Genomic DNA, 57,671 nt, shown 5'->3' on the forward strand with positions numbered 1-57,671 from the left:
TAAGGAAGGCGTCCAATTACTGAATCTCATACAGGATGTTTATCTTTCCAGGGATATTCAGTAATTGGACGCCTTCCTTAAGCGGGCGTTGAAAAGCCTTTCTTCCTGAAATCAACCCGGTACCTCCCGCTCTTTTGTTGATCACGGCAGTGCGCACTGCCTCCGCGAAATCGGATGCTCCTGAAGAGGTGCCCCCTGAGTTGATCAAACCGATTTTCCCCATATAGCTGTTGATCACCTGGTAGCGGCACAGATCAATAGGGTGATTTGTGGCAAGCTTATTATACATTGCCGGGTCTGTTTTCCCAAACCTGATGTTACGGAATCCACCGTTGGTATCAGGCAGCTTTTGTTTGATCAAATCGGCTTTTATTGTTACGCCTATGTGGTTGGCTTGTCCGGTAAGATCGGCCGCGGTATGGTAATCCTTGTCTGCTGTTTTAAAGGCACTGTTTCGTGTGTAACACCACAAAATGGTGCCCATCCCCAGTCCGTGCGCTTCATCAAAAGCCTCCGATACTTCCTGTATCTGGCGGTCAGCCTCTGCAGAGCCAAAGTAAATGGTGGCTCCAACCGCCGCTGCCCCCAGGCTCCAAGCTTCGCGCACCGACCCAAACATAATCTGGTCGTAGGTGTTGGGGTAGGTCAACAATTCGTTGTGGTTTATCTTTACTATAAAGGGGATTTTATGCGCGTATTTCCGGGCATGCAATGCCAGTCCCCCAAAGGTGGTAGCCACCGCGTTGCACCCTCCTTCAATTGCCAGTTTGATGATATTTTCCGGGTCGAAATATATGGGGTTTGGGGCAAAAGAGCTGCCCGCTGTATGTTCAATACCCTGATCCACGGGTAATACCGACAGGTAGCCACTGCCTCCCAGCCTGCCATGGTTATAGATGGAAGCAAGGCTTTTCAGCACCTGCACGTTGCGGTCGCTTCCTGTAAAAACCTTGTCGAGATAACCGGGACCGGGAAGCATGAGCTGGTCCGCGGCTATTGTTTCACAAGTATGCGTTAATAAATCATCCTGGGAATCACCCAGGTATTCTTTGATTTTTTCTATCCTGTTTATCATATTTTGCTACTTTTCTCAATCGTTGATTTTATTTTTTCGTTTTAAGAATCGTGCGTTAATGGCGACAATGATGACGCTTGTGCTTCTGGTCCATATTAATTTTCAGTTTAAACCCGAGGGGGGGGGGGAGAAAACCATCTCTCCTCCGGGCCGAATTAATAATTATTTGCTGATTAGTGATCGGATGAGTACTTTTTTAGGAGCAATGCCTGATCGGGCTAATCTTCCCGATATCAACAATTCATTCGATGACTTGCGGATGTGCGAACATTTTAGCAGCAACCGTGGTTGTGTTTATGCTCATCGTGTGAACTTTTACTTTTCACCGGCACCAGTTTCATATTGCAGTCGGGGCAATTGCCCGGGGCATTGTAGGTTTTTTCGCCTTCGCATTTCATGGGGCAGATGTACCGGGTTTGCTGTTCGGCAACAAGTGTATTACCTCTGTCTTGAACAGTTTCTTTCTCTTTTCTTCCTGTAAAAAAATCTCTTAGTGTTTTCATGATATTTAAATTTTAATTTTAAACTATTTCAAAGATACAATACGCAGTTATTTAATATGTTACAGTATTTTTTAAATGATTTATATGATTTTTTGTTTTACTTTTTTTAAATCAAACATTACAACGAAAACGTACAATTGACTCTTTAATATCATTTGCCGATACCAGTTTCATAATACATTCCGGGCAATTTCCAGGGGCATCATAAGTTTTATCCCCTTCGCATTTCATCGGGCAAAAATACCGGGGTTGCGATTGGCTTCTTTTCCAAACCGAAGACGAACTATTACTGGTTCCCTTCCCTCTAAAGAAATTTATCAGACTTTTCATGGTGTAAAGTTTTAAGATTTAACTTAAATAATTTTTGTAAAAGCCACGTTTGTGAGCTCCGTTTTATCTTCTAATAAAAAATATATCCGCCATTCACAGGAATCATCTGCATTTTAGAATCAGGGCAGAGTCCGGGTTCATCGTAAACTTCTTCTCCGTGGCACTTCATGGGGCACTGGTACTTTACATCTGATTCCGGAGTATTTTTTCCGCTATTTTGGGACACTGTCCCCATTCCTTCATTTTTTCTTTCTGTTGTAAAATCCTTTCGTGTTTTCATGATATGTAATTTTTAATGTTTAACTACTTCTAAGATACAACCATCAGGTATATAATATGTTACATAATTCATTGAATGATTTATATGATTTTAACTTTTTGATGTACTTATATTTCGTTGTAAGTTTGCTTCATTATTTTTTTGAAACGAGTTGGTGAAATACCCGTTGTTTTTTTAAACTGCCCCGAAAAATGAGGGACGCTGCTGTACCCCAACTCCCAGGCTATTTCAGCTAATTCTTTTTCATCGCAAAGGAGCATTACCTGTGCCCGTTCAATTTTTAGTTTGATAAGGTATTTCTCAATGGTAATACCCTGTTTAGATGAAAAAAGTGAACTTATATAGGCATAATTTAAATCTATCTTCTTTATAAGAAAATCAGACAATTTTAGATTTGATTGCCTGCCTTCCAAATAGGCATATTCTTCAATACCGATTTTTATTTTATTTATTAGTTGGTTTTTATGACCATCTATGACTTCCAGCCCCCCTTTTTTAAGCTGTTTATTTACCGCATCCAGCTTGAAGGGAGTTATCTTGTCCTCCACGACAACATAGCCTATCTTCACATCTTCCACTTTAATCCCGGCTTCTTCAAAAATTTGAGAAACTACAAGGATACATGTTTTGCAAACCATATTTCTAATTTTAATTCTCATAAACCAATATCTCAAAATATCTGCTATAAAGATAAAAGCTACTATCCTTTAAAGTGTTACAATTTTTTAAAATTAATTTACATGGTTTTTAAATTATACATCGTTTATCGATTTGCGGTTTTGTTCTCGCAGCTTTTTAAAATACGATGGAGTAAACCCTGTTATTTTTTTGAACTGCCCGGAAAGATGGGCCACGCTGCTGTATCCCATTTCAAAGGCAATCTCGCTCAATGTTTTTTCATCGTAAACAAGCAACTCTTTTACCCGTTCTATTTTCAGGCTAATCATGTATTTTTCAATGGTGGTGCCTTCAACCGACGAAAAAAGCGAACTGAGATACGGGTAATCCAGGTTGAGTTTGCCGGTAAGGTATTCCGAAAAATTCATTTTGCTTTCTCCGGAATGGTGGTACACATAATCAACTGTGATGTTTTTTATTGATTCGATTAACCTGCCCTTTGAATCGTTGATAATTTCAAACCCCATCCTTTTCAGGCTTTTGTCTACTTGTTCGAGTTTGCCGGGTGCTACCTCGTTAGTGGTTTTTACTTTACCCAACTGTATGTTTTCAATTTCTATCCCGGCCCGCTCAAAAATTTGCGAAACCACCAGTATACACCGTTGGCAAACCATATTTTTAATGTTAATATCCATGAGTCTTTTTTATTTTTATTCAATCCATAACCTTTTATAGCACGTAAATTGCCCGTATCATTCGTTTAATGTTTTCAAATAATCAACGAGTCTTTTTTTACTATTTTCTGACAAGCAGGCTTCGCGATGGATGAACGTATAAGAAGCCAAAGGCATTTCACCATCATCAACCTGGCTTATCATTGACTTTAATTTGCTTTTTTGCTTTCGGGTTGAATAAGATCCAAATTCACTCAAATTTAACTCCTCCTTCCCTTTTTTGATGTGGTTTTCCAAATACCAACCAACCGGCTGCACCCTGCTGTACCAGGGATAGTTTGTATTGTTGCTGTGACAATTGTAGCAAGACACAGCCAAGATGCTCCTTACATCTTCCGGAACATCGTAGGTTTTTGCAAAGTCGGTTGAAAGCACGGTTGTGCTTTGATTGCTCCTGGTGGATATGAATTGTAAAACCACCAAGGCCACCAATAGCACTAATCCTGTAATTTTCAAAACTTTCACTTAATCGTAATTTTCTGTTGGACACTGCCGCATTTTAACATTTTACTGCCAAAAAACGGGTTTTTAATTTCACTAGAAGCACTGAGCCACGAACCACCTTCCTTATTGTTATACATGGGGCAAAAGATTTGGTACAAATTGCGATCGGCCCCGGTAATAACAACCAAATCTTTTATATCTGTACTCAATATTTCGAAGTGTTCACGCTGGTGGCCGATACTCCCGTCGTTTTCCGAAATATGTTCGGCATGTTCCCTGGCATCTTCAATAATTTCGCCCAGTTCTTTTTGTTGTGATTTTGGTTGGGCCGAAATATCGAATTTCGCGAAAGCATCAAACAACATTTTCCCCGAGCTTGCAGCTTTCTTGCTGTTATCAGCCACCAGTGCATCTTTCAATGCCAGGTAATTGTCGATAATAGCAGTTGCTGATTTAGATTGTTCAACCTCAACCGTGGACTTGACCATTGATTTGTTTGCCATTTTAGTATCCATGTTGGAATGTCCTTCCGTTGAATGGCCGTGTTGCGCACTTGCTCCCCAGCCTACTAAAGCCAGGACAAGCATAATCATTGTTTTTTTCATTGTACTTCCATTTTAAATTAATTAAAACTCTTCTTTTATCTCTCCGCATGTTGGCATTTTATCGCCAAAATAGGGGTTTTGTATTGTTTTGCTTTCGGCAATCCAATAAGCGCCTTTTCCGTCGAAAGCCATCGGACAATAAATCGCGTATAAATTGCCTTCTTTTAATCCAAAGCTTTTAATGGTGCAGTACATGATTTCGGAGAGGTGGCCAAAATAAGACCGTTTTTCTTCCAGACCGTTTACATGTTGCATTTCCTTTAATTTGTCTTCGTATAATCTGATGTGGTCTTTCCAGGCATCCAATCCTTCGCCATCCAGTTTGTCGGGTTTAACTGCTTTAATCTTGCTGAGCATTAAATTGACTGCTTTGTCTGTTGCAGCCACATCACCATTCACCAGGGCATCTTTCATAAGCAGGTAGGAATCTACCACCTCATCGAGCTCTGCCTGTGTTTGTTCTTTTACCGGGTAAACCTCGTCGAGTATTATAATATCCTTATGCACAAAATTCTCAGCCAGGTTATTGTGTTGTTTGTGCATGTTGTCTGATGAGCTCTCACTAATCTGACTCTCAGTCATTGAACCATGTTCAGATGGCATGAGTCTTGGCGATTCTTTTTCCTTATTATCACTACGTCCTCCGCATGAAGTTAGCATTAAAGCAATAATGAAGGAAGTAATAACCGCTATTAGAATACTTTTTTTTGTTTTCATAATTCATTTTTTTAATGGTTAAACATAAACGCTTTCGACTGTATCCACTTGTGGATATCATCTATTCCCACAACCCCGTCCAGTTTGCCGTTTTCCCTAACAGGGAACAGGGATTGCCTGTTCTGTTGAAATAGAAAAAACCTATCGGACAGGGCTTCCTCTTTTTTAAGCCAGTAAAAATCTTTCTGCGTATAATCCCTGATTTTTTGGTTTCCTTTTCCTTTGTGTAAACCTTCCACAATGTCTTTATCGTTGAGTATGCCTACTACAATGTTTTTTTCCATAACCAGGAATGACTTTTCGTTAGAATTTACAAAATGATCGGCTGCCGTTTTCAAGGTTGTGTCCGGATTCATGATGGCATAATTTCGCCTCATTACATGCCTCACACGAACACCTTCCAGGGCATGTTTTATCTTTTCGGCTTTAGATTCTGCGCCGGCACCCAGAAAGATAAACAGCCCGATAAACACCAACCAGAAATTAAAGAAAAACCCAAAGAAAACAAAAGCAATAGCCAGTACCTGGCCAGTTTTTGCAGCAAAAGACGTAGCTTTCACCGGTTCTATTTTCATGGCCAGTAACGAGCGTAAAACCCGGCCACCATCCATCGGGAATGCCGGTATCAGGTTAAAAGCCGCCAGAATAATATTGGCATACATCAGGTTGGCCGCGAAAGCTGCCCCTGTTAGCCCGATGTTTTGCATCGATTCCAGGTTAAAAGTTTGCCCTGTGGTTTTTAGGTGAATCCACAATATTCCGGCAATGAGCAAATTTACTGCCGGACCTGCAATCGCTACCTGTAATTCCTGTGCTGGTTTCGAAGGCATGGATTCGAGGCTTGCAATGCCACCGATGGGGTAAACGGTTATGTCTTTTGTTTGAACACCAAACCGTTTCGCAGTGAGTGAATGCCCAAACTCGTGCAACACTACACAGGCGAAAATGGCCAGTATAAACAACATGCCCGAAAAACCCTCGCTGAAGCCGTGCCCCATGCGGAAATGCATCAGGAAAATCCAGCCAATAAGAATTAAAAATGTCCAATGGATAAGAACCTTTATCCCGAATAATTTACCAATATGGAGTGACCATTTTTTATGCATTTTTACTGACTTTTAAATTTTTTCGATAAAACTGCACTAATGACAAGGCTACGATGACATATCCGAAAATGCCCAGCCACAATACATAAGAGTACCCCCACAGCATGGAAATAACAATTACCATTACCGCGGTGGCCATGCTGACCAGTGAGGAAATGCCCAAAAACAGAGGAAGGAGATGTTCCTGTTCGCCCGATACTTCCTTAAGGATTGAAGGAAAAGGGATGCCAATGAAAAAGGCCGGAATCAGCAACAATACAACCATAAGTGGTTGTGAAATCCCATTCACCGCAAATCCGGGTATAATAAAAACCCTGACAGCGATCATAACAATTGCCACCATTGCGCTGTACAAACCCGCCTTCAACAGGAAATTTTTTTGGAACAACCCGGTATAAAAGCTGCCCAAACCATTACCCAGCAAGAACGTGAACAGCAGTAGGGAAAATGACTGTGCAGGGTTTGAAAGCTGAAGGTTCAGTACCTGGAACAGATAAGACTGTACAAAGAAATAGGATATGCCAAGCACAAAAACCACAAATGCAAGGAAATTAAGTTTCCTGCGTGTTTCTGGTATTAATTCCTGACTGAACTTCCAACCCCTGGCAGTCATGAAAATAAGCCAGCCCATGACTATCAATGAAAGGATGAACAATGTCATCAGTGAATTAGGGATGCCGTTCTCATAGTTGAAAAAATAGGGTGAATCGTCATTTACTGGTTCCAGGTTCAACACGGCTGCTTCTGAAAGTTGCTTATAATCGAATTCATTTTGGGATATTCCATAAATCAGCCTGTCAAACATGTACCACTGGTAGTTTATGTTTTCAACCAGAGTATCTGCTTCTAGCTGCCGAACATAAGGAATGAAGAATGTTTCCCGGTCCAAATTGTATTGATGTGCCAATATATGGGGTGTTTCTGTTTCGTTTTTTTCAAAAGGGGCTTTCCTTATTACCAGTACCGGCATCATTCCGTTGGAATAGATAAAAACATTCCGCATGGCGCTTTCTCCGTCGATGCCTTTGGTTTCCATTAGTTCGAGGTAATTGGAAAGCATCTTGTACACTTCCGTCGCGTTGTGCATGGTGAATACCAACCTTCCTTCGGGTGTTAGTACATTCAGGTAATCTTTAACGGCTTCGCGCGTAAACAGATAGTTTTCAGAGAGCCCGTAAAAGTCAGCGCCCCTCCCGCCTTTGGTAACCGGAATGGTGAGCATGACTACGTCGTACCTGTTTTTTGTTTCCCTGACAAAATTCCTTCCTTCCTGAACATAAACCGCGATATTGTCTTTTTGTGTAAACGTTGACGGATTGTATTTTTCCATAAGGCTCACAAAAGACGGATTTATCTCTACAGCATCAATTTGGCTGAAATTCAATAGCCAGGTGGCTGCCATGTCAACACCTCCTCCCGGGCCAATGATCAAAACCGAATCTTTTTCATTTTCCTTCAGCAAATTCAGCCCGAAGGTTGCCGGAAAATGCCCGAACTGATGGGCGTGTTCCCCCTTGTTGTTTTCAATTTCTTCAATACTCACCAGGGTGGTGCCCGCCGCGCCATCAACGAACATTACTTTTTCGCTGCTGCCGTCAGGATTTGTTAATTCAACCAAATCGGTTTTTCCAAACGAATTCCACTCTGTTTCAATAATGCGGCTTTTTATTGCCGGGTTGCTCATCAGCCGCAACATATCTTTGTCGTTGTCCTTACTGATTGAGGGGTTAAAATTGTATGCCCAAAAGCTGGCCCATCCCAGGACAGCCAACAGCACAACCCAAATTACCCCTCTCAGGTAGGGCTGGTTTTTTTTACCGGAAAGTGAAACCCAGGACAACAGGCCGGCGATCGCGAGCAAAACATAACTTATAAGAAATGCTTTGGGCAGACCGAGATTGTTGAGGATAAATACGGTTAACAACGCCCCTCCCGCGGAACCAGCTAAATCCATACTGTATAACCAGGCGGCTTTTGTTCTTTGAGAATGGAAAATGTCAGCCTTGACAACACCGATGGCAATAAATGGCAGGATGGCCATTAATATATTGATTATCAGATTAAATGACGGTGTTGCAAAAATGCCCGATTTGTTCAGTGAAACCAGTAAAATGAAACTAAACAGGATACTAAAAGGGAGCACATCATAAAATATCCGGGCTTTTGTCCGCACCCACGACCATCTGTAGTAGGACATCTCCCCAATCCCGAGGCCAAAAAGGGTAAAAGCGATTATAATGAAAACAAAGTGGTAGCTCAGCATGTAGGAAAAAAGCCGTGAAAGGCTAATTTCCAGCATAATGCCTGTGGAAGAAACCAGGAGCAGGATTAAAAAGCTTACTATAAGATTTTTTGTTTTCATATCCTCTTTGTTTTGTTTTTTAGTATTCAGATAAAAACAGAATTATCCTAAACATACACCGCCCTTCAACACCTTACTTTTCTCCTGTTGCAATGTATGTTGACCCAAAATAATATTCCCGGAACTCATTTAAACTGAGCTGTTTTTCCAATGATTCCCAAGCATGGCGGTCTTTTAAATCGTATGTGCCGCCGTATGGTTTTATGAAAAATCTAACCATTAACTTTGAAAACCATTCGGGCCACATATCCGGTTTTTTGAAATCGAGAATAACAAACCTCCCGCCTTTAGCGAGTGCTTTTGAGCCGTTGCCAATTATGACATCATATTCCGGAATTAATGTAATTGCATACGAAGTAGCTATCCCGTTAATATTTTTTGGGAACCTGTATTCTGCAGCATCGCTTTGTACCAAGGTGAAATTTTTCCAACCTTTCCCTGTAACCAGTTTTCCAGCTTCCTCTAACATTTCATCGGACAAATCGACACCTATAATTTTACCCTCAGGTCCAACCGAATTATACAGGTGCGGAAAATTTAATCCTGTACCGCAGCATAAATCAATCACCGTATCCCCTTTCTTTAAATTCAGTGCCTCAACAGCATCAACCCGGTAATGATTCACTCTCCATCCGATGAGGCTAAAAATTTCAACCGCCGAATTATAAGAAGGCGCCCGCTTTCGGTGTATTTTTATAATTTTTTCTTTGTCCATCATTTCAGTTTTAACAGAAATAGGGATAGCATCTCTTTGAGCAATGCCATCCTGCTCTGGTCAACAAAAGGTATTCGTTTTGTTGATGATGCCATTACCGGGAAGGACTTAAGCGGGCTCCGGTCAAACCGCCAAAATCCCTTCTTCATCGTTCCTTACTTTGTACACATTATCTACCGGCGAAATAACAATCATCCCATCACCTCGATACCCCGTTCGTCCATTCTTACGAATAAGCTCCACAACAGGCTGAACATGTTCCTGGGCAACCAGTATTTCCAGTTTAATTACCCGGAAAGCTTCTGCAAAAGGGTATTTAGCACTGATGTGTTCTTTTTCATGGTCTGAATACTGGCCGGTGCCTTCACATTCAACAAAGGTCATACAGCAATAGCCCGCTTGGTTAAGGGCTTTGTAAACTTCTTCCACCATTCGGTATCTGATATACGCTTTGATTAGTTTCATAACTAACTTTTTAGGGTTCAACAATACAATTATTTATCTCAGACTTGATTATTCTTGTTTTCAGGGCAATTGGCCAAATCCTTTAACTGGCATTTAGAGCAGGCTTGATCTTCATCAAGCTTATCGTCATCTTCAAGCGCACAAGAATGAGCAGAAAATTCGGCCTTGGGGTCGAACCACAACTTTACTCCCAGTGCCAATATGACAAATGCAACCAGGATAACCGATGCAATTAATAGTTTGATAAACATGGCCTGAACGTTTAATGATTTTTCTAAAGGTACTGGAATTCTGATGTCTAGCTATTACACAATTCATGAAAAAACTTACATAATTTTCTGGTTTTCAGCAATTTTAATCATCTTCTTAAATTGACGCGGGGAATACCCGGTTACCGTTTTAAATTGATTTGAAAAATGGGCCGGACTGCTATATCCCAGTTCATACGAGATTTCAGTAAAATTCAGTTCATCAAAAGTGATGAGTTCTTTCGCCTTTCTAATTTTTTGAAGAATGATGTATTTTTCAATGGTCGTGTTTTCAACTTCCGAGAATACGGTGCTGAGGTAGCCATAATCGCGGTTCACTTTTAACACCAGAAACCTTGAAAACGTCCATTTCTCTTTTCCCGTTATTGCATGTTGTATCCAGTACATGACACAACCTTTGATTTGTTCCACCAGTTGCATCTTTTTTTCTTCGAGTAGCTTAAATCCAAGCTTCTGCAATTCGGCTTTAAGTTCGTCAATGTGCTCAATCTCATTTTTAGGTTCGGTAGTAATAACCTCCCCCATTTTTACTTTTTCATAGTCAATTCCCAGCTTATTTAATATACCTTCTACCGCCCACAGGCATCTGGGACATGCCATGTTTCTTATACGTATTATATGTGATTCCATTTTTATTCATTTATAATTTACAAATAGGATATAGAGACTCATTTCAGGTGTTCACCCGAAATGTCACATCAATCCCCTTCATGCCCATAATGGCTGCACGAAGGGTTCAAAACCCGTAAATCATAAACGATAAACCTGTAAATTGGAAAGTATGGTTTGAATTTTAGGAGGCGGAATATTTAATTCGGGAATTTCACTAATTGAAACAGCTGACAAATTGTATAAATCCGTAATAACCGGTACCAACAAGAAAAGATTTATGAAAGATAAGTTGTCGAAGTCGAAACTGAATGAAGATGCCACAAAATTATCGACAGGTTCAATGGTTACGGTCTCGTCATCACAATCATTTTGAGCGTGGTTTTCCGGATTACAATCATGATGAGCCTGTATATGCTTATGATGATTCTCATTTTCATGATGATGACTCTGGCTATTTTCGATGCAGCAATTTGTTGCCTCAAAGAAAATTCCTACATCATATAATTGATTTTCACAATAATGCAAATTTATAACCATACCCATTGTTGAAAGCAACAAGAGAAATGACAGAAGAATATGGCTAATTTTTCTCGGCATGATGATTACATAGTTGTATAAATATAACGAAACCTACTAAAACAATCGCATAAAATATTGAAAAACTTGTACAAAGATTCTATTTTTCTTGCCCGTTTACCCATATCTATCATTTAGTAGGGGCTGGATGAGTACCAAAAATTTCAAATAAAAAAGGCTGCCTGAAGTTGACAATCTTTTAAAATGTGGGTTATTGCAGGTTCTAGAACAAAAATCTTAAGCCTAAAATCAATCGGTTACCGTTTTTCAATCCCGTATTTTGCGAAGAGTTTAAAGCGATCTGGTACAATGCCTCAAATTTTACGTATGGCGAAACAATTTGTAACCCCGGTGAAATAAACCCATAAGAACTGGATTCTCCGGTGACAGGACTATCACTGATAAATGAAAATTCCTGCACGGGCGATAGGATCCAATTTTCTATACCGGGCACCAGAATGTTATGTGAAACGGCCAAATTCAATTGTAACTGTCTTGCCGCCGGCTGGTTTTCTTCGGTATTGTAGTTCACCCATTCGTACGCATTGTTCAAATCGAATGACCAGAGCCCGGGCCGGAAAGAAGCATTCAATCCCAGAACCGGACTGTAGGTTTTTGAGCTCGAACTGTTTAGAACGGGAAATGTAGTACCTGCGAAACCGGCCACACCAAGTGAGTAAGCCCGTGTATTGCGGCGATATAGCTTCACTTTCCCCATCAGAAAAGGATCCATCCAGCGATTGTCCATTTCCATCATCGTTTCGTTTGTACCCACTGAGCGGTATATATTGCGGAGCATCACCGTGATGTCGGGAGTTAAGCCGTAGGCGACCACCACCGGCATCATGTGCATGACGATGTCGTTGTCGCCCATTTGCATAAGCATATTTCTGTACTGCAGCCGTACAACAATACGGTCCTGTGCAGGTGTTAACCCGGCATCCACGCTAATTCCTTCTGCTTTTGTTTGTGACCCGAAGTAGCATAAAAAGGCCGTCAGTATAGAAAAACTGAGTATTTTATTTTTCATCTTTTACGGCCTTAATTTTCTTACCCGGAGTAAAATTGGCTTTTTTAATGCGTTTTTCGATTTCCTGGTCTGACACTTTGGCATCTGGCATCAATTCTATCACCACTTGCTTTTCTTTGAAACTTGCTTTGGCATCGGCAACACCGTCAATTTTCTTCACCTGCTTTTCCAGTGCCGACTGACAGCCCGGACAATCCATGCCAAAAACCTCGTAGCAAACAGTAGTGTTTTGAATAGTGTCTTTTTCAGCTGTAATTATTTGATTCTCTGTATCGCTTGCAAACGTTGCATGTGCAAAAGTTGATAAAAACAGGGTCATTGCAATCAATACGATGTTATGTTTTATATTTTTCATTTTAAAAGGTTTTTATGAGTTATTAAAATAAGTTGTCAGGTTCCTAACAACATTTTTCACGTTTCTGTTCAGGCGGACACTTGACCGAACCATACGAACAGAAAATACAGCAATCTCCTTTTTTCGGCTTTATTATGTGCTTACAATGGGTGCATTCGTAAAAGAAACTACACGTATTTTCCGGCATGGTCTCTTCTTTTTGAAATCCACACGCCGGACAAGTAACTATCGAAAGAAGCTGAATTGTTGTCATGTCAAACTGTTAAAAAGAACTGTATGTTTATTTTCACTAATCAAATCTGTAAAGGAACATGCAATTATCATACCTTTTCGGCTTAAATTGTTAACTCTCTCTTGCTATTACAAAAGATTCAGTTCCAAAATGAACTAATTCTTGTCTAAAGATTTGAGAAACCATTTTTCGCCAAAAAACAGAATAACCATTAGACCAAAGGCCACAATTATTAGCGTTAAATCGACCTTCGCTTTAATCCATATAAATCCGGTTAATACAATTGCATCAAGCAGAATAGCCAGCATGACAATTGGTTTAGAAAACTTCACCTTGTTTTTTAAATTGCGTAATAATCCCCAATGCAACCCTATATCCATTACCAGGTAGAATATTGCTCCCAGAGAAGCAATACGGCTCAAATCAAACAAAACGGTCAGAATTATTGCAATAACAGCCATATATACCAGCATGTGTTTTTGAATGCTTCCGGGCATCCCAAAATGGTTGTGTGGAACTAATTTCATTTCGGTAAGCATGGCCGTCATTCGGGATACTGCAAAAATACTTGCTATTAGACCAGAAACGGTAGCAATGATGGCAACACCTACCGTTACCCAAACACCAGACTTCCCAAAGGCAGGCCTTGCAGCTTCGGCCAGGGTATAGTCTTTTGCTTCGATTATTTCACCAATAGAAAGGCTTGATGCTACAGCTATTGCCACCAAGTAGTACAGCACAGCACAAATAAGGATAGATAGTATGATTGCCCTTCCCACGTTTTTATGAGGTTTTTTAATCTCACCACCGCTATTGGTAATTGTTGTAAACCCCTTATAAGCCAATATGGATAATGCGAGTGCACCAATTATGCTTATCGCCGACTTATCTGGCATAGTTGACGGAACTGTATCTTCAAAGCTAAATCCGGCTGCCCACAACCCACCAATAGCTAAAACAGAGATACCTCCGACCTTTAGGATCGCCATGGTGAACGCTGATTTTTCAATAAAATTGTTACCGGAAATATTCACCAGAAATGCGATGATAATTAAAAGAACACCCAGAAATGGCACCCAAAAGGAGGCCGTTTCTTCTCCAAACAATTGCATTACATAGGTTCCAAAAGTTCTCGCTACCAGGCTTTCGTTAATAACCATTGAAAATGCCATCAATAAAGCAGCGAATGCGGTAAATGTAGTTTTACCATATTCCTTTTGAAGGTACATGGCAATTCCTCCTGCCGAAGGGAAGGTGTTGGATAGTTTTACATAGGAATAAGCGCTGAACCCTGAGATTATAGCGCCTAATACAAAAACAATTGGGAATAAATTCCCGGATAATTCGGCAACTTGTCCGAGCAGCGCAAATATTCCTGCTCCAATCATTACACCGGTCCCAAGTGATACAGCACCGGTTAAAGACAAACTGTTTTTTTTATATCCACTCATCGTTTAAAATCTAATAGATAATCCGCCGCCGGCTCCAAACCGATTGTCATAGCTGCCCATCAGGGAAATGTTTTTTGAGAGAAAATATTCCAGGCCTGCGCTCCAGGTTATCTCTTCTTTATAGTTGATGTTGCCCGCGGGGTTTTCTTCATTCAAATCATTCACCCAGCCAAAATCCGCCTGGTATTCAAATACGCCAAAAACCAGGGTGCGGGGGAAAATCATGATTTCGCGCGCGATGCCAATTTGCGGCCTCAGTTCGTTATCGATGCGTACATCGAGGTTAAACATGTAAGGCGTAAAAAACCGGATCCCTGCCACGGCGGTTGGTGATATCTCATCGAGGCTGTTCTCCTGTTCATTCTCCACGTTTACACCGGCAAACACACGGAAATAGTCGTACAAATAGCGTTCATAGGTCAATTCGGCCTCCATGTTTTTGTTCCACCCGTATTCGGCGTTCAGGTTAAACTGGTTCCTGATGTTGGATGAAACCAGGTTAATTTCCGTGAGGTGCGAAGCCACATCTGCCAGCCCCCAGGTGTAATACAGATTTGTTTCGTGTATCAATTTCGATACAGGATACCCTTTAAGTCGCGGGTCGCGGGGTGTATCGTAACTAAAAACCCGGTCCATTCCGCCCATCAAGTGATAAAGAATGTGACAATGGAAAAACCAGTCTCCGTATTCATCGCCATAAAATTCAATAGTCACTTGTTGCATGGGCGGGACGTTAACGGTATGTTTCAGAGGGGAATACTCCCCGTTTTCGTTGATGACCCTGAAAAAGTGGCCGTGCAGGTGCATGGGGTGGTGCATCATCGTCAGGTTATTGAGTGTGATACGTGTCACTTCACTTTCTTTGATTTTTATTTTATCGGTTTCTGAGAGGGGGATCCCGTTCATGCTCCAAATGTAACGCTGCATATTCCCTGTCAGGTTCAGCAAAATTTCTTTAACGGGCGTATCTTTGGGATAGGTGGTTTTTTCAGGCGACTTTAAATAATCATAATTATATTCTGAATACATGTCCATTCCTGACATTTTTTCCATTTTGCTGTCCTTTTCCATTTTGGATTGACCCATACCATCCATTCCCTCCATTTCCATTTCTTTATCCATTTTCATCCCCCAATTTTCCATCATTTTTTCAGGTTCATCTTTTTTTGGCCTGAATTTCAGTGCGGGGGCTCCCATCCGCATATCCATCCTGGCCATTTGCTGCATCATCGCGATTTTATCAGGTTTGGGGACAACCGGCGCCGGTAACACTTCGCCACTGCCCAAAAAGGCAGAGGCTGTACCGGACCCATCTAGTGCTGTGGCCCTGAATTCTATCTTTCCGTTTTGTGGAATGGTTACGATAAAGTCGTATGTTTCGGCAATGGCGATAAAGGTTTTGTTGTGGGCAACAGGCACCACGTCCAGGCCATCGGCCGAAACCAGGGTTGGGCTTTCCCCTCCAAAAGTCATCCAGAATGAAGTGGAGGCCGCCCCATTGATAATACGAAGCCTTACTTTTTCACCAGGGTTAAAGTCAGGATATTCCTGAGATGAACTACCGTTCACTAAAAAAGCAGGGTAGTAAATGTCCGCAATGTCGGCACCTTCCATACGCTGTTTCCAGAAGTTGAGCTGTGCACCCAAAGCACCTCTTGCTATAACCTGATTCAGAGGAGTGGCCGTTCCTTTTTTTATGGTGTACCACTCGGTGCCCCGCTTTAAAAATCGTAATACACTGTGGGGCTTCTCATTTGTCCAGTCCGAGAGCACCATTACCAAATCCTTATCATAATCCAGGGTATTTTCTTCAGGTTCAATGACAAAAGAACCGTACACCCCGCTTTGTTCCTGTAACATGGTGTGGGAGTGATACCAGTAAGTTCCCGATTGTCTTATGGGATATTCATATTTTTGGGTTTCACCGGGCATAATAGGCGGGGTGTTCAAGTAAGGCACACCATCGTAAAAATTTGGTAATAACAACCCGTGCCAATGAATGGATGTTTCTTCATCCATTTCGTTTTTTACATAAATGACCGCATAATCGCCTTCGTTAAAACGCAGGGTTGGACCTGGAATTTGGCCGTTGATGGTCATGCCCATGACGTTTTTGCCCGCTTTATTGACCAGTTCCTGTTTTAAAACCAGGCGGTAAGTTGTCGTATCGGTTTGTGCTGATGCAGTAAATCCTGCCAGCGCTAACAATGCTAAGGTTAAAAAAGTAAATTTAAATTTCATAGTTTTTCAATTTTAAAGATTGTTGGAATATCATAATTACGGAAGTCCATCACTCTCTGCCGGAACGGGTTGTCTTCGACGGTTGGTTGTCAATTAACTCATAACCCGCTGCTTCCCAAGCTTTCATCCCGCCTTTCAAATTATAAAGGTTGGAATATCCTGCATTCGCGAGTGCCTTTGCGGCAATCGTACTCATACGGTCGCTGCGGCAGTACAACACAATTTTTTTATTTTTCGATGGCAGTTCATCCAGATGGTACATTATTTTATCATACGGAATCAACATATCCGTTTTGGGAATTTCCCCTGCATACGGTATGTGCACATTCACAAGTGTGAAATCTTTTTCCGCCATCATTTTATGAAGTTGGGACACTGAAATTTCATTCATGTCCTTTTCCTGCAATTTCCCGGATACTGTATTCCCGGCATAAAGTAAAATGAAGGACCCCATAAAAACTATAACTATCGAAATAATCTTTTTCATGATAAATACAATTAAATATTAAAATAAATTTTTTTTCATAATAATCTCCTAAGGCTTCATATCCATTTCCATATCCATCTTTCCGTCACTGCCAGTATGAGTTTTCATGAAAAGCCTTTCGGCTAATATGACCATAAGAATGCCCGTGAAAGAAACGATAAGCACAAGTGGGTCGCTTTTAAATTTTAGTACTATAAAAGCAATAAGGATAACTGTATCAAAAAGTAATGCAAGTATGGGAACAACAGGATTAAAACTAATATCCTTTCTCAGGAATCTATAAAGACCCCAATGGACAGCCATATCCATAACTATGTAAAATATAGCGCCGATTGCGGCAATCCTGGTTAGATCGAATAAAATAGTCAGTACTATGGCGAGTGAAACAGTAAATAGAAGTGCCGGGTTGCTGAATTTAAAGCGTAATTCAGGAAGTTGTTTCATATTGCTTAGCATAGCAAGCAACCTGGATGCTGAAAAAACACTTGCAATCAATCCGGATACAGTAGCGATGATTGCCAAAATTACTGTAAACCATAAACCCAAACTACCGAACACCGGTTGGGCGGCTTCTGCAAGTGCGTAATTTTTTGCCTTGATGATATCCGGTATACTGAGGTTTGCTGAAACCGACAGAGCTAATGCCACATAAAGAACCATACATATTAATACGGAATAAATGATGGAGCGCCCCACGTTTTTGTTTGGATTTACAATATCCCCGCCCTGGTTGGTAATTGTTGTAAAGCCCTTATAGGCAAGTATCGACAAAGCCAGTGCTGCAATAAAACCTCCAACCATTGACCAATCGCTGCTGTCTACCCTACCCAAATTTCCGAAGGAGGGAAAGCCCGATATAGCGAGCCCCGCGATTGCTAACGTGGCAATACCAAGAATTTTTGCAACTGCAGTAATAGTTGCGGTTGCTCCAATTATTTTATTGCCCGCTACATTTATAATAAAGGCTGCCGCAATCAGAACCACGCCAAGTACAGGGACAAGGACGCTGTCATTACCAACATTGAACAACCTAAGTGTGTAGGATCCAAAAGTTCTGGCTACAAGACTCTCGGCAATAACCATTGAGACATACATTAAAAGAGAAAAAGTGCCTGTGACTGTTCCAGGACCGTAAGCTTTTCTTAAAAATTTGGCAACTCCACCCGACGAGGGATATGCATTTGAAAATTTTACATAAGAGTAGACACTAAGACCAGAAACAATGCCGCCAACTAAAAAAGCTATAGGAAAAAGACTGCCGGCTAATTCGGCAACCTGTCCCATCAGCGCAAATATTCCGGCACCTATCATAACACCGGTTCCTAAAGACACCGACCCAATGAGAGTTAATTTATTTGCGGAATCTTTTTTCATATTCTATTGTTAAATGTTATGTAATTGAGTTGTAATCCAAAGTACATTTCTTTTTATAAAATATTTCAGTACCAATTCATTGGAACAATAAATCTCCATAACCCCAAATGACCGTTCCCAATACAATATTTATATGAGCAAAAGTTTCAAGGTATTGGTGTTTTTTTGAAGGATGGATTTCCTCAAGATTTACCCGGGTTCCCCTGGAATATGCCTGCAACTGATTGTGGTGATATTCATCCCGCCCTTTTAACAGGCTATGGTTTGCGATAACCGCAAACAATACCATTAAAGAACCCGACCTCGAAAATAAAGAACTGCCTACAATGGTTTCAAAATAAAAAGATACGAATACAATCAACCATGCGCTTATCAAAAACAGGAATGGCTTGAGATTTTTTGCTTTATTCATATCAATCGAGGAATTTAGAGCCATCAGTAGCATCATTATAGTTAATTAAAAAATAGCTTCCATCTTCATTTTTAAAGTTTTGGCTTATCAACGATTTTTCCTGATCTAGCCTTTCGGTAACCCGATACTGAATTGACTTCACCCTGACCCCCCACAAATAGGCTTCAACTGTTAAGTCAGATGTAAGGATATAATTACCGGTTTCCATTTCAAGGCTCCTGTTTTTTATCGAAATCCGGTTCTTAGAACCAAAAAATCCTAAAAGCCCCGATTTAACAGACATCTCAACAATGAGGTCATTTAACTTTTTAGCATTGTCTGAAAAATCATATAGTTCTTTAAACTCCGGAGATGAAGTTTCAATGACATATTCTGCGTCATTTTGCCGGGCGAACGGGAAAACAGTGACAAGGACATTCGATTCGTCTGGCTTACAAACATAATCAGTTGTATAACTTTCGGTTAGCTTATCCTTTTCATCGAATAACGAAACCCTGATTTGCACGGATAGAAATCCTTCCACTGTATCCAATTTACTGATTGAGAACTTTTGTTTCGAAATTTGGTCACCTGCTTCATTATAGCCCCTACGGATGATATCCCTGCCCGCTATTTGCTCAATAAGCATATTATCCTGTCCCCGGCATATCTTACCCAATGCCAGCAAAATCATCGCTATAATAAAGTACTTTATCTTTAACATTCTTTCCTAAAACTTCTGCCGTAAACCCAGACTTTTATTGGTCTTCCGAATAGAATTTTCGGAATCTTTTTCTATTTCGGTCATTGCCCTGATGGCATCAATGGTTTCAGGGATTACAATGGCCTGGTTGTCCACCACGTAAGCATAAAACAATTCATCGCCTTGTACTTTCAACATGTCCTCCCACAAAGCCACTTCGTACATATCACCATAAGGTCTGTTCAACGCCAGCATCAGCTCTTTGATGGCATTATTGGCGGAAAGCCCATCACTATAATTGATAAGGGCAACACGGGTGGATGTACGGAAAGCATCCAGCACTTCCTCTTTACCTGCTTCCCTGGTGAGTTGCACATTCCAGTAATGTAAATGGCTGAGGGTTTCCGGGACTTTAACGGCCGCGGTTATTACATCCAAATCGGGATCTACCGTCTGTGCATCGGGTCCCTGGTGGCTGGGTATTTCCTTTTCGGGCACCAGCGTGTTCATGATACCGTTCAAATGGCTTTCCCAGGGATCGGTTGCCCGGCGGAGCAGTGTCCCCCTTGCTTTTTTTAACAGCCCTGCGTTTTTCAGTGCAGTAAGCGTACGCACAATAGATGTTGTATTGCATGATACTACCCTCGTTGATTCACGCCCCAATGCCGTTTCATAATTGTTTTCGGCGCTGAAAGAATGACCGGTTGTTTCGTGCTTTTCCCCTCCCTGAACAATAAATTTAAGGTTGGCTTCTTTGTATTTCTCAATATTTTTGGCAGCTATTTTCTTCGGGGTGCAATCCACAATAATATCTGCCTTTTGTATCAGGTCGGAAAGGGTGCCTTGTACCTTTATTCCTGCATTTTCCATTTGCTTCCTGAAGTCGTCATTAAAAGCAAATACCGGGTATTCCCTTTGTACGGCTATTTTTATCCGCCAGTCGGTAATAATATCGCAAACCCCGGCCAGTTCCATATCGTCCTGTAAGGCAACGGCATCCGCTACCCGTTTTCCAATTACGCCATATCCGTTGATGGCTACTTTTACTTTTTTCATTTTTTTAAGATTTATAATTTAAAAACTGAATAAATGCCAATAAAACAAGAATACCTCCCGCAACATAAAAAGGGGCAGTACTATTTAAAGTATAAATAGCTGTCCCTAATAAGGGGCCGACAATTTGCCCGATCCCGCTAAAGGAAGATTGCATGCCCAGGGCCCAGCCCGAAGATTTATTTTCCTGCAGGGAAATAAGGGCAATCAGGTTGGGTATGACCAGAGATGTGCCCAAACCGAAAATTCCTATGGCCGTGATAAGGTACCATGTGTCCTGACCCAAAACAAATAACATCAAAACTGCCCCGGCTATCAGGAACCCATATAATATCTGTTTTTTAATGTTTCGGAAAATTAACGGGCCCCATTTTGCAATCACGGGTTGTAATATGGCCATCACAAGGCCACAAACCAACAACCCTATACCGATAAATGATGCCGAATAATTTCTAACGTCCTTACCATAGAGGATAAAAACAGATTCAAATAAAGTGATGGCAAATTGTATGGTTAATGATAATATCAGTAATTCGCCCATACTTTTCCATTTCCCTTTTGGGAATATCCGAAAAGTCAGTTTTCGCAGAGCAGTTGCGGGTACTCTTTTTGTGCGCTTCAAAACAAACAGGGAAACCACCAGGGTGATGCCACCCAAAATAGCGAGAGCCAGAAAGGGCACACTAAAACGGTCAATCATCCAGTGGCCGGACTCCCATCTGAAATGAAGGTTGTTATTGATGAGCAAGCCGCTTATGCCGGGTCCGGTAATTACGCCGGCACTTGCGGCAGTCCCTGCCCAGGCTATGGCCCGTGTGCGTTTTTTTTCGGTAGTAATATTGCTGATGTAAGCGTTGACCACCGGCACCAGAAAGGAAGAAAGCAGGCTGCCCAAAATTCGTGCTGAATAAAGCATGGCGAGGTTGGTGCTGAATGCAATCATAATTTGCATAAACGAGTAACCTCCAAGCCCAAGGATTATAAGCGCCCTGGGACCTGTCCGGTCGGAAACTTTCCCCCAAAAGGGCGCTGTGAATACAAGGGCAAAGGGATAAATAGCCGTAAGTATACTAAAATGAAAGGATATGTCGGTATTACCGTTTCCGGCAGATGCTACCAGCCGTTCGATGAAAAAGGGCAGGACCGGCAATAATACCCCGTAACCGGTCATTACCACAAACAAACAGACCAGTAAAACGATGAATTTTTTATTTAGCATTAAATTATCCATTGGCTTATTATTTCTTTTTATCCTTTTGTATTTTATTAAAATTTGTCTTGCTCCCCCGGTTGACTGATTGAATCAATACACTGTAATAAACAAGCTGTTCACCAAATCCATTAGCCATGTTGGATAAACACCCAGCCAAACAATCAAAACGCCCAAAACCGCCAGCACAAAAATTCCTGAAGCGGAAAAAACCAAGAATACCCTGGCTAAAGGTACTTTCTCCTTTTTCCTTTTCATCATGGTGGCAATGATGCGCAGGTAATAATACAAACCAATTACACTGCTGAGTACTAATACAAAAACAAGCAGCCAGCTTGCACCCCCCACCCCAGCGGTGAGGATAAAATATTTCCCCATAAAACCTGCTGTAAGCGGGATACCGGCCAGCGATAGCAACACGATGGAGAAAACCGCAGAAAGAAATGGCTTCCGCCAAAACAAGCCTTTGTAATCCTTGATATGCGAGGCTTCCCTGTCAGAATGCGAGATGAGGGTGATGAGCCCGAAAGCGGCCAGTATGGTCACAAAATAGGTGGTAACATAAAAAGTGGCCGCTTGTGGCCCGATTTCCCTGCTTGAAACCAGCGCTACCAGAGTGTACCCAAAATGGGCAATGGAGGAATAAGCCAAAATGCGCTTCACATTCTTTTGCACCAGGGCGAGCAAATTACCGATTAACATCGACAGTACGGCGATTGCCACAAATACTTCCATAATTTTATTAAAATGATACAAATCGGCCATCACAAAAATGCGGATCAAAACGGCTACCATGGCCCCTTTTGATGCGCTGGCAATAAACGCACTGACGGGTGAGGAGGCGCCTTCGTACACATCGGGCGTCCACATGTGAAAAGGCGCCACGGCCAGCTTAAACCCAATTCCCACAATCATCAACCCCAGGCCGGCCGTCACCATCAACAAAGATGGAGTGTTTAAATGTGTGACCGTATCCGCCAGGTTGTGGAAAGCCATATTTCCCGAAATGGCATAAACCAGCGCCATGCCAAATAGTAAAAAAGCGGAGGACATGGCCGCGATAATCAGGTATTTCAACCCGGCTTCAATGGGTTTGGTACGCTCCCGGTAATAGCTTATCAGGCCGTACAAAGAAACACTGAGCACTTCCAGGCTCACAAAAAATGAGATAAAATGCGTGCTGATCACCATCATTCCGGCGCCCAACGTGGCTATCATCAACAACAGGTAATACTCTTCTTTCCGCTTTTCAGGGAAAAAATTCTGTATGCTGATATAGCTGAAAACGGATACTAAAAAAGCAGCCAGCAGGATGATTGCCTGATAATAGGTTCCAAAACGGTCGATTAATAAAAGGTCGCCTATGGAATGGGGCAACCCGTTGTTGGTACGAAACAGGGAGATAAACGAGAACGCCAATACGGTGAGGGTAGAAATAAATGTTAACTTGTGGTTGCGCTTTATGGCCACCAAAAGCATCGTAAGGATTGTTCCCCCGGCCAATATCATCATGGGCAGAATACGTAATATATCTCTTTCTGACATTACTCTTTAGTGTTAACGTTTTTGTTTTTCGTATTAAAATGTTGCTCCTTCATCAGCCTTCGCACTGACATATAATCCGTTGTTGCAGCTTCGTTTTGTGCAGACTTTGTTTGCGATTGGTTTACCTTTTCAATAATATTCCGGACCGGATTTTCAGATAAGCGTAAAACCGGTGATGGAAACAGCCCCAGCCAGATAATGACTACGGTTAGCGAACCCATGACCACCATTTCTCGAAACCCAAAATCAGCAATTTTCCATTCCTTGTGTTTTACTCCATAAAACACTTTTTGCATAATGCGCAACGAATAAACAGTAGCTGTTATCAAACCAATTGTTGCTAAAATTGTCAGTAGTTGATTTGAGGGGAATGAACCGATTAAAATCAATATTTCGGCAACAAAATTTCCCAGCCCGGGCAAGCCCAGCGAAGCCAGCACAAAGATGAGCCCCATGGCGCCCATCCGCGGAACTTTCGACCAAAGGCCACCCATTTGCGCCAATTCGCGGGTATGTATCCTGTGCGACAAAGCACCCGCAATAATAAACAACGCCCCTGTGCTTATCCCATGCACAATTATCTGCATCACCACGCCCTGCATCGCCATTTCGTTAAAGGCATAAATGCCGAGCAAAATAAACCCCATGTGGCTTACGCTAATGTAAGCTACCAGCCGCTTTAAATCGGTTTGTGCAAAAGCGAGTTTGGCTCCATACAAAATACTGATGACGCCAAGGGCCATGGCCACGGGCGCAAACTGTTGCGATGCCTGCGGGAACAGTGGTAAAACAAAACGTATCAATCCGTATGCACCTGTTTTCAGCAACAATGCGGCAAGGATTACGCTACCCGCCGTGGGCGCCTGGGTATGCGCATCAGGCAGCCAACTGTGAAGCGGGACAGTTGACAGTTTTACGGTGAAAGCAATTACAAAACCCATCATCAAGAGAAAGGCAACATTTGGCGCTATGTTCGTGCCCAGCAGTTGTTCATAATCAAAAGTATAAACCCCTGTATTGGCGCCGTGAATAAAATAGAGTGCAAGTATTGAAAGGAACATCAGCAGCCCGCTGGCCTGGGTGAAAAGAAAAAACTTGGTAGCAGCATAGGTTTTGTTTTCATGCCCCCAGATACTGATGAGGAAATACATCGGGATGAGCATCAATTCCCAGAAAAAGTAAAGCAGGAACAGGTCCAATGCCAGAAAAACCCCTGTGATACCTGCCAGGACAAGCATCAGGTTAAAATGAAAGAAGCCAACATTTTTGTTAATTTCTTTCCACGAAGCCAAAACGGAAATTATCCCCATAAAAGAGGTGAGCAGCAACATCAGCAGGCTCAGGCCGTCTGCCGCCAGTTTAATTTGAATGCCAAAGCCGGGAACCCACGCATGGGTATAACTTGAAACCCACTGCCCTTCAGTTCCGGGCACACTTTTTAACCACATGGTAATTACAATACCCAACAGAAAGAGGTTAGCAACAAGGCTGATAACCCGGGGCAAAGTATTGCTCCAGCGGCCAGCCAACCATGCCAACAGCCCGCTTCCAGTCAATAATATGATAAGCCAAATAAGTATCATGGATAAAATATTAAGGTTAAGGTTAAAATTGCCCCGATTGCTATAACCATGGCATACCAGCGCACCCTTCCGTTTTGAGAGGCGCTTAACACAATATTCAGCGCACGTGCAAGCGAAGCCAGGCCTTTATAGAACAAATCCACAAAATCGTCTTTATCGATTCTGGATAAGAAAACAATGGGTGTGACAATCATTTTGTCGTACACAAAATCGAAATCCCATCCGTTGAAGAAAAAATTTTGCAGTGCGTTGCGTTCAGGTACAGCCGCCGGGTAAGGTTTGTTAAAATAATATTTATAGGCAACAAACAAGCCTGAAATTGCCGCCAGCCCTGCAATCAGTTGAAAAACTAATTCTGTTGAATTTCCCAGGTGTATGGTTGCTGTGGCGGGCAATGTTTTTTCAATAAACCCAGAGAAGAGCACCACGTGGCCCATATTTTCAGGGAGTTCGATGTAACCTGCGGCAAAAGAGAAAAAGGCCAGGATAAGCATCGGGATGACCATTCCAGTTCCCGGGCGGGCGGAAGGTTCGGCTTTCGTTGTTCCAAAAAAGGTTAAAAAAACCATCCTGAACGTGTAAAGCGCCGTAATAAACGCACCAATCAATGCGGCTAACCAAAGTACCACAGACCCTTTGTCGCCGACATAAGCGAGCCATATAATTTTATCTTTGCTGAAATACCCCGCAGTGATTAGCGGCAAAGCAGCCAGCGAGCCCGAAGCAATCAGGAAGGTCCAGAAAACCACCGGAAGCTTTTTCCGCAGTCCCCCCATTTTGAACATATTGTGTTCGTCGTTCAAGACCCAAATTACCGCTCCCGCCCCGAGGAACAACAGCGCTTTGAAAAAGGCATGTATCATAAAATGAAAAATAGCCGCCGACCATGCCCCCACACCCAGGGCCAGGAACATATACCCGATTTGTGAAATGGTGGAGTAGGCCAACACCCGTTTTATGTCGTGCTGGTTTAGCGCTGAAAACCCGGCAATCAAAAGGGTGGCCGCCCCGATAACCGCCACGGTAGTTTGAACAATCGGGGCAAGTTCGAACAACACATGGGTGCGTGCAATGAGGTAAACCCCTGCGGTAACCATGGTGGCCGCGTGGATAAGCGCTGAAACCGGCGATGGCCCGGCCATGGCATCGGGCAGCCAGGTTTGCAGCGGCAATTGGGCCGACTTGCCCACGGCCCCGCCCAGGAGCAGGAGCGCCACAGCAACCGCTATTCCGGAACCAATTCCCCAGGTGCCGGGGGCGGCATTCAAAATCTCCCGGATGTTCAGGCTGTGAAAAGTCATAAACAGGATAAAAAGCCCAATAGCCAGGGCCGTATCGCCCACGCGGGTTACGATAAACGCTTTGCGTGCCGCGTAACCGTTGTCCGGGTTTTTATACCAAAAACCAATAAGTAAATAGCTGCACAAGCCAACCCCTTCCCAGCCCAGGTAAAGCAACAATAAATTATCAGCCAAAACCAGTACCAGCATAAATCCGATGAACAGGTTCATGTAGGTAAAAAACCTGGAAAACCCATCTTCTTTCCACATAAATTGGGCAGAATAGAGGTGGATAAGCGCACCCACAAAAGTGATGACAAAGATGAACGTGAGTGATACCGCATCGAGGTGAAAGGCGATGTCAGGGGATAAACCACCCACGTCAATCCAACGCCAGAGTACCTGCAGGTAAGGTTTGCCGGTTGGGTTATTGCCCATAAAATCGAGACCGGCGAGAATAGTAAGCCCGGCCGAAAGGGAAACGGTCCCTACACCGATGATTGAACAGGTTAAACGCGAAAGTTTTCTGCCCGCCAGCGCCAGGATTAGCGCCCCGGAAAAGGGCAAAGCCACAATCAACCAAAGCAATTCTTTCATTGTTACAGTTTTATTTTATCCATTCATTGTACTGGCCTTGTTGATATCAACCGACCTGAATTTTTTAAACATTTGAATAATTAATGCCAGCCCCACAGAAACTTCGGCCGCGGCCATGGCCAAAATAAAAATAAACATCACTTGCCCGTCAGCCTCGCCCCAGGCCGATCCGGCTACTATAAAAGCAAGCCCGGCGGCATTCAGCATTACTTCCACCGACATCAGCATGTAAATGATATTCCGGTGTACCAGCAAGCCCGTTAAGCCAAGACAGAATAAAATGGCAGCCAGCAATATTCCTTGTTCCATTGGTACGTTCATAGTTCTTGATTTTTATTTTTTAAATAACGGTGATGGACCGTCTTCTCCTTCTGGCCCAGGTGATAAGCCCCGATAATCCCGGCGATCAGGAGGAAGGCGGCCAATTCGACCACTACAATGTATTTTGTGAACATCAGCTCGCCCACGGCAACCGGAAGCACCACTTCCTGCCCCATCGCATAGCCGGGCTGGGCGGTTAGCACATACACCATTTCAGCAAGAAGGATGAGAGAGATTGCCGAGGGCCCAATCCATATTTTGGACTTCATTAACCTTTTCTTCCGTTTTTCTTCATCGCTTAAATTGAGCATCATTATCACAAAAACGAACAGCACCATTATGGCCCCGGCATAAATAATTACTTCCAAAGCAGCCACAAAGGGAGCGCCTATAATAAACATGACCACCGAAACCGAAAACAGCGAGACAATGAGGAACAGAAGGGAATGAACGACATTTTTACTGATCACCATCATAAGGGTTGAAACAATCGCCGCAGTAGCCGCGATGTAGAAAAGTATGTTCATTTCTATTTTATTTTTATTTCAAATTTCACTGCAAGCAGGTTAGGGCATCAGTTTCCGCACATCCACCGGTTTGTTTTCATTTTCACCTTCCCCTTTTTTCTTTACCCCGAAATCCACGCCGGCTTCTTTATAAAAGTTGTAACCATGGTATTTGCCTTGCCCTTCTATCAGGAGGTCCTCTTTTTCATACACCAGGTTTTGCCGGTCGTATTCCGCCATTTCAAAATCGGGGATAAGTTGAATGGCATAGGTAGGGCATGCCTCTTCGCAATAACCACAGAAAATGCAGCGCGAAAAGTTAATACGGAAAAACTCCGGGTACCTCCGCCCGTTTTCATCTTCGGTTGCCTGAAGGGAAATACAATCTACCGGGCAGGCCGCGGCACATAAATAACAGCCAACACATCTTTCTTCATAGTCCGGATCGCGGGTAAGCACAATACGGCCACGCCATCGCGCAGGCAACTCCGTTTTCTCTTCAGGATACTCAACAGTTTCCCTTTTACGGAACAGGTGTAAAAAAACAATCCAAAGCGATCTTAAATTACTGAACATGGTTGCAACTATTTTTTATATAAAAATCATCATTTTATTACTGAAAATACAATACAATAGCTCCCGTTACCAACAGATTTAAAAGCGACAACGGCAAAAGGATTTTCCAACCCAACGACATCAGCTGGTCGTATCTCGGGCGGGGCAGGGCAGCCCTGAGCAAGATGAAGACCATGATGAAAGCAAACGTTTTGAGCAGGAACCAAAATACCGGTGGCAGGAACCCAAAACCGAGCCATCCGCCAAAAAACAAGGTGGTTATCAATGCTGAAATAAGTGTGATGCCCAAATATTCGCCCACAAAGAACAACCCGAACTTCAAACCTGAATACTCGGAATGATACCCTGCAATCAACTCGCTCTCGGCTTCCACTATATCGAACGGGAGGCGGTGCGCTTCCGCCACGCCCCCAATAAAAAAAATCACAAAACCGATGAACTGGGGAATAATAAACCACATTTTTTTCTGCGCTATCACAATATCGGTCATGTTTAAAGAACCTGCCATGATAACTACACCCATTAACGACATGCCCATAAAAACTTCGTAGGAAATCATTTGGGCAGCGCCGCGGATGGCCCCCAGGAGCGAATATTTATTGTTGGACGACCATCCGCCCAGTACAACACTGTAAGCGCCGAGGGACGACATAGCGAGGAAAAACAAAATGCCAATATTGAGGTCAACCACCATGATTTCGGGTGTAAAAGGAACGATGGCAAAACTCATTAGAATGGTTATCACCAGCATCGCGGGGGCTATAACAAATACTTTTTTATCGGCAAAACCCGGAATCCAGTCTTCCTTGAAAAATATTTTAATCATGTCGGCCATCACCTGGAACAGGCCAAAGGGGCCAACGCGATTGGGCCCGTAACGATCCTGCCATAACGCCAGCAGCCTTCTTTCCAACCAGATTAACCCGGCAGCAATGGTCAGCAATACCACTAATATTCCAAATGCAACAAGCGTATGTAATACTCCCTCATTCATCTTTTATTTTTTTGAAAGTTATCCAAAACGGAAACCGGGTTCCCACAGTTTCTTTTAATCCTTTGGGCAGCCCAATCGTCCCTTTGGTTAAACCGGTGTTTAGCTTTACCGGCAGTTTCAGTGTTTCACCCTGCAATACGATTCCGAGCAAATCACCCTCCTTCACACCGGCTTCCCATGCGTCGGAATTATTTAATGCGATGTACGGTTTGGGTAACCGCTCGTTCACCGCCGGGCTTTGTGCGCTCAGTTCATCGGAACCAAAAATGTGGTACAGCGGCAGTGCATACCATTCCCCTTTTTGGGGTGAAAATGTTTTAGTAATGTTTTTGAAATACCCGATGTTGCTATTCTTTTTATCAAACAACCGTACCCCCGAATTCCCGCCATGGAGTTCACCGCCCACCTCAATCTGATATTTGTTAATGGCCTGTGCCGAGTTCCACCCTGGCGACCAATAAAACGGTGTGATGGCTGCGGTTGGGATACCGGAATAACCTTCCATGGTAAACGAAAGAGCCGAATCCGTGTCTTCGGGCGGCTTGGGCTCGCTTACATTTATATTGGTATGCATTGCTGTCCTTCCGGTGTAGCGGTGCGGTTCGCGCGGGATTTTCTGTGTTCCCTTTCTGTAATCTGCCGGCGGTGCAACGGATTGAATTCCCTCCAAATCAGGAAAAGTTTTTACCAGATTGTACACAATGTTTTCGAAATGTATTGTTGATTCCGCCGTTCCGACCGGCATGATTTCCTGCAACCATTTCCAACTGCTTTCCACATCGTTTTCAGGAACATGAACCTGATAAAAACGCTGTGCCCTTCCTTCGTTGTTGATTACGGTGCCGTCCGCTTCGGCGAAAGTTCCGGCAGGCAGTACATAAGTTGCATGTTGGGTGGTGGCATTTTCCAGGTAAGCCAGGACTATAATATCGTTATAATCCTGAAGAAAATTATCCACGCTGTTTTTGTCCGTTCGCCGGTATAAATCGTTTTCCAGGACAATCAGGACCGCATCGTCATTTTGATTCACGTTTTCAAAAGCCTGGTCCAAAAATTTATCGGAAATTAAAAAAAGGCCAACCGAATTCACTTCGGGAGCGACATAAAATAATCCGGCATCCTTTTCTTTTTCCTTCAGCGCAAAAGCAATATTGGCAGCCGCTTCAATAATGGCTCGGCTGTACAGGCTTGTGCCGGCCACAATCAGCGGTTTTTTCGCGTCGAGCAGCGCCCCTGCAATGGATTCCGCGAGTTTTCCGGCCTCTTTGCTGCAATCTGTTTCCGGTAGTTCCGGATTAATTGCATGGGCGACAGCCTGTCCCAGCCGGGCAACGTCATCGGGGTGCGCACGATATGTTTGTGTGGCAACCTCATCCAGTTTGGTAGCCTGCGCGGCTGCTATGTAAAATGGCCCGGTATTTCCTTGGACGACTTCCCTGACTGCGGCATCGTTCCAGACGGGAATGTTCAAACCGGCCGCCTGCTCTTTAGGTGTATTCCTGACTGCCTGCCGCAGGTTCAGAGCCAGCATGGGCGCTGTGTTGGTAACATCTTCGCCCAAAATAAAAACGGCATCATACGATTTTACCTCGTTCAGGGAGGGCACATTTACCTTTCCGCTTTTTACTATTTCAATAACCTTCTGAATTAGTTTTCCTTCTGTTTCGGGAATTCCTGCATAAAAATTTTTGGCCCCCACCCATTGCCGCAACAAAAAGTTGGATTCGAGGGATGCTTTGGGCGAGCCGATACCAATTAATTTTTTCCCTTCAGCAACTTTCCTTATTTCCTGAATAGCCTGTTTTTTTTCTATCTGGACGAGTGAATTATTTTGTTTTTTGAAAGGGAACTGAATCCGTTTTTTGCTGTTTACGTATTCATAACCAAACCTTCCGCGGTCGCATAGGAAATACCCATTTACATCGCCGTTGTAGCGGCTCAGTATCCTACGGATACCACCATACCGTTCCGAGGCAATGATGTTGCAGCCCAGTCCGCAATTGTGGCAGACCGAAGGCGCGTTGGTGAGGTCCCATTTCCTCGTGTAATGTTTTTTTAACGTTTTGTCTGTAAAAACACCAGTCGGGCATATTTCCACAAGGTTGCCGCTAAATTCATTTTCCAGTGTCCCGGGTTCATGCCGCCCAAAATAAATGTCGTCGTGCGCGCCAAATACATCCAGGTCTTTTCCGCCCGCATAATCTTTATAGAACCTTACACAGCGGTAACACTGGATGCACCGGTTCATTTCGTGGTTAATAAAAGGGCCGAGGTACTGGTTGGTGTGCGTACGTTTTTTAAAACGGTACCGGCGGTAGTTGTGGCCTGACATTACGGTCATGTCCTGGAGGTGGCATTCCCCGCCTTCGTCGCAAACCGGGCAGTCGTGCGGGTGGTTAATCATCAGGGCTTCAATATTATCTGCGCGGAATTGCTTTGCTTCATCAACTTCCAGGGAGATGCGTACCTTATCGGTCACCGGTTCGAGGCAGGCCATGACCAGCTTTCCTTTGGTATCGTCCTCGTCTTTGTATTTTATTACGGCACACTGGCGGCATGCACCTATCGAATCAAGCTCGGGGTGCCAGCAAAAATAGGGGAGGTCGAGCCCCAGCGAAAGACAGGCTTCCAGCAGGTTTTTGCTTTCGTCTGATTCATATTCCTTATTGTCTATAATTATTTTAGCCATTGCTATTCCTTTTTCCAGGGACATTTATGTTCGTGAATATGTTTTTCAAAATCTTCTTTGAAATATTTCAGGGCGCTTTGCAAGGGTTCCATGGCGCCCGGCGCCAGCGCGCAATAGGTATTTCCCGGCGACATGTACCGAGTTTGAAAATTCAGGATGTCGAGGTCTTTCATTTCGCCTTTCCCGTTTTCAATTGCTTCCAGGGTTTTGGCTGTCCAGGGCAACCCTTCCCTGCATGGTGTGCACCAACCGCACGATTCCTGTGCAAAAAAACGTTCCAGGTTCAGTACCATCCCCACGGGGCAGGTTTTGTCATCCAACACGATAAGTGTACCTGTGCCCAGCCGGCTTCCGGCTTTGCCCACGCCGGCATAGTCCATCGTTACATCCATATGGTCGCCGGTCAAAAAATCGGTAGAGCCGCCCCCGGGCAACACCCCTTTAAACTGGAAATCGTCCTGCATCCCCCCGGCATGTTCTTGCAGGATTTCGCGCAGCGAAACACCCAATGGCAATTCCCATAAACCGGGTTTTTTCACGCGGCCACTGGCGCCATAAATTTTAGTGCCTCCTTCATCGGTTTTGCTCAGGCTTTTAAACCAACCGGCGCCATTGGCAATAATGTGGGGCACATTGCACAGGGTTTCCACATTGTTCACTACAGTGGGTTTCCCAAATAACCCACTTACGCCGGGGAACGGCGGTTTTGACCGGGGGTTCGCCCTTTTTCCTTCCAGCGCGTTGAGCAAGCCTGTTTCCTCACCGCACATGTAGCGGCCAACGCTTACATGCAGGGAGGCATCGAGTTGAAAATCGCTTCCTGCGATATTTTTTCCCAGATACCCTGCTTCATAAGCTTCCTCAATGGCCCGGGTAATTGCCCTTGCCGCCTGGTGATAAGCCCAACGGAGAAAAACATAAGCGAACTGCGCCTGGATGGCATACGCGCCAATAATCATCCCTTCGAGCAACTGGTGTGGGTTTCCTTCCAGCAGCAGCCTGTCTTTAAAACTCCCGGGTTCCATTTCATCCCCGTTTACAACAAAGTATTTGGGAGTAGGGACATCTTCCCCCAGGGGCACAAAGCCCCATTTCATCCCGGTTGAAAAACCTGCTCCGCCTCGCCCTTTCAAACCCGATTCCTTTACCTCTTTTGTAACGTCCTCCGGGTTTAATTTTAACGCTTTACGCAGTGCCTGATATCCGCCTGTTTTTTCGTAATCTTTAAGCGAAAGCCAGGTGTTGTCGTTTTTAATATGTTGGGTCAATGGTTTTTCCATGCTGTTTCCCTGGTTATTATTTTCTATTCATAGTTTTTAAGTATTTCATCTATTTTATCCGTTGTCAAATCCCTGTGCAGGTCTTCGTCAACCATCATGGCCGGTGCACGGTCGCAAGTGCCCAGGCAGGGTATGGTCAGTAAGGTAAACCGGTCGTCTTTGGTGGTCTCGCCAAAATCTATTGAAAGCTTATTTTTTAAATAACCGGCAATTTTTTCATAATCCATCATCCAGCAACTCACGCTGTCGCACACCAGGATGACATGCCGCCCTACCGGTTTCCGGAATATTAAACTGTAAAAGGTGGCCACGCTGTCAATCGCGTCCGGCGACATCTCCAGTATTTGGGCCAGTTCTTTTACCGCTTCGTCGGATACCCAGCGGTGATGTTTTTGAATGACCTTTAAACCCTCGATACATGCCGCGCTTTTTTGCGGGAAATGTTGATAGATTTCCTCTATTTCCTTTTTAATCTCTTCTGATATATTATTTTGTGTTGTCATTTTTCAAAACGTATTTACCGGTCAATATCTGAGAGCACATAATCCACGCTTCCCAAAATGGCCATCAAATCAGCTATCGTATAGCCTGTACTAATTTCCGGCACAAATTGTATGTGCGGGAAAGAGGGGGTCCGAATCCTTGTCCGGTATGAGTTTGTGTTGCCATCGGAAACGAGGTAGTAACCGTTGTTCCCTTTGGTGGCTTCCACGCTGCAAAAGGCTTCGCCTGCAGGCATAACCGGCCCCCAACTTACATGTACAAAATGATTAATGAGTGTTTCAATGTCGTGCATGGTATGTTTTTTTCGTGGCGGCGTAGTAAGCGGGTGGTCCGATTTAAATTCCCCTTCGGGCATGTTATCCAGGCATTGCTGAATAATACGCAGGCTTTGCCGCATCTCCTCTATCCGAACTTTTGAGCGGTCGTAACAGTCGCCATTTTGGGCTGTCGGCACATCAAATTCAAACTGTTCATAACCGGAGTACGGTTGTTTTTTTCTGAAATCCCAATCGAAGCCGGTGGCCCTTAACCCTGGCCCTGTAATACCCCATTCAATCGCCTCTTCTGTGGAATATACCCCTATTCCGACAGTCCTTGCTTTGAATATGCCGTTTTTCATTACATAGCGGTCGTACTCTTTTAATCTTTTGGGGAAATAGTCAATGAATTGTTGAATCAGTTTTTTCCATCCCGTTGGCAGGTCCTGGGCTACTCCACCAATGCGGAACCAGTTGGGGTGCATTCTTCCACCGGTAACAGCAGCAACAATATCAAGCACTTTTTCCCTGTCGTTGAACATTAAAAAAACCGGGGTCATCATGCCAAGGTCCTGGGCAAAGGTGCCGTACCAAACCAGGTGGCTTGATATCCTGAACAGTTCGCTCATCATGATGCGGATAACCTTAGCACGGTCGGGCACAGTTATCCCCGCAAGCTTTTCCACAGCCATCACATACGGGAAATTGTTCATTACGCCGCCGAGGTATTCCACGCGGTCGGTGTAGGGGATATAGGAATGCCAGGTTTGCCGCTCTCCCATTTTTTCAGCACCGCGGTGGTGAAATCCGATATCAGGAATAATCTTCACGATATCTTCACCATCTAATTGGAGCACAAACCTTAAAACGCCATGAGTGCCGGGGTGCTGGGGCCCCAGGTTGAGGAACATCAAATCGTCCTCTTCCAGGGTGTTGTCCAGCCCCCATTCTTCGGGTTTAAACTGCAAGGCCTGTTGTTCAATCTCCTGTTTGCTTTCCGGAAGTTGAAAGGGCCCCATTTCCGTAGCCCTGGCCGGATGGCATTTTTGTAGCGGGTGCCCCTCCCAGGTTTGGGGCATCAAAATTCTTTTCAAATGGGGGTGCCCCTGAAATTTTATACCAAACATGTCATACACTTCCCTTTCGTACCAGTTGGCAGCAGGCCATATCGAAGTGATGGAAGGGAGGGTAGGTTTTTCGGAAGTAAGCGGGACTTTCAGGCGGATAAAACTGTTCCGTTCAAAAGAGAGCAGTTGATACACGACCGTAAAGCCACTGTCAGGTTGTCCCTGGCGATGGTTCCTAGCCTGTTCGTCAATTGCCGTGAGGTCGTAGAGCATTTTAAAAGGCCGGGCTACTTCGTTTTTTAAAAAACCAAGCACGTCAACAATCCGGCCGGGATTTACCCATAGGGTTGGAAATTCATCTTTTGTTTCCTGGATGCTTAGGATGGAATCCTGAAACTTATCATTTAATATGGAAGCGATAGCTGTCATCTGATTTCCTATATTTCATCGGGACTTTTAATTTCCGTCATTTTCAACCTTTCCGGCCCCTGAATAGCTTTCATTGAAATTTTTTCCGGTTTTACAATTCCCTGCGGTCCCATCACCCAGCTCAACGGCCTTTTCTCTTTCCCGACCTGGTCCCTGAGCAATAAAATGGCCTCCAAAAAGGCATCGGGGCGTGGCGGGCACCCGGGCACATACACATCTACCGGCATAAATTTATCCACGCCCTGCACCACGCTATAAATATCGTACATACCGCCTGAATTGGAACAGGAACCCATCGAGATAACCCAGCGCGGTTCCATCATCTGTTCATACAAGCGTTTGATTACAGGCGCCATTTTAATAAATACGGTACCGGCAATCACCATCATGTCGGCTTCGCGCGGCGTGCCCCGTATCACTTCGGCGCCAAAACGGGCAATATCGTAGCGGCTGGTGATTGAAGTGGCCATCTCCACATAGCAACACGACAAGCCAAAGTTGAACGGCCAGATGGAGTTTTTCCTTCCCCAGGCCACCATGCTCTCCATGTTGGTGAGCAGCACATTTCTCTGAACTGTTTCTTCAAATGATCCGTTTCCTGTTTCAGGAACTACCGGGTTATTTAACTTGCTTGTCCACCACTTCATTAGCGTTTTTTTTTATGTTTTTATGATAAGCATTCAAAATTCTCTTTCCGCTGGGGCCAAAATCGAGCGCTCCCGATTTCCATTCGTAAATAAGTACAACCAATAAAACCACTGCAAAAACCAGGATTGCGAGGTAGCCCGACCAGCCTGTCTCCCTGATGGCAATTGCCCACGATATGATAAATGCGACTTCCAAATCAAAAATAACGAAAAACATGGCGATGACATAAAAATGGACGGGAAAGCGCAGCCGTGATGTACCGGTGGCCGTGATGCCCGATTCAAACGCTTCATCCGTGGCATGTTCTTTATGCCGTTCACCCAGAAAATAAGAGACTGACAGGATGCCTGCCACCAATAACACAACGGAAATCCCGTACAACAGGAATGGCCATAATAAGGTGGTATCAGATGTGTTTTCCATTAGTTAATATACGATGCTTCATGTTGTGTGTTAAGCCAACGGGAAGAATTTTTTCTTCTTTCAGGCCTAAACCTATTCGATAAATTACGTATTTTTGACCACCGGCAGGCCCAGCGTTACCCAATCGTGCATGCCACCTCGGTAGTAAAGCATTTTTTCGGGAGGGTAACCTGCCTCCAGTAAATTATGGATGGCCGTTGGCGATTGCGGGCATTGTGGGCCGTTGCAAAAAAAGATGGACGGCTGGTCGCGGTCCAGCTCATCCATCCTGTCGGTTATTTCATCATGGGGGATATTCTTCGCTCCGGGGATGGTTGATACTTCATAAAAACCGGATGTCCGGGCATCGATTATCGGCAGCCCCTTTTCCTGAAATTCACCGATTTCAATTTCATCCACAGTACGGACATTTTCCCTTACCTGCAATGGCTGGATGATCCCCCAGGTGGTATCTACATGTACCAGCCCGGGTTCGCCTCTTACCGGTTGTGGTACCATTTGTGCCTCTTCTCTTTTCGGTGTTCGCTTTTTATTAATATCCATATTTTCTGTTTTTATAATGAATGCATTACCCGTTGCAGTTTTTCCTCTATCTCACTGGCTACTTCGGTCAAACTCCGGTTATCAACAGCCAGCATGGAGGCCACCGGGTTTACAGCGGCAACTTCTGTTTTGCCATCGTCCAACTCCTGTACAATGACATTGCAGGGCAGCATGGTTCCGATTTTGTTTTCAAACTGAAGGGCTTCATATGCTTTGCGGGGGTTGCAGGCGCCCAAGATCCGGTATTTTCTGAAATCTACGTCCAGCTTTTCTTTCAGCTTTTCGTGGATGTTGATTTCCGACAATACGCCAAAACCTTCTTTTTTCAGTGCTTCGGTCACCTTCTCGACGGCTTCGTCAAAAGCGTACTCTGTTGTTTTCTCAATGTAATACTTCATGATAATTTATCTTTTAATTCATTAATCTGACTATGTTCCGGCATTCCTATCGAAACTACTTTATCATCCACAATTAAAAGTGGCGATGTTTTTAATTTATACGTTTCAATTAACTCCGGATGGTCTTCAAAGTACAATAATTCATATTGCAATCCGGCATCTTGCAATTGTTCTTCAAGTTTTGGCCGGTGTGTGCATGTTTTGGTAGCTGCTATTATAATTTCCATTTTTACTCCTATAAATCTTTTTTGCGTTCTTCAAATTCCTGTTTATCAATTTCTCCTTTGGCATAGCGCTCTTTCAAAATATCGAGCGCCGACTTGCCGGGCCTTTGACCGGGGCTGTTGCTTTGGTTCATTCCCTTAACCACCATCCAAACAATAACGATTATGATAATAAGCCCGATGATCCACCACCAGCCCATGCCCCAGCCGTGACCTCCAAATCCGTTCATCATACTATTGCTCCTTTCTTGTTAATGGTGTTCTTCATGATCCTGATCCTGTTGCTGGTTCATCATTCCGCCTTCTCCCTGCATCATGCCACCTTGCATCATGCCGCCATGTTGCATCATCATGTTTTTCATCTTTTCTTTCTGCTCATCGGTGAGTACCGCTTTCATTTTGCCGGCGGTTTCATAAGCGGCGGCTTTCATGTTGATTTTCGTATCAGCACAGTTTTTCATCTGGTTTTTCACCTGGCCGGCCGGGGCGTTGTCTGCCAATAAACTTTTCAGTTTCATCTGTTTCTTACGTAATTCTGCCTGATAATCGATTTGCTGCTTTTTGAATTCTGTCTGTAAATCATACAATTGGTTTACCTGGTCATCGGTAAGCGACAGTTGCTGCTGCATGTTGGGCAGGTGGTTTACCATCATGCCGTATTTTTTCATGGGCATATTTTGGTTCATCATCTGGCCGCACATGGGGCATTTCCCGTTGTTCATCATGCCCTGCATCATTCCTCCTTGCATCATTCCGCTTTTTTGCATCATCATGCCTTGTTTTTGACTCTTTTTGTTGTTCTGGCCCATCATTTGGGCACTTGCCGAATACCCTGCCATAAATAGGAGGGCTGTTGCGATAATTACTAACTTTTTCATCTTTTTCATGTCATTAATTTTTAATTGTTTTACAAAGTACATGATAATTAATAATTTATGTGTTATATAATTCATAGAAGATTTTATAGTATTTTATTGTTTTTGCTATTTTTACTGTTTGTTGTTGGTTATCCGTATGAGTTTGACAATATCTAACCACACATTTTCACCCCGTATGTTTTTCGGTTCAAAACCTGCTTTCAACAAATTATCGTACGTTTCGCGGTTGATGTTCGCCCCATAAATATTAAGGGGGATAAAGTTGAAGGCATCCATCAACGGGCCCACCGCTTTTTTGTGGCTGCGCACATGTTCCAGCATTAATATTTTTCCGCCGTTTTTACATACCCGCCTTATTTCTTTCAAGCCCTGCACGGGATCGGGGACGGAACAAAACACGCATGAGGTAACTACCGTATCGAAAGTATTGTCGTCGAAAAACATATTTTCTGCATCCATTTCCAGTAGCTCCGTTTTTTCCGGGCGGTTGTTTTTACTTTGGGCTTTTTCAATCATTTTTTCGCTGAAATCTATTCCTGTAAGTTCTACATCCTCTAGATAAAATGGTAAATTTCTACCTGTGCCAATGCCCACTTCCAGAGTTTTGCCGAAAGCTTCGCGTAACATTTTCTTTCTCCACTTATGGAAACCCATTTCCATGGGTTGGTCCAGGATATCATAAACTCCGGCAATCCGGTTATATCGTTTTTTAATTTTGTTTGTCATGGCACCAATTCTTTACTATTTATGTTCTATTCCACGACTTCGTAATTACGCATCATTCCCATATCTTCGTGCTCCAGGTTGTGGCAGTGGTAGACATAAACGCCGGTGAAATCTTCAAATTTCAGTGCTATTTTAACTTTCATTCCCGGCAATAACAAAAAAGTATCCTGCCATCCATCGTCAATAAAACCATCCTCGACTGTCCCCCATGAGTCAGCGCTTACCCCGGAAATATCACGATCGATAATTTGAAACTGCAACCCATGCAGATGCACCGGATGGGGCATACGCATCATATCCTGCATCATTCCCATTCCCCGGCCATCATCGCCGTTTATAAACTCCCAAACTTCAGTAGTATTCAGGCTTACTTTTTCCCAGTCTGCTACTTCCCTCATTTCAAAGGTTTCTCCGTTAATCACCCACTGCATGCGCTGGTTGAAAAAACGGAACTGACGCGGAGAGGCCGCATTTACAGCTTCCGACTCCGGAATGGAACTGATATTTTGAAAAGCGGAGGGCAACGATTTTCTTTCGCCACTTTCGGAAGTAACCGTAAACGAGCAGATGTCGAAACCGGTACCGTTTGACAGCCCTGAGCCGGACATCATCTGGTCTCCCATCATGCCACCTCCCATTCCCATGGAAGTGCCATCATTGAACGGCAGGCTATGCAGATAAACCTGGCCTTCAGCATTCATTTCTGAAAAATCTTTCCAAATTTCAATGCGTTCGCCGGGAGCGAGCATCACATAAGGTTTTCGGACAGGTCGGGACAATAATCCTCCATCGGTTCCGATAACAATCACATCGGAACCATCGCTCCAGGCAAGTTTGTAAATCCTTGAGTTGGAACCATTCAAAACACGAAATCGGTAAGTTGATTTTGAAACGTGTATGTTATTTTCGAGGGTTCCGTTTACCGCAATCCGGTCGCCCAGAAAACCTTGCATCCTGCTCATCTGATTATTTTGCATGTAAACCAGTTGATTATTTCCGTCAAATATCCGGTCCTGAATAATGAGGGGAAGGTCGTATTTTTCTGTCGGCAGATGATCTTCGTTCCCTTCAACGATAAACATTCCTGCAAGCCCCTCGTAAACCTGTTGGCCGGTAATCTTATCGGGATGTGGATGAAACCAGTAGGTTCCAGGACGGTTGTTCACCTCAAATTCATATACATATTGCGCTCCGTTTTCCACGGCATACATTGGATGTCCGTCCATTTCCGGCGGAATGTGCAGCCCGTGCCAGTGAATAACACTCTCACGTGGAAGTTGATTTTTAAACCGAACCCTGATTCTCTGTCGCTGCTTCACTCTGAAAACGGGCCCCAACCATGAGCCGGGCAGATTTTCAACAGTGGCATTGTCTGCTTTTAGTACATTCAATACATAAGAATAGACCTCTGTTTTGTTGCCACTCATTACCTGAATATTGTTCCGGATGGCTGTAAATTCGACATCAACATCAGGATTAAAACTAGCGTTAATCTTGTAATTTCCTTCGATCATTGTACCCCTGCTGCCGTTCCCGCAAAATGTGAATGCAGGCAAAAACGCAGAAGCCGCAATCCCTCCACCTAGTCTTTTTATAAAATCAGCTCGCTTCATTTAATACAATTTTGATGAATACTTGCCCGGACGTAGTAATTTTTAAAAGCAAATTAGCTTTGTGAACAAATGGGCATTTAATTGAGCTACAAAAACATAACAAAGAACGATCGCCTTTGTTTGATCTTTCGAGCACAGTTTGGTAGTTACTGAATTCGTAGAAAAATTGACAAGCAGCTGTTGGCTTGGGGTCTTCTTTTTTTTGATGGGCAAAAGAGGGACAGCTGGCTGATTTGTATCCTAATTCCATACGTCAGATTTAACAATTTTCCTGAAAAGCCATGGGAACGAACAAAAAAGGGGCACTCGGCCCTGGTGTTCAAATCATCAGAATTGGTTAATCTTCAAACGGTTTCATAATGAAAATCGCAGGCGACGGATCATCAAAATCACGGGCTGTTATCAAGGCCTTTAGGGTAACTTCGCGCAACAGCCGGTTCGACCTGTCCATTACTTTTTCGTTCTGCTCCCAATCACCGGTGTCCGGCAGTTGGATCAATAGCTTAAAAAGCAAGTGAGAAGAAGATTCCTTCCGGGCGAAAAAGGCAAACATGAACAGCACATCCCATAATCGGCCATCCTGGTTCTGATAAACTTCCATCCCTTCGGGAACTTCCACATATTTGTCCCAAACCGATCGGGTCAGGTAAACCGGATGACGAATCCCAGCTTCCTTGGAAATCTTTTGATCAACTTGAATCAGAAAACCATCATCAACGGCCTGTTTTGTAGAGTAAACTGAAATGGGTTTTAAATTTTTGAAATCATTCATAATAGATCGCCGCTTGCCCTGCGGACTTATAATGGCATCTGGCACGCCTTTAAACTTAAATTTTTGGCGTACTGGCATTGAGGTGTCCCGGGTGAGGTCAATGGGGTGCATGTCAGGTTTTCCGTGTGGAGGGAATGTTTGATTTGGAAAGGAAAAAGCTGAACGCATCCGAAGGACGGTTGCCACGAAAAGCAACCGCCCCTTTACCGTTCCGGGAAGCGATCAATAACTTTGAGGAAAATTTGAGTAAAACAGCTTAAGCCTATGAGTATTGGAATAGTTGAAAATAATTCAATGATCGAACTCAAGTGAACTGACACTTCGCCTTTTTGCTTGCCCTGAATGAATAATGAGCATTCCAGATCGGGGTGATCTCGAAAAACATCGAACATAGTTTAATAAAATATCAGTAGAATTTATTAGTTTCGAAGAACTAAAAAAAATAACTGGAAATGCCTGACTTCGATCGTCAAAATCTGACAAACGATTTGCTGAAGAACCAGCTTCTTCGATACTTATCCCTGGGTTTTAAGAAAAGTCAATGCGTTGTTTCCATTCATGAATGAATGGCTGGTAGTAGATTTCTGTAATTTCCTACACAGGGCATCATGGTTTAAAGGAAGAATATAATAATTGAAATAAGAATAAAGAAAGCATGGCCAAAAAGAACGGAAACGGCAAGCAAAAGAGCATGGAAGAAACCCTTTGGGATTCGGCGAATAAATTACGTGGAACAGTTGAGTCATCCGAGTACAAACATGTGGTACTGGGGCTCATCTTCCTGAAATTTGTAAGCGACAAATTTGAAGAACGCCGGAAGGAACTCCTGGAAGAAGGAAAAGACAAGTATATCGACATGAAGGAATTCTACAACATGAAGAATGTCTTCTATTTGCCGGAGGAATGCCGCTGGTCGCATATTATCAAAAACTCGAAGCAAAACGACATCGCCCTGAAAATTGACACCGCTTTGCATTCCATCGAAAAGAATAATCCCACCTTAAATGGAGCTTTGCCCGATAATTATTTCTCGCGCCTAAACATGGATGTGAGTAAACTGGCTGCGCTGCTGGACACCATAAACAACATCGACACCTTGCAGGATAAGCAACAGGATGTGGTGGGACGTGTGTACGAATATTTTTTGAGCAAATTCGCTTTGGCCGAAGGAAAAGGAAAAGGCGAATTCTACACGCCCAAAAGCATTGTCAACCTGATAGCTGAAATGATTGAACCCTACAAAGGCATTATTTACGACCCCGCATGTGGTTCGGGAGGTATGTTTGTGCAGTCGGTAAAGTTTATTGAAAGCCACCATGGGAACAAACGCGAAATTTCTATTTACGGACAGGAATACACCGCTACCACCTATAAGCTGGCGAAAATGAACCTGGCTATTCGCGGAATATCTGCAAACCTGGGTGATGTGCCGGCCGATACGTTTGGACGCGATCAGCATCCTGATTTGAAAGCTGATTTTATTATGGCCAACCCGCCTTTTAACCAAAAGGACTGGCGTGCGAAAGACGAGTTGATCGATGATCCGCGCTGGAATGGTTATGAAGTGCCGCCGGCCAGCAATGCCAACTATGGTTGGATTCTCAATATGGTGGCTAAACTGTCAGAGAATGGTATCGCCGGCTTTATTCTGGCTAACGGAGCGCTAAGTGGCGGTGGCGAAGAATACAAAATTCGGCGCAAACTGATTGAGAATGATTTGGTCGAAGCGATCCTCATATTGCCTCGCAGTATGTTTTACACCACAGACATCAGTGTGACCGTTTGGATTTTGAACAAAAACAAGAAAGAGCAAACCAGACAGATAGGCGACGAAACCCGGCTCTTTCGAAACCGTGCAAAGGAAATCCTGTTTCTGGATTTACGACAAATGGGCGAACCATTTGAAAAAAAGTTTACCCAATTTTCTGTCGGCGACATCGAAAAAATTGCAGCCACTTACCATACGTGGCAGCAGGATGATCAAGCCTATGAGAACGTTCCCGAGTATTGTTATTCTGCAAGCATTGAAGAAATTGAAAAGAAAGACTTCTCGCTGGTACCCAGTAAATACATTGAGTTTGTGAATCGGGACGAAAACATCGACTTCGATGAAAAAATGCGAGCTCTGCGATCAGAATTCTCCGAACTGCTAAAGGCCGAAGAACAGTCAAAAGCAGATCTGCTAAAAGTATTTGATGAATTGGGTTACAAAATTGATTTACCATGAATAATAAGCAGTTGAGCCTTTTTGAGATCGACGACGAGCATTCAATCTATTCGCTGTTAAATAAAGAATTTCTCCCGAAAGAATATTTCGAAATTGAATACAAGTCCGGCAAAGATGGATTTCCTAAGGAGCTATGGAAAACCTATTCTGCCTTTGCTAATACTAATACGGGAATCATCGTATTAGGGGTAAAGGATAAAAAGGGAGTATTAATCATTGAAGGATTAACTGACGAACAGATCGAAAAATACAAAAAACAGTTTTGGGATGACTGCAACAATCCCAATACGATAAGTCGTAATTTATTAGGCAACGACGACGTAAAGGTAATCGGAATAAAGGATAAGAATTTGCTCGTTTTCAGAATTCCCTTCGCTTCCCGAACTGAACGTCCGGTTTTTTTAACACGTAATCCTTTTAGAAACACCTATAAAAGAAACCATGAAGGCGATTATCGATGTACGGATGAGGAGGTAAAAAGGATGCTGGCTGATTCCGGTGCGGAATTAAAAAGGGACAGCCTCATATTGGAAAATTTTACAACCAACGATTTTGACCCGACAAGTGTAAAGCAATTCCGACAGCTGTTTGTTTCGTCCAAACCCAGTCACCCGTGGCATGTACTGGACGATTTGGAATTTTTCAAAAAAATTGGTGCATATCGGGTCGAGAGAAAAACAAGAAAGGAAGGGATTACCTTGGCGGGCTTGCTCATGTTTGGAAAAGCTGACAGTATAAAAGAACAAGAGGCATTGCCCGATTTTTTTCCAGATTTCAGAGAGCGACTTTCTACTGACACTAAAATTCGGTGGACCGACCGGATCTGTCCGGATGGAACCTGGGAAAACAATTTATTGCAGTTCTACCTGAAAGTATGGCCTAAATTATCCTCCACCCTGCCCAAACCATTTCAGTTGAACAAAGACGAGCGGGTTGATGAAATGCCAACACATATCGCTTTACGCGAAGCGTTTGTAAATGCCTTGGTGCATACCGACTACGCGCTAAGTGGAAATATTGTGATCGAACTGGATACCGAGAAATTTGTATTCTCCAACCCTGGAACGCTTTTGGTTTCCATCCATCAATATTATTCTGGTGGAATTAGCGAATGCAGGAATCCGGCTTTGCAACAAATGTTTATGTTGATCGGTCGAGCTGAAAAAGCCGGAAGCGGCGTGGATAAAATTATGTCCGGCTGGCAGGAATCACACTGGAGACGCCCATTTTTGGAAATAGAACAACAACCAGACAGGGTAAAGTTAACGCTGCCCATGTTCAGTGTCATCCCCGAAGCTGTTCTCAATGAATTGAATGCTGTTTTTGATGACGTTAGCCATCTTTCGCCCGATGAGTTGACAGCACTATCCTTTTGCCAGATTGAAGGCTCAATTTCGAACCAGCGATTGCAATATGTGCTGAATATGCATAGTACCGACATAACCAATTTGTTAAAGAAACTTTGTGCCGAGGACTATCTGGAATCAGACAATAACGGTCGTTGGACGACTTATAAAGTTAAATCGAAGGTTGACACCTCAAACCAAAAGGTTGCAACCCCCGACCAAAAGGTTGACACCTCCGGAAAGGTTGCAACCTCTGATGAAAGAGCTGAAAATCAAAACTTAACCAGCACAAAGGTTGCAACCTCTGAAAAAAAGGTTGCAACCTCCAAAACAGAAAAGGTTGCAACCTCTGAGAATGAAATGCACAGCTTCCATGGTAAAAATATCAAGAGAGAAGAATTAGAACGCATTATACTGCGTTTATGCAAGGATGAATATGTGAAAAAAGAAGAGTTGGCCAAGCAATTGGGTAAATCTGAGAATTATATCAGAAACCGCATCTTACCGGATTTACTCAAGAGCGGTAAACTCGTTAAACGCTTTCCGTATACCCACAACCACCCCGATCAAGGGTACAAAACCAACGAAGAGCATGCAAAGGGATTATAAGCCGCTTGGAAATTACATACGAGAAGTGAATGTCCGCAATACGGATTTAAAAGTCGAACTTCTTTTAGGTGTCAGTATCAAAAAGGTATTCATGCCTTCTATTGCTAATATTGTTGGTACCGATATGCGCTCATATAAGATCCTGGAAAGAAATCAATTTGCCTATGGACCGGTAACCTCACGTAATGGAGACAAAATTTCAATTGCATTACTGGATGACTACGATGAGGCCATTATTTCCCATGCATACACTGCTTTTGAAATTATTGATACCAATGAGCTAAATCCAGAATACTTAATGATGTGGTTCCGACGACCGGAGTTTGATCGCTACGCTCGCTTTATGAGTCATGGTAGTGCAAGAGAAGTTTTTGGATGGGAAGAATTATCCAACACCATGCTGCCGATACCTTCTCCTGAAAAACAACGCGAAATTGTTGCCGAATACAACACCATAAAAAACCGTATTGCCCTAAACAACCAACTCATCCAAAAACTGGAAGAAACCGCACAGGCTATTTATAAGCAGTGGTTTGTAGATTTTGAATTTCCCGATGAAAATGGAAACCTGTACAAAAGTACCGGCGGGAAAATGGTTTGGAATGAAGAACTGGATAGGGAGATTCCAGAGGGATGGAAAGTTGATAACTTAGAAACATTAATTGAGTTTAAAAATGGCAAATCCAAGCCCAATAATGTGGGTGATTATCCTGTATATGGTGGTAACGGCGTTTTAGGATACGTCAATGATTATAATAATGAAAATGTTCTTGCAATTGGTAGAGTTGGTGCGTATTGTGGAAGCTTGTACAGAGAACTAGATAAATGTTGGATAAGTGACAATGCAATATCTGCGAAATCTAGGAATGACGCCAATATGTTCTGTTATTACTTGTTAAGGGATTTAAACTTAAATGAACGCAGTGAAGGCACTGGGCAACCACTAATAACACAAGGATTATTGAATGGCTTAAGGGTGCTTGTTGTTCCTGCTGATAATATAGTACGGTTCGAAAGAGAAGTTGTAAAAATATTCAAACATACCGTTATTGTAGAAAGAGAAAATACAAAGCTTGAAAGCTTAAACTTCCTAGTGCTTTCGAAACTTGCAACCAAAGGAAACAAAATATATGAGTACCCAGTCTGTTGAAATTACTAGCTCAGGAATAAAGAAGGTGTTACAAAAATATTCCTCACAAAGAGCTGTCGCTGAATATATCTGGAATGGCTTTGATGCCAAAGCAACAGTAATAAATGTTGAATTTGAGATTGATTCACCGGAATTTGACACTTACAAATCAATTCGCATCACTGACAATGGCGAAGGCATAGTTTATGAGGATTTAGGTGAAAGATTTAGAAAATTTTACGAATCAAACAAAACAAGCCTCAGTTCAAATAATAGTGACTTAACAAGAGGCAAAAATGGATACGGAAGGTTTACATTTCATAAGTTTGCCAGGTTTGCGAGATGGGAAACTGCTTACAGGAAAGATACCAGTGAACTTGCCTTTTACCGGATTGATATCAATAGTGACAATCTAAGAGAATACAATCCGACTCAACCAGTCATAACAACAGGTATACCGGGAACAACAGTAGTGTTCACGGAAATTCATTCTGAAATATCTAGTGCATTTATTGAGGACATGTTAAAGCCATATTTAAAAGCTGAATTTGCATGGTTCCTTGAATTAAGGGAGGAACATAAACTCTTAATAAACGGTGAGGAACTCGATTACTCCTCCATTATTGAAGAAGTCGATAATTATCCGATTGCCCTGCAACAAAATATGGGCAGTGTGAAATTTGAATGTAAGTATATTCGATGGTCAAGTAAATTAAATGACGAATATTCAAGATTTTACTTTGTAAATGAAGACCTCGAATTGAAAAATACAAAAACGACATCTTTAAATAAGAAAGGGGATAATTTTTGGCATAGCTTGATAATTGTAAGTGACTTTTTCAACAATGTTAATAACGATGAAGAAGAGGAAGATATAAATTTGAAGCTGTTTGACACAGGCGAGGAACGGCGGATATTTAAGGAGTTGATATCCCAACTAGACGAATATTTGAAGAAAAAAAGACGCCCTTTTTTAAGAGTTCAGGCAGAAAAATTGGTCGACAAATATGAAGAAGAAAAAGTCTTCCCAAAATTTGGAAAAAATGAGTGGGATAAAACTCGGAAGCAAGGGCTGAAGAAACTTGTCAAGGAAATCTATGAAGTTGAACCAGCGGTTTTCATGAAACTCAACAAAGAACAGAAACGAATTTTTCTTGAACTACTGAATCTTGTGATGGATAGCTCTGAGAGTGAAAGTTTGTTTAAAATCATTGATGCAGTTGTAGAACTCGATTCGAAGGACAGAAAGGAATTCAGCAAACTCCTGAAAACAACTCGCTTAAAACAAGTTATTTCAACTATAAGCCACATTCACGACCGCCTAATCATCCTCGATAATCTAAAGAAAGTCGTTTTCAACCATGAATTGAAGGCTAATGAGAGAGATCATTTGCAAAAATTTATCGAAAAACATTACTGGATTTTTGGAGAAGAATATCGAATGGTTTGTGCTGAAGAAGTGAAATTTGAGGAAGCACTTCGAAAATACACATATATACTAAGAGGCGTTGACAAAAAGCATTTCATTGAGCATCCCGATAAATACAAAGAAATGGATTTGTTTTTAGCAGGAACAGATTTTCGGGACGGAAAGCCCCATAATATTGTAATTGAAATAAAAAATCCATCAACTATAAAACAACTGAAATCAAAGCAAATGACTCAATTGGAGGAATATATGGACGTAATTTTGAAGCAGGATTGTTTTAATGATGCGAACGAAGAATGGACTTTTTTCCTTATTGGTCAAGATTACGACGATGTTCTCAGGCGGAGAATTCAAAATACCGAAACCGGCCTTGTAATTACTGGGGGAAACTACAGCCTTTATCTAAAAAAGTGGAGTGAGATTATCAACGAAGTTGATAGACGTTTGAAGTATCTGCTGGATAAACTGAAAATTGAAAGAAATACGCTTTCAAAAAACAACACGCTCAAAGAGATAATTGAAACATCACCAACTATAGAGAATTGAACTTTATGAAATTAAACCAAATCAAAATCAAAAATTTTAGAGGATACAGAGGTGAAACCATCATTCCGATTCAAAATTTGAATGTATTTGTGGGCAAAAACGATGTTGGTAAATCGACTATTCTGGAGGCTCTCGATATTTTTTTCAATGAAAACAAAGGTGTAGTCAAAATTGATAAAGAGGATGTTAACAAAGTTGCATTAGCAAATGCCGAAAACGAGATTATTATCAGTGTCATTTTTGATGAGCTACCGGAGAGGCTTGTCCTTGATGCAACAAACGAAACTTCATTAGTGTCAGAGTATCTTCTTAATTCGGATGGACGATTAGAAGTTGTTAAAACATATCCAAACGGAAGTGGTTCTGCCAAGGTTTTTGTGAAGGCCAATCATCCCACACATGAAATATGCGCTGACTTATTGCAGAAAAAACAAGCCGATTTAAGAAAAATCATCAAAGAACAAGGCATTGACTGTGAAAATCAAACGAGAAATGCTGTAATGAGGTCGGCAATATGGTATCATTTTCATGGTGAATTGCAATGTGAGGAAAGAGAAATTGATGTCACTAAAGGAGAAACAAAAGACATCTGGGAGAAATTGAAAATCCATTTACCCTTATATAGCTTGTTTCAATCAGACAGGAAGAACAGTGACGGAGACAGCGAAGTTCAGGAACCCATGCAGTTTGCGGTATCTCAGATTTTGAAAAACCCAGAACTTCAAACAACCTTGGATGGCGTAGCCGAAATTGTTACTCAGAAACTCAATAAGGTGGCTGAAATTACATTGGCAAAAATTAGGGAAATGAATCCGGAGATTGCGGATAGTTTAACACCCGTAATTCCATCTCCTGATAGTTTAAAGTGGAAAGATGTTTTTAAGAATGTTTCCATAACTGGGGATGAGAACATTCCTATTAACAAACGAGGTAGTGGAGTTAAAAGACTGATTTTACTAAATTTCTTCAGAGCTGAAGCGGAACGACGACGAACTGAACACAATATACCGAGTATTGTATATGCAATTGAAGAGCCTGAAACCTCGCAACATTCGCAACATCAAAAACAACTGACAAAAGCATTGATAAGACTTTCTGAAGCAGCAAATACGCAAATTATTCTGACTACCCATAGTCCGGTCATAGTAAAAGAGTTGAATTTCAATCATCTCAAAATGGTATTGAAAGATGGCGAAACTAAAACCGTTGTTTCTGTTGAACCGGGGCAATTACCATACCCCTCATTGAACGAGGTCAATTTTTCTGCTTTTAACGAAATAACGGAAGAATATCATAACGAGTTGTATGGGTTCATCGAAAATGAAGGATGCATAAATGAATTCAGAAATGGTAAACAAACTATGGCTTACACCAAAGTTCTCCGTGGTGGAAATACAAGAGTGGAGCAAATAATTTTGACGGATTATATAAGACATCAGATTCATCATCCTGAGAATGTTAATAATGTTCGCTTTACAGAAGAACAATTAGGAAATTCGATTCGAGATATGAGGCAGTTCATTAAAGATGAACAATTGATTGCTGTTGTCGAGTGAGCCAGATTAGTCACATAAACCGCCAATAATGAACCTACCATAAAATCACCTACCATGCTCAACACCATTAACCGCGATGCACTGATTATTATACCGAAACAGCCCTTACTGGATTGGGTGAATTATATTTACCCGGAAGCTCCGGTTACCATGGAAAGCTTGGGAAAACACGACCACGGCAATGTGTACCTGATCCCGGAAACCGACCACCCGGATGATGCATTAAATTACCTGCGTAAAAACATGGAATTGTACTTTGAAACGGAGTTGTTCGATTGGTGTACCGATGACAAGCTTTGGCCGAAACCCTTAACATGGGAACTGTTTGAACGCTGGTTTGATTATTCCATTCAGTCAGTGGTGGTAGATATGGCAAAGGGCCCGATTATGAAAGATGAATATTAAAATTCATAAATTTAATCCGTAAAATGACTCAACCCGAATGACAGAATCGAACCGTATAGAATACAAACAACAACTGACTGACGATCTGGAAAAAGAAGTCGTGGCCTTTTTGAACTATCCGGAAGGGGGTTTACTTTATTTCGGTATTGATAAAGCCGGCAATGTGGTTGGCGTTTCAGATGCTGATGGCCTGCAACTCAAGATCAAAGATCGGTTGAAAAATAACATCCTTCCTTCCTGTCTGGGCTTGTTTGATATTATCCTGGAAGAGCGAAACGAGAAGGATGTCATAAAGATTATGGTGGCCAGTGGTCCTGAAAAACCCTATCACCTGCGAAAGTATGGCATGTCGGAGAAAGGCACTTTTATTCGTACGGGAAGCGCCTCAGAACCGATGCCCGCCAAACTGATTGAAAAGCTGTTTGCCAAACGTACCAGGCATTCTTTGGGCAGAATCCGGTCGCCCCGCCAGGATCTAAAGTTTGAACAACTCAAAATTTACTACCAGGAGTCTGGCAAAACCTTAAATCAGCAGTTTTCTGCAAATCTCGGTTTACGTACGGAGGACAAACAGTACAACTATGTTGGCTATTTAATGGCCGACGAAAATGCTGTATCCATCAAGGTAGCCAAGTATAAAGGAAAAAATCGGGTTGACTTAGTTGAGAATAATGAATATGGTTACTGTTCGCTCATCAAAGCAACAAACAGGGTTCTGGACAAAATAGAATTGGAGAATCGTACCGCAAGCCACATCACATCGAAAAAAAGAATTGACACCCGCTTGTGGAATCCGGTGGCATTGCGTGAAGCCATCATCAATTCGATTGTACACACCGATTTCACCCGTGAAATACCTCCCAAGTTTGAAATCTTTTCAGACCGGATAGAAATTACTTCAGCGGGAGGCCTGCCCGAGGATTTGAGCCATGAGGAATTTTTTGCAGGTTTCTCGGTTCCTCGCAACCAGGAAATCATGCGAATTTTTAAAGATCTGGAATTGGTCGAACATCTTGGATCAGGCGTTCCACGGATTTTGGAAAGTTACGACGAGTCATGCTTTCATTTTTCTGATAACTTCTTACGGATGTCATTTCCCATCGCAGAAATTGAAGGTGAGGAAAATGGTGGTCAAGATGGTGGTCAAACAGGTGGTCAAACAGGTGGGTCAATAGGTGGGTCAATAGGTGGTCAAACAGGTGGTCAAACAGGTGGTCAAACAGGTGGTCAAATTCAGCGTTTAACAGAACGACAACAAGAAATTTTTGATCTAATTCATCGTAATCCGCACATAACGAGAAAGCAAATATCTTATAAACTCGGTATTGCCGAATCTGCCATTCAAAAGCATTTAAATTCATTAATTTCTCAAAAGATCATTAAACGAGTGGGGACTTACAAAGGATATTGGAAAATACTGAAAACTAATCTATGAAGTTTACCGAAGCCCAATTAGAACAAGCCTTTATCGATCTTCTTCGAAAAGAAGAAATGGACTATTCTCCCGGAGCAGCAAAAAAAGAAACAGGAACGAATACGGCCCGTGAACCTCAGGTAAGCTACCAGGTTGCCGGTGATGAAGTGCTGATCAAATCTGATTTAAAAGCCTTTTTAATGGCGCAATATTCCGAAGACGGGATTACGGAGGCTGAGGTGAACACGATCATCCTGGAGTTGGAAAAACTGCCTGCTTCCGATCTTTATGAAAGTAACAAGGCCATCCTGAAGATGGTGAGCGATGGGTTCCTGCTCAAACGTGACGATCGCAGCAAAAAAGACCTCTACATTCAGCTTATTGATTATTCCGAAGCCGATAACAACCGCTACAATATCGTGAATCAACTGGAGATCCACGGTTATGAAAAACGCATTCCCGATTTAATCATTTACATCAATGGTTTGCCGCTGGTGGTGTTTGAGTTTAAAAGTGCCATACGCGAAGACACGACCATTCACAATGCCTACATACAACTGACCGTCCGCTATAAACGCGATATTCCGGAACTATTTAAATACAATGCGTTTTGTGTCATCAGCGATGGGGTGAATAACAAAGTCGGCTCTTTCTTTGCACCGTACGAGTTTTTCTATAGCTGGCGAAAAATTACGGGCAATGAAATGGATGTAAATGGAATTTCTTCCATGTACTCATTGATTCAGGGAATGTTCAACCGGAACCGTTTGCGCGACATCATCCATCATTTCGTCTATTTTCCCGACAGCTCGAAGAAAGATGAAAAGATTGTTTGTCGCTATCCGCAGTATTACGCGGCACGGAAACTCTTCAGCCATATTAAAGCACATCAACGCCCCGACGGCGACGGCAAAGGGGGAACTTATTTTGGAGCTACCGGCTGCGGTAAAAGTTTTACGATGCTTTTTTTAACACGCTTGCTCATGAAAAGCGTTGATTTTTCAAGCCCTACCATCATTCTTATTACCGACCGCACAGACCTAGATGATCAACTAGCACAGGATTACTTTGTTAAAGCCAAAAATTACATTGGTGATGAAACCGTAATCAGTGTCAAAAGCCGGAAACACCTGCGCGAATTATTGCAAGACAGAAACAGCGGAGGGGTTTTCCTTACAACCATCCATAAGTTTACCGAAGATACTGAACTGCTAAGCGAACGGGCCAATATCATCTGTATCTCCGACGAGGCCCACCGAAGCCAGACAAACCTTGATCAGAAAGTAACCATCACTTCGGAGGGAGTGACAAAAACCTACGGATTTGCGAAATACCTTCACGATTCGCTTCCCAATGCCACTTATGTCGGTTTCACCGGAACCCCGATCGATGCAACCCTGGAAGTGTTCGGAGAGATTGTTGATTCCTACACCATGACCGAATCAGTAAAAGATGGTATTACTGTTCCGATTGTTTATGAAGGGCGTGCAGCGAAGGTCTTACTGGACAACAGCAAGCTACAGGAAATTGAAAAATACTATAGGAAGTGTGCGGAAGAAGGATCCAACGAATACCAGATTGAAGAAAGCAAAAAGGCCACGGCAAATATGAATGTAATCATTGGTGATCCGGATCGCATTAAAGCCGTTGCCGAAGATTTTGTCAGGCACTATGAAAAACGCGTATCTGAGGCTGCAACAGTAAAAGGCAAAGCGATGTTTGTTTGCAGCAGTCGACCGATTGCCTGGGACTTGTACAAGCAAATCATCGCCATAAAACCCGAATGGACGGACATAAAAGCTTGCGAAGAGGGTGCCAACCTATCTGAAAAAGAAAAGAAGGAAATCAAGCCCATGGCACGCATCAAGATGGTCATGACACGGGGAAAAGATGACGAGAAAGAATAGTATGAATTATTGGGGACCAAAGACTATCGTAAAGAGCTGGACCGACAGTTCAAAAATGAGAAATCGAATTTTAAAATTGCACTTGTGGTTGACATGTGGTTAACTGGTTTTGATATCCCTGCCTTAGATACCATGTACATTGACAAGCCAGTTCAACGGCACAACCTGATCCAAACCATTTCGCGTGTCAACCGAAAAATAGAAAACAAAGAAAAGGGGTTGGTCGTTGACTACATTGGCATAAAAAAACAGATGAACAAGGCTCTGGCCCAATACAACAAAGCGGATAGTAACAATTTTGAAGATATCGAACAATCAATCGTTGTGGTAAAAGACCATCTGGATTTATTGGGAAGAATCTTCCACAAGTTTAACTCAACACCCTACTTTAGTGGCTCTCCACTGGAACAACTCGAAACACTGAACATGGCCGCTGAATTTGTGCAGCTTACGCAGGAGTTGGAAAAACGGTTCATGTCCCTAACCAAACGTTTGAAGGCAGCGTATGACATTTGTTCCGGGAACGAAGCGTTTGGACCTGACCACCGCGATCGCATTCACTTTTATCTAGCTGTCCGCTCCATTGTTTTTAAACTGACCAAAGGCGATGTACCCGATATTGCGCAAATGAACGCCAAAGTCCGGGAAATGATCAAGCAGGCATTGCAAAGCGATGGCGTAGAAGAAATATTCAAAATGGGGAAGGAAAACCAAAATGAGGTAAATATTTTTGACGATGATTATTTGGCGAAAATTGAAAAGATAAAATTGCCCAATACCAAAATAAAACTCCTTCAACAACTGCTAGCCAAAGCCATCGACGATTTCAAAAAGGTCAACAAAATAAAGGGGATTGACTTTTCAAAACAAATGAACGCATTGGTGACCAAATACAACGAACGCAACGAAGCGGATATCCTGCGAAGTGAAGTTCTGGAAGACTTTACCGATGAAATCATCGATCTGTATCATGCCCTGAAAAAAGAAAAAGAATCCTTTAACGAAATGGGAATTGACTTTGAAGAAAAGGCCTTTTATGATATTTTGAAAGCTTTGGCACGCAAATACGATTTCAACTATCCGGAAGAAAAACTCATTCAGCTTTCAAGGGAGGTAAAGACAGTAGTGGACGACAAAGCCAAATATACAGATTGGGATAGGCGCGACGACATCAAAGCCGAATTAAAAGCTGACCTGATCATCTTGTTAGCTGAAAATGACTACCCGCCTGTCGATCGTGACGAAGTTTATAAAGAGATTTTTGAGCAGGCGGAGAATTTTAAGAAATACCAAAAAATTGGTTGAGATGGAAACACTAACTCCAAAACCATTTTGCTCTAACAAAGACCAGATCAAAGCCTTTGTTTTAGGCTGCGATCCAACAGGGTTCGACAAAAATGGAAACCGCCTGGAGTTTGAATATGTATTTGACATTGGAAAAGACAAACGGTATTTTGCAGGAATCCTGTCAAATCTCGCTCAAGTTGGGTTGTCACTGGACGATATTTACGTCCAAAACCTGATAACCGATTATTTGAACACTGAAAGCACCAAAAACAAAGCGTGGCTGAAAATTGCAGCCGGCTACATCTCAGCGCGGAAATTGGAGTTTGACCAGATTGACAGGCATCGTCATCTTCCAGTGTTTTTGACCTCTGAATTACTGACTAAGGCCATCCTAAACGATGATCAGCCTAAACATAAGGCCAGGGAGTTCTATGAAAATCCAGACTTAATTCCCCTTGCTCCACAGACAAACAAACTTGAGAGACCATTAATTCCTTTGTACCGCCACACCGCCTATCGGTTATCACACCAAGCAGATTATACCAAGCGATTACGGGAACTTTTAAGAAGAACAATATGATGATCAAATTCTCTTGAAATGTATACCGTGGAGCTTCAGTCTTAAAAATCATCTATTTGAACTCTAATCATAAACGTCGCCCTTTTTTACGTTTTTTTGACTGCTCCTTGAGTCTGAACTTTTTGCGCTTCTCCAAAGGCCCATTCAACTGAGCCTGCATTTGCCAAATCATTTCTTTGATGATTAATGATTTTAGTGTCCCAATGGCAATTCCTTCATGATTTTGTTTTGAAAGCGTATTTGGTAAATCCTTCTTGTTCTGTTCCTGAGACAACAATTCTTGCCTTGAAAGATAAAACCTCGGCCGCTCTTCAAAGTCCGACAATTTCATCGGATGCCGGATTACCGCTCCATTCTCATCGGTCACAAAAACCATATGCCCCCTCCCCGCTTTTCGAATCTCCACCTGAAATAGTCCCAATGCCTGGTCATATAGTTCTTTGGAAGTGATGATATCTATTCGGTTAAGCTCCTTAAACAGGCTTTCCAGGTTTCGCTTCAGATGTCCGCTGGATGCGGTAAATTTCAGGTTCCTGAGTTGTGCCGGAATCTCTTGCTTGAGCTGGTATTTTTGCTCCAGCTCTTTGACAAACTTTTGCATTTTGTCCTTTTCGTAGCCATCGCGGATCTTTTTGCCGGTCATTTTATCAATCCGCGTAGAGACAACATGAAAATGCACCCGCTCCAAATCCTGATGCTTATAGACAAAATAAGGCTGGCTACCGTATCCCATGTGTTCCATCATTCGGTCAACTTCCTGCCGGACGGTTCTATCGTCCAGTTTCAACAGATCAGAACCGGACGGATTCACGGAGATATGCAAGCACTTCTTTTTCACCCGTGGGTTTTGCTTTTCAATGTCGTGAAGAATCTTCCACCGGTGCCCTTGATCATACATAAACGGATTAACCGACAGGGTATTGGCACTATGAAAATAGCTGGCCACGCCCTCCTTGATTTTCTTCTCATTGTATTGAAAGGCATTTCGGGTATCACTGGACTGGTGAATGACAATTACCATCTGTGTACATTTTTAAGTTTGCGAAGGTCCATCTTCAATTTTATCCAGGTAGTGCTGCAGGACCGAGAAACAGTTTCGAAGCTCCCTTAAGATCTGCCTGAAAATCTCCCGGTCTGCGGCAGTCAGGTGGTAGATATGATTGGAGTTAATCCGTTTAGATACCTGGTTAAGATTCACGCCGATTTTGTTTAGCTCGTAATCGAGTTTGCGTACCAACAAAACAAATTCTTTGGAAGCTTCCACTTTTTTGATTTCCCGCCTTTTGACCAGTTTGGCCCTGCAAAAATCACTCAAATTCAGGTAGCCCTCCTTTTTACAACGCTTCAGCAACAAGCGCTTTTCCAAGGCTGTCAACCGGACGCGAACGCCCTCATCTAACTTTTCATGATCCGGTGTTTTTGGCCTCATGGCTTGTTGTTTTCTA

General features: G+C 42.8%; 61 protein-coding genes. 10 read left to right on the forward strand and 51 right to left on the reverse strand.

Features of this window, described 5'->3' with window-relative positions; all coding sequences use genetic code 11:
- Window positions 1–16: 16 nt before the first annotated feature.
- From NC99_RS15850 to NC99_RS16075, 49 genes are all read right to left on the reverse strand, one after another.
- Window positions 17–1,075, reverse strand: a complete 1,059-nt coding sequence (locus NC99_RS15850; RefSeq protein ID WP_053185828.1) for a class I fructose-bisphosphate aldolase — start codon at window positions 1,073–1,075, stop codon at window positions 17–19.
- A gap of 272 nt (window positions 1,076–1,347) precedes the next feature.
- Window positions 1,348–1,578, reverse strand: coding sequence for a heavy metal-binding domain-containing protein (locus NC99_RS15855; protein WP_053185831.1), 231 nt, complete (start codon window positions 1,576–1,578; stop codon window positions 1,348–1,350).
- Window positions 1,579–1,689: 111 nt separating this feature from the next.
- The gene (locus NC99_RS22720; protein ID WP_082326524.1) at window positions 1,690–1,908 is read right to left on the reverse strand and encodes a heavy metal-binding domain-containing protein; all 219 of its coding nucleotides are present in this window, start codon (window positions 1,906–1,908) and stop codon (window positions 1,690–1,692) included.
- Between the two features lie 70 nt (window positions 1,909–1,978).
- Window positions 1,979–2,188, reverse strand: coding sequence for a heavy metal-binding domain-containing protein (locus NC99_RS15860; protein ID WP_053185834.1), 210 nt, complete (start codon window positions 2,186–2,188; stop codon window positions 1,979–1,981).
- A gap of 107 nt (window positions 2,189–2,295) precedes the next feature.
- Window positions 2,296–2,847, reverse strand: a complete 552-nt coding sequence (locus NC99_RS15865; protein WP_053185837.1) for a helix-turn-helix domain-containing protein — start codon at window positions 2,845–2,847, stop codon at window positions 2,296–2,298.
- Window positions 2,848–2,940: 93 nt separating this feature from the next.
- A complete protein-coding gene (locus NC99_RS15870) occupies window positions 2,941–3,501 on the reverse strand; it encodes a helix-turn-helix domain-containing protein (RefSeq protein ID WP_053185840.1) in 561 nt (186 codons plus the stop codon).
- Between the two features lie 57 nt (window positions 3,502–3,558).
- On the reverse strand, window positions 3,559–4,005 hold the full coding sequence (locus NC99_RS15875; RefSeq protein ID WP_053185843.1) for a heme-binding domain-containing protein: 447 nt from the start codon (window positions 4,003–4,005) through the stop codon (window positions 3,559–3,561).
- Complete coding sequence (locus NC99_RS15880) at window positions 4,002–4,589, reverse strand: DUF3347 domain-containing protein (protein WP_082326525.1); 588 nt, start codon at window positions 4,587–4,589, stop codon at window positions 4,002–4,004. Before NC99_RS15880 ends, NC99_RS15875 begins: the two co-directional genes overlap by 4 nt.
- A gap of 21 nt (window positions 4,590–4,610) precedes the next feature.
- Complete coding sequence (locus NC99_RS15885; protein WP_157624968.1) at window positions 4,611–5,306, reverse strand: DUF3347 domain-containing protein; 696 nt, start codon at window positions 5,304–5,306, stop codon at window positions 4,611–4,613.
- Between the two features lie 11 nt (window positions 5,307–5,317).
- Window positions 5,318–6,412: a site-2 protease family protein gene (locus NC99_RS15890; RefSeq protein WP_053185849.1), complete on the reverse strand. Its 1,095-nt coding sequence runs from the start codon at window positions 6,410–6,412 to the stop codon at window positions 5,318–5,320.
- Entirely contained in the window at window positions 6,405–8,774 is a 2,370-nt protein-coding gene (locus NC99_RS15895; protein ID WP_053185852.1) for a spermine/spermidine synthase domain-containing protein, read from the reverse strand. The genes NC99_RS15890 and NC99_RS15895 overlap by 8 nt, the downstream gene beginning before the upstream one ends.
- Window positions 8,775–8,847: 73 nt before the next feature.
- A complete protein-coding gene (locus NC99_RS15900; protein WP_053185855.1) occupies window positions 8,848–9,492 on the reverse strand; it encodes a class I SAM-dependent methyltransferase in 645 nt (214 codons plus the stop codon).
- 120 nt (window positions 9,493–9,612) lie between these two features.
- A complete protein-coding gene (locus NC99_RS15905; protein ID WP_053185858.1) occupies window positions 9,613–9,954 on the reverse strand; it encodes a P-II family nitrogen regulator in 342 nt (113 codons plus the stop codon).
- A gap of 38 nt (window positions 9,955–9,992) precedes the next feature.
- Complete coding sequence (locus tag NC99_RS15910; protein WP_053185861.1) at window positions 9,993–10,205, reverse strand: hypothetical protein; 213 nt, start codon at window positions 10,203–10,205, stop codon at window positions 9,993–9,995.
- 75 nt (window positions 10,206–10,280) lie between these two features.
- Window positions 10,281–10,823, reverse strand: a complete 543-nt coding sequence (locus NC99_RS15915) for a helix-turn-helix domain-containing protein (RefSeq protein ID WP_162231239.1) — start codon at window positions 10,821–10,823, stop codon at window positions 10,281–10,283.
- A 150-nt stretch (window positions 10,824–10,973) separates the two neighbouring features.
- Entirely contained in the window at window positions 10,974–11,432 is a 459-nt protein-coding gene (locus tag NC99_RS15920) for an HYC_CC_PP family protein (RefSeq protein ID WP_053185868.1), read from the reverse strand.
- A 202-nt stretch (window positions 11,433–11,634) separates the two neighbouring features.
- Window positions 11,635–12,441: a hypothetical protein gene (locus NC99_RS15925; protein WP_053185871.1), complete on the reverse strand. Its 807-nt coding sequence runs from the start codon at window positions 12,439–12,441 to the stop codon at window positions 11,635–11,637.
- Window positions 12,431–12,796 carry a heavy-metal-associated domain-containing protein gene (locus NC99_RS15930; protein ID WP_053185874.1) on the reverse strand — a complete coding sequence of 122 codons (366 nt, stop codon included), beginning with the start codon at window positions 12,794–12,796 and terminating at the stop codon, window positions 12,431–12,433. The genes NC99_RS15925 and NC99_RS15930 overlap by 11 nt, the downstream gene beginning before the upstream one ends.
- Window positions 12,797–12,839: 43 nt before the next feature.
- Window positions 12,840–13,049 carry a GDCCVxC domain-containing (seleno)protein gene (locus NC99_RS22615; RefSeq protein WP_082326527.1) on the reverse strand — a complete coding sequence of 70 codons (210 nt, stop codon included), beginning with the start codon at window positions 13,047–13,049 and terminating at the stop codon, window positions 12,840–12,842.
- A gap of 134 nt (window positions 13,050–13,183) precedes the next feature.
- Entirely contained in the window at window positions 13,184–14,479 is a 1,296-nt protein-coding gene (locus NC99_RS15935; RefSeq protein WP_053185877.1) for an APC family permease, read from the reverse strand.
- A 3-nt stretch (window positions 14,480–14,482) separates the two neighbouring features.
- Window positions 14,483–16,720, reverse strand: coding sequence for a multicopper oxidase domain-containing protein (locus NC99_RS15940; protein ID WP_053185881.1), 2,238 nt, complete (start codon window positions 16,718–16,720; stop codon window positions 14,483–14,485).
- Between the two features lie 49 nt (window positions 16,721–16,769).
- A complete protein-coding gene (locus tag NC99_RS15945) occupies window positions 16,770–17,207 on the reverse strand; it encodes a rhodanese-like domain-containing protein (protein ID WP_082326528.1) in 438 nt (145 codons plus the stop codon).
- A gap of 48 nt (window positions 17,208–17,255) precedes the next feature.
- Window positions 17,256–18,581 (reverse strand): APC family permease, encoded by a 1,326-nt coding sequence (locus NC99_RS15950; RefSeq protein ID WP_053185888.1) that lies wholly within the window; start codon window positions 18,579–18,581, stop codon window positions 17,256–17,258.
- Window positions 18,582–18,657: 76 nt separating this feature from the next.
- Window positions 18,658–18,993 (reverse strand): hypothetical protein, encoded by a 336-nt coding sequence (locus tag NC99_RS15955; RefSeq protein ID WP_157624970.1) that lies wholly within the window; start codon window positions 18,991–18,993, stop codon window positions 18,658–18,660.
- Window position 18,994: 1 nt separating this feature from the next.
- On the reverse strand, window positions 18,995–19,696 hold the full coding sequence (locus NC99_RS15960) for a hypothetical protein (RefSeq protein WP_053185894.1): 702 nt from the start codon (window positions 19,694–19,696) through the stop codon (window positions 18,995–18,997).
- Between the two features lie 6 nt (window positions 19,697–19,702).
- Window positions 19,703–20,731 carry a type II glyceraldehyde-3-phosphate dehydrogenase gene (locus NC99_RS15965; RefSeq protein ID WP_053185897.1) on the reverse strand — a complete coding sequence of 343 codons (1,029 nt, stop codon included), beginning with the start codon at window positions 20,729–20,731 and terminating at the stop codon, window positions 19,703–19,705.
- A 4-nt stretch (window positions 20,732–20,735) separates the two neighbouring features.
- Complete coding sequence (locus NC99_RS15970) at window positions 20,736–21,959, reverse strand: MFS transporter (RefSeq protein WP_053185900.1); 1,224 nt, start codon at window positions 21,957–21,959, stop codon at window positions 20,736–20,738.
- 72 nt (window positions 21,960–22,031) lie between these two features.
- A complete protein-coding gene (locus tag NC99_RS15975; RefSeq protein WP_053185903.1) occupies window positions 22,032–23,483 on the reverse strand; it encodes an NADH-quinone oxidoreductase subunit N in 1,452 nt (483 codons plus the stop codon).
- Window positions 23,483–25,066, reverse strand: coding sequence for an NADH-quinone oxidoreductase subunit M (gene nuoM / locus NC99_RS15980; RefSeq protein ID WP_053185906.1), 1,584 nt, complete (start codon window positions 25,064–25,066; stop codon window positions 23,483–23,485). Before nuoM ends, NC99_RS15975 begins: the two co-directional genes overlap by 1 nt.
- A complete protein-coding gene (nuoL, locus tag NC99_RS15985) occupies window positions 25,063–26,943 on the reverse strand; it encodes an NADH-quinone oxidoreductase subunit L (protein ID WP_053185909.1) in 1,881 nt (626 codons plus the stop codon). Before nuoL ends, nuoM begins: the two co-directional genes overlap by 4 nt.
- Window positions 26,944–26,958: 15 nt before the next feature.
- Entirely contained in the window at window positions 26,959–27,264 is a 306-nt protein-coding gene (gene nuoK, locus NC99_RS15990; protein ID WP_053185910.1) for an NADH-quinone oxidoreductase subunit NuoK, read from the reverse strand.
- On the reverse strand, window positions 27,261–27,791 hold the full coding sequence (gene nuoJ / locus NC99_RS15995) for an NADH-quinone oxidoreductase subunit J (RefSeq protein WP_053185913.1): 531 nt from the start codon (window positions 27,789–27,791) through the stop codon (window positions 27,261–27,263). The genes nuoK and nuoJ overlap by 4 nt, the downstream gene beginning before the upstream one ends.
- Window positions 27,792–27,830: 39 nt before the next feature.
- A complete protein-coding gene (gene nuoI / locus NC99_RS16000; protein ID WP_053185916.1) occupies window positions 27,831–28,346 on the reverse strand; it encodes an NADH-quinone oxidoreductase subunit NuoI in 516 nt (171 codons plus the stop codon).
- A 37-nt stretch (window positions 28,347–28,383) separates the two neighbouring features.
- Window positions 28,384–29,340 (reverse strand): NADH-quinone oxidoreductase subunit NuoH, encoded by a 957-nt coding sequence (gene nuoH / locus NC99_RS16005; RefSeq protein WP_053185919.1) that lies wholly within the window; start codon window positions 29,338–29,340, stop codon window positions 28,384–28,386.
- Window positions 29,333–32,029, reverse strand: coding sequence for an NADH-quinone oxidoreductase subunit NuoG (gene nuoG / locus NC99_RS16010; RefSeq protein ID WP_053186000.1), 2,697 nt, complete (start codon window positions 32,027–32,029; stop codon window positions 29,333–29,335). The genes nuoH and nuoG overlap by 8 nt, the downstream gene beginning before the upstream one ends.
- A 2-nt stretch (window positions 32,030–32,031) precedes the next feature.
- Window positions 32,032–33,309 carry an NADH-quinone oxidoreductase subunit NuoF gene (nuoF, locus tag NC99_RS16015; RefSeq protein WP_053185922.1) on the reverse strand — a complete coding sequence of 426 codons (1,278 nt, stop codon included), beginning with the start codon at window positions 33,307–33,309 and terminating at the stop codon, window positions 32,032–32,034.
- A 23-nt stretch (window positions 33,310–33,332) separates the two neighbouring features.
- The gene (nuoE, locus tag NC99_RS16020; protein WP_053185926.1) at window positions 33,333–33,812 is read right to left on the reverse strand and encodes an NADH-quinone oxidoreductase subunit NuoE; all 480 of its coding nucleotides are present in this window, start codon (window positions 33,810–33,812) and stop codon (window positions 33,333–33,335) included.
- Window positions 33,813–33,826: 14 nt separating this feature from the next.
- Window positions 33,827–35,566, reverse strand: a complete 1,740-nt coding sequence (gene nuoC, locus NC99_RS16025; RefSeq protein ID WP_053185930.1) for an NADH-quinone oxidoreductase subunit C/D — start codon at window positions 35,564–35,566, stop codon at window positions 33,827–33,829.
- Between the two features lie 8 nt (window positions 35,567–35,574).
- Entirely contained in the window at window positions 35,575–36,213 is a 639-nt protein-coding gene (locus tag NC99_RS16030; protein WP_053185934.1) for an NADH-quinone oxidoreductase subunit B, read from the reverse strand.
- Window positions 36,185–36,637, reverse strand: a complete 453-nt coding sequence (locus NC99_RS16035) for an NADH-quinone oxidoreductase subunit A (protein WP_053185938.1) — start codon at window positions 36,635–36,637, stop codon at window positions 36,185–36,187. The genes NC99_RS16030 and NC99_RS16035 overlap by 29 nt, the downstream gene beginning before the upstream one ends.
- A gap of 84 nt (window positions 36,638–36,721) precedes the next feature.
- On the reverse strand, window positions 36,722–37,180 hold the full coding sequence (locus tag NC99_RS16040) for a rhodanese-like domain-containing protein (RefSeq protein WP_053185941.1): 459 nt from the start codon (window positions 37,178–37,180) through the stop codon (window positions 36,722–36,724).
- A gap of 11 nt (window positions 37,181–37,191) precedes the next feature.
- Window positions 37,192–37,578, reverse strand: coding sequence for a DUF302 domain-containing protein (locus tag NC99_RS16045; RefSeq protein WP_053185944.1), 387 nt, complete (start codon window positions 37,576–37,578; stop codon window positions 37,192–37,194).
- A complete protein-coding gene (locus NC99_RS16050; protein WP_053185948.1) occupies window positions 37,575–37,805 on the reverse strand; it encodes a thioredoxin family protein in 231 nt (76 codons plus the stop codon). The genes NC99_RS16045 and NC99_RS16050 overlap by 4 nt, the downstream gene beginning before the upstream one ends.
- A gap of 8 nt (window positions 37,806–37,813) precedes the next feature.
- Window positions 37,814–38,035 (reverse strand): SHOCT domain-containing protein, encoded by a 222-nt coding sequence (locus NC99_RS16055; RefSeq protein ID WP_053185951.1) that lies wholly within the window; start codon window positions 38,033–38,035, stop codon window positions 37,814–37,816.
- An 18-nt stretch (window positions 38,036–38,053) separates the two neighbouring features.
- Window positions 38,054–38,689: a Spy/CpxP family protein refolding chaperone gene (locus tag NC99_RS16060; protein ID WP_162231240.1), complete on the reverse strand. Its 636-nt coding sequence runs from the start codon at window positions 38,687–38,689 to the stop codon at window positions 38,054–38,056.
- A gap of 102 nt (window positions 38,690–38,791) precedes the next feature.
- Entirely contained in the window at window positions 38,792–39,406 is a 615-nt protein-coding gene (locus NC99_RS16065; RefSeq protein ID WP_053185956.1) for a class I SAM-dependent methyltransferase, read from the reverse strand.
- Window positions 39,407–39,432: 26 nt separating this feature from the next.
- Window positions 39,433–41,019 carry a multicopper oxidase family protein gene (locus NC99_RS16070; RefSeq protein WP_239684468.1) on the reverse strand — a complete coding sequence of 529 codons (1,587 nt, stop codon included), beginning with the start codon at window positions 41,017–41,019 and terminating at the stop codon, window positions 39,433–39,435.
- The gene (locus NC99_RS21965) at window positions 41,006–41,269 is read right to left on the reverse strand and encodes a hypothetical protein (protein WP_157624976.1); all 264 of its coding nucleotides are present in this window, start codon (window positions 41,267–41,269) and stop codon (window positions 41,006–41,008) included. The genes NC99_RS16070 and NC99_RS21965 overlap by 14 nt, the downstream gene beginning before the upstream one ends.
- An 87-nt stretch (window positions 41,270–41,356) precedes the next feature.
- Window positions 41,357–41,791: a DUF6573 family protein gene (locus NC99_RS16075; RefSeq protein ID WP_157624978.1), complete on the reverse strand. Its 435-nt coding sequence runs from the start codon at window positions 41,789–41,791 to the stop codon at window positions 41,357–41,359.
- A gap of 655 nt (window positions 41,792–42,446) precedes the next feature.
- On the opposite strand from NC99_RS16075, the gene NC99_RS16080 reads away from it, so the two are divergent.
- The 10 genes from NC99_RS16080 to NC99_RS16120 are packed head-to-tail and all read left to right on the forward strand — an operon-like array spanning window position 42,447 to window position 56,226.
- Window positions 42,447–44,018, forward strand: a complete 1,572-nt coding sequence (locus tag NC99_RS16080) for a type I restriction-modification system subunit M (RefSeq protein WP_053185966.1) — start codon at window positions 42,447–42,449, stop codon at window positions 44,016–44,018.
- Window positions 44,015–45,973 (forward strand): RNA-binding domain-containing protein, encoded by a 1,959-nt coding sequence (locus tag NC99_RS16085; RefSeq protein WP_053185969.1) that lies wholly within the window; start codon window positions 44,015–44,017, stop codon window positions 45,971–45,973. The genes NC99_RS16080 and NC99_RS16085 overlap by 4 nt, the downstream gene beginning before the upstream one ends.
- Window positions 45,957–47,123, forward strand: a complete 1,167-nt coding sequence (locus NC99_RS21680; protein WP_082326529.1) for a restriction endonuclease subunit S — start codon at window positions 45,957–45,959, stop codon at window positions 47,121–47,123. The genes NC99_RS16085 and NC99_RS21680 overlap by 17 nt, the downstream gene beginning before the upstream one ends.
- A complete protein-coding gene (locus NC99_RS16095; RefSeq protein WP_053185973.1) occupies window positions 47,104–49,077 on the forward strand; it encodes an ATP-binding protein in 1,974 nt (657 codons plus the stop codon). The genes NC99_RS21680 and NC99_RS16095 overlap by 20 nt, the downstream gene beginning before the upstream one ends.
- A gap of 5 nt (window positions 49,078–49,082) precedes the next feature.
- Entirely contained in the window at window positions 49,083–50,633 is a 1,551-nt protein-coding gene (locus NC99_RS16100; RefSeq protein ID WP_053185976.1) for an ATP-binding protein, read from the forward strand.
- 54 nt (window positions 50,634–50,687) lie between these two features.
- On the forward strand, window positions 50,688–51,038 hold the full coding sequence (locus NC99_RS16105; RefSeq protein WP_053185979.1) for a hypothetical protein: 351 nt from the start codon (window positions 50,688–50,690) through the stop codon (window positions 51,036–51,038).
- A 37-nt stretch (window positions 51,039–51,075) separates the two neighbouring features.
- Entirely contained in the window at window positions 51,076–52,473 is a 1,398-nt protein-coding gene (locus NC99_RS16110; protein ID WP_053185982.1) for an RNA-binding domain-containing protein, read from the forward strand.
- A complete protein-coding gene (locus NC99_RS22375; RefSeq protein ID WP_204375031.1) occupies window positions 52,470–54,359 on the forward strand; it encodes a type I restriction endonuclease subunit R in 1,890 nt (629 codons plus the stop codon). The genes NC99_RS16110 and NC99_RS22375 overlap by 4 nt, the downstream gene beginning before the upstream one ends.
- Before the next feature lie 9 nt (window positions 54,360–54,368).
- Window positions 54,369–55,664, forward strand: coding sequence for a DUF3387 domain-containing protein (locus NC99_RS22380; protein ID WP_204375032.1), 1,296 nt, complete (start codon window positions 54,369–54,371; stop codon window positions 55,662–55,664).
- Window position 55,665: 1 nt separating this feature from the next.
- Window positions 55,666–56,226: a hypothetical protein gene (locus NC99_RS16120; RefSeq protein WP_053185986.1), complete on the forward strand. Its 561-nt coding sequence runs from the start codon at window positions 55,666–55,668 to the stop codon at window positions 56,224–56,226.
- 67 nt (window positions 56,227–56,293) lie between these two features.
- Here the strand turns inward: NC99_RS16120 and NC99_RS16125 are convergent, their stop codons facing one another.
- Window positions 56,294–57,247: a relaxase/mobilization nuclease domain-containing protein gene (locus NC99_RS16125; protein WP_053185989.1), complete on the reverse strand. Its 954-nt coding sequence runs from the start codon at window positions 57,245–57,247 to the stop codon at window positions 56,294–56,296.
- Window positions 57,248–57,259: 12 nt separating this feature from the next.
- Complete coding sequence (locus tag NC99_RS16130; RefSeq protein WP_053185991.1) at window positions 57,260–57,655, reverse strand: plasmid mobilization protein; 396 nt, start codon at window positions 57,653–57,655, stop codon at window positions 57,260–57,262.
- Between the last annotated feature and the right edge of the window lie 16 nt (window positions 57,656–57,671).

It is taken from the genome of Sunxiuqinia dokdonensis, from assembly GCF_001270965.1.
In the GTDB taxonomy this organism is placed as follows: Bacteria; Bacteroidota; Bacteroidia; order Bacteroidales; family Prolixibacteraceae; genus Sunxiuqinia; species Sunxiuqinia dokdonensis.

Bases quoted from the DNA above. Each gene is read 5' to 3' on its own strand.
- NC99_RS15850 (WP_053185828.1), bottom strand. From the start codon at position 1,075: ATGATAAACAGGATAGAAAAAATCAAAGAATACCTGGGTGATTCCCAG.
- NC99_RS15855 (WP_053185831.1), bottom strand. From the start codon at position 1,578: ATGAAAACACTAAGAGATTTTTTTACAGGAAGAAAAGAGAAAGAAACT.
- NC99_RS22720 (WP_082326524.1), bottom strand. From the start codon at position 1,908: ATGAAAAGTCTGATAAATTTCTTTAGAGGGAAGGGAACCAGTAATAGT.
- NC99_RS15860 (WP_053185834.1), bottom strand. From the start codon at position 2,188: ATGAAAACACGAAAGGATTTTACAACAGAAAGAAAAAATGAAGGAATG.
- NC99_RS15865 (WP_053185837.1), bottom strand. From the start codon at position 2,847: ATGAGAATTAAAATTAGAAATATGGTTTGCAAAACATGTATCCTTGTA.
- NC99_RS15870 (WP_053185840.1), bottom strand. From the start codon at position 3,501: ATGGATATTAACATTAAAAATATGGTTTGCCAACGGTGTATACTGGTG.
- NC99_RS15880 (WP_082326525.1), bottom strand. From the start codon at position 4,589: ATGAAAAAAACAATGATTATGCTTGTCCTGGCTTTAGTAGGCTGGGGA.
- NC99_RS15885 (WP_157624968.1), bottom strand. From the start codon at position 5,306: ATGAAAACAAAAAAAAGTATTCTAATAGCGGTTATTACTTCCTTCATT.
- NC99_RS15890 (WP_053185849.1), bottom strand. From the start codon at position 6,412: ATGCATAAAAAATGGTCACTCCATATTGGTAAATTATTCGGGATAAAG.
- NC99_RS15895 (WP_053185852.1), bottom strand. From the start codon at position 8,774: ATGAAAACAAAAAATCTTATAGTAAGCTTTTTAATCCTGCTCCTGGTT.
- NC99_RS15900 (WP_053185855.1), bottom strand. From the start codon at position 9,492: ATGATGGACAAAGAAAAAATTATAAAAATACACCGAAAGCGGGCGCCT.
- NC99_RS15905 (WP_053185858.1), bottom strand. From the start codon at position 9,954: ATGAAACTAATCAAAGCGTATATCAGATACCGAATGGTGGAAGAAGTT.
- NC99_RS15910 (WP_053185861.1), bottom strand. From the start codon at position 10,205: ATGTTTATCAAACTATTAATTGCATCGGTTATCCTGGTTGCATTTGTC.
- NC99_RS15915 (WP_162231239.1), bottom strand. From the start codon at position 10,823: ATGGCATGTCCCAGATGCCTGTGGGCGGTAGAAGGTATATTAAATAAG.
- NC99_RS15920 (WP_053185868.1), bottom strand. From the start codon at position 11,432: ATGCCGAGAAAAATTAGCCATATTCTTCTGTCATTTCTCTTGTTGCTT.
- NC99_RS15925 (WP_053185871.1), bottom strand. From the start codon at position 12,441: ATGAAAAATAAAATACTCAGTTTTTCTATACTGACGGCCTTTTTATGC.
- NC99_RS15930 (WP_053185874.1), bottom strand. From the start codon at position 12,796: ATGAAAAATATAAAACATAACATCGTATTGATTGCAATGACCCTGTTT.
- NC99_RS22615 (WP_082326527.1), bottom strand. From the start codon at position 13,049: ATGACAACAATTCAGCTTCTTTCGATAGTTACTTGTCCGGCGTGTGGA.
- NC99_RS15935 (WP_053185877.1), bottom strand. From the start codon at position 14,479: ATGAGTGGATATAAAAAAAACAGTTTGTCTTTAACCGGTGCTGTATCA.
- NC99_RS15940 (WP_053185881.1), bottom strand. From the start codon at position 16,720: ATGAAATTTAAATTTACTTTTTTAACCTTAGCATTGTTAGCGCTGGCA.
- NC99_RS15945 (WP_082326528.1), bottom strand. From the start codon at position 17,207: ATGAAAAAGATTATTTCGATAGTTATAGTTTTTATGGGGTCCTTCATT.
- NC99_RS15950 (WP_053185888.1), bottom strand. From the start codon at position 18,581: ATGAAAAAAGATTCCGCAAATAAATTAACTCTCATTGGGTCGGTGTCT.
- NC99_RS15955 (WP_157624970.1), bottom strand. From the start codon at position 18,993: ATGAATAAAGCAAAAAATCTCAAGCCATTCCTGTTTTTGATAAGCGCA.
- NC99_RS15960 (WP_053185894.1), bottom strand. From the start codon at position 19,696: ATGTTAAAGATAAAGTACTTTATTATAGCGATGATTTTGCTGGCATTG.
- NC99_RS15965 (WP_053185897.1), bottom strand. From the start codon at position 20,731: ATGAAAAAAGTAAAAGTAGCCATCAACGGATATGGCGTAATTGGAAAA.
- NC99_RS15970 (WP_053185900.1), bottom strand. From the start codon at position 21,959: ATGGATAATTTAATGCTAAATAAAAAATTCATCGTTTTACTGGTCTGT.
- NC99_RS15975 (WP_053185903.1), bottom strand. From the start codon at position 23,483: ATGTCAGAAAGAGATATATTACGTATTCTGCCCATGATGATATTGGCC.
- nuoM (WP_053185906.1), bottom strand. From the start codon at position 25,066: ATGATACTTATTTGGCTTATCATATTATTGACTGGAAGCGGGCTGTTG.
- nuoL (WP_053185909.1), bottom strand. From the start codon at position 26,943: ATGAAAGAATTGCTTTGGTTGATTGTGGCTTTGCCCTTTTCCGGGGCG.
- nuoK (WP_053185910.1), bottom strand. From the start codon at position 27,264: ATGAACGTACCAATGGAACAAGGAATATTGCTGGCTGCCATTTTATTC.
- nuoJ (WP_053185913.1), bottom strand. From the start codon at position 27,791: ATGAACATACTTTTCTACATCGCGGCTACTGCGGCGATTGTTTCAACC.
- nuoI (WP_053185916.1), bottom strand. From the start codon at position 28,346: ATGTTCAGTAATTTAAGATCGCTTTGGATTGTTTTTTTACACCTGTTC.
- nuoH (WP_053185919.1), bottom strand. From the start codon at position 29,340: ATGAATGAGGGAGTATTACATACGCTTGTTGCATTTGGAATATTAGTG.
- nuoG (WP_053186000.1), bottom strand. From the start codon at position 32,029: ATGGCTAAAATAATTATAGACAATAAGGAATATGAATCAGACGAAAGC.
- nuoF (WP_053185922.1), bottom strand. From the start codon at position 33,309: ATGGAAAAACCATTGACCCAACATATTAAAAACGACAACACCTGGCTT.
- nuoE (WP_053185926.1), bottom strand. From the start codon at position 33,812: ATGACAACACAAAATAATATATCAGAAGAGATTAAAAAGGAAATAGAG.
- nuoC (WP_053185930.1), bottom strand. From the start codon at position 35,566: ATGACAGCTATCGCTTCCATATTAAATGATAAGTTTCAGGATTCCATC.
- NC99_RS16030 (WP_053185934.1), bottom strand. From the start codon at position 36,213: ATGAAGTGGTGGACAAGCAAGTTAAATAACCCGGTAGTTCCTGAAACA.
- NC99_RS16035 (WP_053185938.1), bottom strand. From the start codon at position 36,637: ATGGAAAACACATCTGATACCACCTTATTATGGCCATTCCTGTTGTAC.
- NC99_RS16040 (WP_053185941.1), bottom strand. From the start codon at position 37,180: ATGGATATTAATAAAAAGCGAACACCGAAAAGAGAAGAGGCACAAATG.
- NC99_RS16045 (WP_053185944.1), bottom strand. From the start codon at position 37,578: ATGAAGTATTACATTGAGAAAACAACAGAGTACGCTTTTGACGAAGCC.
- NC99_RS16050 (WP_053185948.1), bottom strand. From the start codon at position 37,805: ATGGAAATTATAATAGCAGCTACCAAAACATGCACACACCGGCCAAAA.
- NC99_RS16055 (WP_053185951.1), bottom strand. From the start codon at position 38,035: ATGATGAACGGATTTGGAGGTCACGGCTGGGGCATGGGCTGGTGGTGG.
- NC99_RS16060 (WP_162231240.1), bottom strand. From the start codon at position 38,689: ATGAAAAAGATGAAAAAGTTAGTAATTATCGCAACAGCCCTCCTATTT.
- NC99_RS16065 (WP_053185956.1), bottom strand. From the start codon at position 39,406: ATGACAAACAAAATTAAAAAACGATATAACCGGATTGCCGGAGTTTAT.
- NC99_RS16070 (WP_239684468.1), bottom strand. From the start codon at position 41,019: ATGAAGCGAGCTGATTTTATAAAAAGACTAGGTGGAGGGATTGCGGCT.
- NC99_RS21965 (WP_157624976.1), bottom strand. From the start codon at position 41,269: ATGGAATTAGGATACAAATCAGCCAGCTGTCCCTCTTTTGCCCATCAA.
- NC99_RS16075 (WP_157624978.1), bottom strand. From the start codon at position 41,791: ATGAATGATTTCAAAAATTTAAAACCCATTTCAGTTTACTCTACAAAA.
- NC99_RS16080 (WP_053185966.1), top strand. From the start codon at position 42,447: ATGGCCAAAAAGAACGGAAACGGCAAGCAAAAGAGCATGGAAGAAACC.
- NC99_RS16085 (WP_053185969.1), top strand. From the start codon at position 44,015: ATGAATAATAAGCAGTTGAGCCTTTTTGAGATCGACGACGAGCATTCA.
- NC99_RS21680 (WP_082326529.1), top strand. From the start codon at position 45,957: ATGCAAAGGGATTATAAGCCGCTTGGAAATTACATACGAGAAGTGAAT.
- NC99_RS16095 (WP_053185973.1), top strand. From the start codon at position 47,104: ATGAGTACCCAGTCTGTTGAAATTACTAGCTCAGGAATAAAGAAGGTG.
- NC99_RS16100 (WP_053185976.1), top strand. From the start codon at position 49,083: ATGAAATTAAACCAAATCAAAATCAAAAATTTTAGAGGATACAGAGGT.
- NC99_RS16105 (WP_053185979.1), top strand. From the start codon at position 50,688: ATGCTCAACACCATTAACCGCGATGCACTGATTATTATACCGAAACAG.
- NC99_RS16110 (WP_053185982.1), top strand. From the start codon at position 51,076: ATGACAGAATCGAACCGTATAGAATACAAACAACAACTGACTGACGAT.
- NC99_RS22375 (WP_204375031.1), top strand. From the start codon at position 52,470: ATGAAGTTTACCGAAGCCCAATTAGAACAAGCCTTTATCGATCTTCTT.
- NC99_RS16120 (WP_053185986.1), top strand. From the start codon at position 55,666: ATGGAAACACTAACTCCAAAACCATTTTGCTCTAACAAAGACCAGATC.
- NC99_RS16125 (WP_053185989.1), bottom strand. From the start codon at position 57,247: ATGGTAATTGTCATTCACCAGTCCAGTGATACCCGAAATGCCTTTCAA.
- NC99_RS16130 (WP_053185991.1), bottom strand. From the start codon at position 57,655: ATGAGGCCAAAAACACCGGATCATGAAAAGTTAGATGAGGGCGTTCGC.